General features: G+C 64.8%; 55 protein-coding genes (1 of these 55 only partly in view). 23 read left to right on the top strand and 32 right to left on the bottom strand.

Annotated elements, in window-relative coordinates; all coding sequences use genetic code 11:
* On the bottom strand, nt 1-765 hold the 5' portion of the coding sequence (locus I6F33_RS11490) for a helix-turn-helix domain-containing protein (RefSeq protein ID WP_225142527.1). Its footprint begins 57 nt before the window's first position; only the first 765 of its 822 coding nucleotides appear in the window; its start codon is at nt 763-765; its stop codon lies off the left edge, out of view.
* A 100-nt stretch (nt 766-865) separates the two neighbouring features.
* Here I6F33_RS11490 and I6F33_RS11485 point away from each other — a divergent pair, with 100 nt between their 5' ends.
* Nucleotides 866-1,096: a hypothetical protein gene (locus I6F33_RS11485; protein WP_193374993.1), complete on the top strand. Its 231-nt coding sequence runs from the start codon at nt 866-868 to the stop codon at nt 1,094-1,096.
* Nucleotides 1,097-1,130: 34 nt separating this feature from the next.
* Nucleotides 1,131-1,529 carry a hypothetical protein gene (locus tag I6F33_RS11480; RefSeq protein WP_225142525.1) on the top strand — a complete coding sequence of 133 codons (399 nt, stop codon included), beginning with the start codon at nt 1,131-1,133 and terminating at the stop codon, nt 1,527-1,529.
* Nucleotides 1,530-2,363: 834 nt separating this feature from the next.
* Here I6F33_RS11480 and I6F33_RS11475 read toward each other — a convergent pair.
* Both I6F33_RS11475 and I6F33_RS11470 read right to left on the bottom strand, forming a co-directional pair.
* Nucleotides 2,364-2,756, bottom strand: a complete 393-nt coding sequence (locus I6F33_RS11475; RefSeq protein ID WP_157784088.1) for a hypothetical protein — start codon at nt 2,754-2,756, stop codon at nt 2,364-2,366.
* A 411-nt stretch (nt 2,757-3,167) separates the two neighbouring features.
* The gene (locus tag I6F33_RS11470) at nt 3,168-3,731 is read right to left on the bottom strand and encodes an SET domain-containing protein (RefSeq protein WP_036013055.1); all 564 of its coding nucleotides are present in this window, start codon (nt 3,729-3,731) and stop codon (nt 3,168-3,170) included.
* Nucleotides 3,732-3,893: 162 nt separating this feature from the next.
* Here I6F33_RS11470 and I6F33_RS11465 point away from each other — a divergent pair, with 162 nt between their 5' ends.
* Entirely contained in the window at nt 3,894-4,499 is a 606-nt protein-coding gene (locus tag I6F33_RS11465) for a hypothetical protein (protein ID WP_225142523.1), read from the top strand.
* A 10-nt stretch (nt 4,500-4,509) separates the two neighbouring features.
* Here I6F33_RS11465 and I6F33_RS11460 read toward each other — a convergent pair whose 3' ends face one another.
* Nucleotides 4,510-5,241 (bottom strand): TetR/AcrR family transcriptional regulator, encoded by a 732-nt coding sequence (locus I6F33_RS11460; protein WP_057030314.1) that lies wholly within the window; start codon nt 5,239-5,241, stop codon nt 4,510-4,512.
* Nucleotides 5,242-5,347: 106 nt separating this feature from the next.
* On the opposite strand from I6F33_RS11460, the gene I6F33_RS11455 reads away from it, so the two are divergent.
* The 5 genes from I6F33_RS11455 (at nt 5,348) to I6F33_RS11435 (ending at nt 9,204) form a co-directional block, all read left to right on the top strand.
* Nucleotides 5,348-6,745 (top strand): carotenoid oxygenase family protein, encoded by a 1,398-nt coding sequence (locus I6F33_RS11455; protein WP_225142521.1) that lies wholly within the window; start codon nt 5,348-5,350, stop codon nt 6,743-6,745.
* Nucleotides 6,746-6,818: 73 nt separating this feature from the next.
* Nucleotides 6,819-7,082: a hypothetical protein gene (locus I6F33_RS11450; RefSeq protein ID WP_036013048.1), complete on the top strand. Its 264-nt coding sequence runs from the start codon at nt 6,819-6,821 to the stop codon at nt 7,080-7,082.
* Nucleotides 7,083-7,309: 227 nt separating this feature from the next.
* Nucleotides 7,310-7,864 carry an inner membrane-spanning protein YciB gene (locus tag I6F33_RS11445; protein WP_225142519.1) on the top strand — a complete coding sequence of 185 codons (555 nt, stop codon included), beginning with the start codon at nt 7,310-7,312 and terminating at the stop codon, nt 7,862-7,864.
* Nucleotides 7,865-7,969: 105 nt separating this feature from the next.
* Complete coding sequence (locus tag I6F33_RS11440) at nt 7,970-8,266, top strand: hypothetical protein (RefSeq protein ID WP_036013050.1); 297 nt, start codon at nt 7,970-7,972, stop codon at nt 8,264-8,266.
* A gap of 17 nt (nt 8,267-8,283) precedes the next feature.
* Complete coding sequence (locus I6F33_RS11435; protein WP_225124703.1) at nt 8,284-9,204, top strand: SH3 domain-containing protein; 921 nt, start codon at nt 8,284-8,286, stop codon at nt 9,202-9,204.
* Between the two features lie 196 nt (nt 9,205-9,400).
* Here I6F33_RS11435 and I6F33_RS11430 read toward each other — a convergent pair whose 3' ends face one another.
* The gene (locus tag I6F33_RS11430; protein WP_036027899.1) at nt 9,401-11,056 is read right to left on the bottom strand and encodes a fumarate hydratase; all 1,656 of its coding nucleotides are present in this window, start codon (nt 11,054-11,056) and stop codon (nt 9,401-9,403) included.
* Nucleotides 11,057-11,267: 211 nt separating this feature from the next.
* Between I6F33_RS11430 and I6F33_RS11425 the strand changes: the two genes are divergently transcribed.
* From I6F33_RS11425 to I6F33_RS11415, 3 genes are all read left to right on the top strand, one after another.
* The gene (locus I6F33_RS11425; protein WP_036013057.1) at nt 11,268-11,741 is read left to right on the top strand and encodes a hypothetical protein; all 474 of its coding nucleotides are present in this window, start codon (nt 11,268-11,270) and stop codon (nt 11,739-11,741) included.
* 301 nt (nt 11,742-12,042) lie between these two features.
* Complete coding sequence (locus I6F33_RS11420; protein WP_167361693.1) at nt 12,043-12,216, top strand: hypothetical protein; 174 nt, start codon at nt 12,043-12,045, stop codon at nt 12,214-12,216.
* A gap of 116 nt (nt 12,217-12,332) precedes the next feature.
* Nucleotides 12,333-13,007, top strand: a complete 675-nt coding sequence (locus I6F33_RS11415; RefSeq protein ID WP_036027901.1) for an isoprenylcysteine carboxylmethyltransferase family protein — start codon at nt 12,333-12,335, stop codon at nt 13,005-13,007.
* Nucleotides 13,008-13,029: 22 nt separating this feature from the next.
* On the opposite strand, the gene I6F33_RS11410 is transcribed toward I6F33_RS11415, so the two are convergent.
* The 10 genes from I6F33_RS11410 to flgB all read right to left on the bottom strand — a co-directional run bounded on the left by I6F33_RS11410 (nt 13,030) and on the right by flgB (nt 22,222).
* A complete protein-coding gene (locus tag I6F33_RS11410) occupies nt 13,030-13,737 on the bottom strand; it encodes a glutathione S-transferase (RefSeq protein ID WP_225124702.1) in 708 nt (235 codons plus the stop codon).
* Between the two features lie 251 nt (nt 13,738-13,988).
* Entirely contained in the window at nt 13,989-14,669 is a 681-nt protein-coding gene (locus tag I6F33_RS11405; protein ID WP_225139739.1) for a lectin, read from the bottom strand.
* A gap of 144 nt (nt 14,670-14,813) precedes the next feature.
* Nucleotides 14,814-15,815, bottom strand: a complete 1,002-nt coding sequence (locus I6F33_RS11400; protein WP_225139738.1) for a Tim44 domain-containing protein — start codon at nt 15,813-15,815, stop codon at nt 14,814-14,816.
* Between the two features lie 230 nt (nt 15,816-16,045).
* Nucleotides 16,046-18,634: a cell cycle histidine kinase CckA gene (gene cckA / locus I6F33_RS11395; protein WP_225142517.1), complete on the bottom strand. Its 2,589-nt coding sequence runs from the start codon at nt 18,632-18,634 to the stop codon at nt 16,046-16,048.
* A 155-nt stretch (nt 18,635-18,789) separates the two neighbouring features.
* The gene (gene flhB, locus I6F33_RS11390; protein ID WP_036027905.1) at nt 18,790-19,869 is read right to left on the bottom strand and encodes a flagellar biosynthesis protein FlhB; all 1,080 of its coding nucleotides are present in this window, start codon (nt 19,867-19,869) and stop codon (nt 18,790-18,792) included.
* A 13-nt stretch (nt 19,870-19,882) separates the two neighbouring features.
* Nucleotides 19,883-20,653 (bottom strand): flagellar biosynthetic protein FliR, encoded by a 771-nt coding sequence (gene fliR / locus I6F33_RS11385; protein WP_225142515.1) that lies wholly within the window; start codon nt 20,651-20,653, stop codon nt 19,883-19,885.
* 17 nt (nt 20,654-20,670) lie between these two features.
* Nucleotides 20,671-20,934, bottom strand: coding sequence for a flagellar biosynthesis protein FliQ (gene fliQ, locus I6F33_RS11380; protein WP_025037372.1), 264 nt, complete (start codon nt 20,932-20,934; stop codon nt 20,671-20,673).
* A gap of 107 nt (nt 20,935-21,041) precedes the next feature.
* The gene (fliE, locus tag I6F33_RS11375) at nt 21,042-21,356 is read right to left on the bottom strand and encodes a flagellar hook-basal body complex protein FliE (RefSeq protein ID WP_157280796.1); all 315 of its coding nucleotides are present in this window, start codon (nt 21,354-21,356) and stop codon (nt 21,042-21,044) included.
* 16 nt (nt 21,357-21,372) lie between these two features.
* Nucleotides 21,373-21,798 carry a flagellar basal body rod protein FlgC gene (flgC, locus tag I6F33_RS11370; protein WP_036013073.1) on the bottom strand — a complete coding sequence of 142 codons (426 nt, stop codon included), beginning with the start codon at nt 21,796-21,798 and terminating at the stop codon, nt 21,373-21,375.
* A 19-nt stretch (nt 21,799-21,817) separates the two neighbouring features.
* Complete coding sequence (gene flgB, locus I6F33_RS11365) at nt 21,818-22,222, bottom strand: flagellar basal body rod protein FlgB (protein ID WP_036013075.1); 405 nt, start codon at nt 22,220-22,222, stop codon at nt 21,818-21,820.
* Nucleotides 22,223-22,573: 351 nt separating this feature from the next.
* Between flgB and I6F33_RS11360 the strand changes: the two genes are divergently transcribed.
* The gene (locus tag I6F33_RS11360) at nt 22,574-23,548 is read left to right on the top strand and encodes a flagellar biosynthetic protein FliO (RefSeq protein ID WP_225128834.1); all 975 of its coding nucleotides are present in this window, start codon (nt 22,574-22,576) and stop codon (nt 23,546-23,548) included.
* Nucleotides 23,545-24,303: a flagellar type III secretion system pore protein FliP gene (gene fliP, locus I6F33_RS11355; RefSeq protein WP_036013079.1), complete on the top strand. Its 759-nt coding sequence runs from the start codon at nt 23,545-23,547 to the stop codon at nt 24,301-24,303. The genes I6F33_RS11360 and fliP overlap by 4 nt, the downstream gene beginning before the upstream one ends.
* A gap of 187 nt (nt 24,304-24,490) precedes the next feature.
* On the opposite strand, the gene I6F33_RS11350 is transcribed toward fliP, so the two are convergent.
* From I6F33_RS11350 to I6F33_RS11340, 3 genes are all read right to left on the bottom strand, one after another.
* On the bottom strand, nt 24,491-28,213 hold the full coding sequence (locus tag I6F33_RS11350; protein ID WP_225142513.1) for a tetratricopeptide repeat protein: 3,723 nt from the start codon (nt 28,211-28,213) through the stop codon (nt 24,491-24,493).
* 214 nt (nt 28,214-28,427) lie between these two features.
* Nucleotides 28,428-29,333 (bottom strand): tetratricopeptide repeat protein, encoded by a 906-nt coding sequence (locus I6F33_RS11345; RefSeq protein WP_192893148.1) that lies wholly within the window; start codon nt 29,331-29,333, stop codon nt 28,428-28,430.
* Nucleotides 29,334-29,398: 65 nt separating this feature from the next.
* Nucleotides 29,399-30,013, bottom strand: coding sequence for a FecR domain-containing protein (locus I6F33_RS11340; RefSeq protein WP_225114654.1), 615 nt, complete (start codon nt 30,011-30,013; stop codon nt 29,399-29,401).
* A 410-nt stretch (nt 30,014-30,423) separates the two neighbouring features.
* Between I6F33_RS11340 and I6F33_RS11335 the strand changes: the two genes are divergently transcribed.
* Nucleotides 30,424-34,515: a VCBS domain-containing protein gene (locus tag I6F33_RS11335; RefSeq protein WP_225142511.1), complete on the top strand. Its 4,092-nt coding sequence runs from the start codon at nt 30,424-30,426 to the stop codon at nt 34,513-34,515.
* 21 nt (nt 34,516-34,536) lie between these two features.
* On the opposite strand, the gene I6F33_RS11330 is transcribed toward I6F33_RS11335, so the two are convergent.
* The 5 genes from I6F33_RS11330 to fliL all read right to left on the bottom strand — a co-directional run bounded on the left by I6F33_RS11330 (nt 34,537) and on the right by fliL (nt 38,264).
* Nucleotides 34,537-34,734 (bottom strand): hypothetical protein, encoded by a 198-nt coding sequence (locus I6F33_RS11330; protein WP_074448248.1) that lies wholly within the window; start codon nt 34,732-34,734, stop codon nt 34,537-34,539.
* Nucleotides 34,735-35,330: 596 nt separating this feature from the next.
* On the bottom strand, nt 35,331-36,092 hold the full coding sequence (locus tag I6F33_RS11325) for a MotE family protein (RefSeq protein WP_036013086.1): 762 nt from the start codon (nt 36,090-36,092) through the stop codon (nt 35,331-35,333).
* 9 nt (nt 36,093-36,101) lie between these two features.
* Complete coding sequence (locus tag I6F33_RS11320) at nt 36,102-36,548, bottom strand: DUF6468 domain-containing protein (protein ID WP_057030304.1); 447 nt, start codon at nt 36,546-36,548, stop codon at nt 36,102-36,104.
* Nucleotides 36,545-37,747, bottom strand: coding sequence for a flagellar motor switch protein FliM (gene fliM, locus I6F33_RS11315; protein WP_036027916.1), 1,203 nt, complete (start codon nt 37,745-37,747; stop codon nt 36,545-36,547). The genes I6F33_RS11320 and fliM overlap by 4 nt, the downstream gene beginning before the upstream one ends.
* A 19-nt stretch (nt 37,748-37,766) precedes the next feature.
* Nucleotides 37,767-38,264 carry a flagellar basal body-associated protein FliL gene (fliL, locus tag I6F33_RS11310; protein ID WP_036027917.1) on the bottom strand — a complete coding sequence of 166 codons (498 nt, stop codon included), beginning with the start codon at nt 38,262-38,264 and terminating at the stop codon, nt 37,767-37,769.
* Between the two features lie 383 nt (nt 38,265-38,647).
* On the opposite strand from fliL, the gene flgF reads away from it, so the two are divergent.
* Genes flgF through flgH form a run of 4 tightly spaced genes read left to right on the top strand, consistent with a single transcriptional unit; the run spans nt 38,648 to nt 42,124 of the window.
* Nucleotides 38,648-39,409 (top strand): flagellar basal-body rod protein FlgF, encoded by a 762-nt coding sequence (gene flgF / locus I6F33_RS11305; RefSeq protein ID WP_225142509.1) that lies wholly within the window; start codon nt 38,648-38,650, stop codon nt 39,407-39,409.
* 16 nt (nt 39,410-39,425) lie between these two features.
* Nucleotides 39,426-40,214 (top strand): flagellar basal-body rod protein FlgG, encoded by a 789-nt coding sequence (gene flgG / locus I6F33_RS11300; RefSeq protein WP_036013098.1) that lies wholly within the window; start codon nt 39,426-39,428, stop codon nt 40,212-40,214.
* A gap of 10 nt (nt 40,215-40,224) precedes the next feature.
* Nucleotides 40,225-41,355, top strand: a complete 1,131-nt coding sequence (gene flgA, locus I6F33_RS11295; RefSeq protein ID WP_225142507.1) for a flagellar basal body P-ring formation chaperone FlgA — start codon at nt 40,225-40,227, stop codon at nt 41,353-41,355.
* Nucleotides 41,356-41,359: 4 nt separating this feature from the next.
* Nucleotides 41,360-42,124 carry a flagellar basal body L-ring protein FlgH gene (flgH, locus tag I6F33_RS11290; RefSeq protein WP_025037386.1) on the top strand — a complete coding sequence of 255 codons (765 nt, stop codon included), beginning with the start codon at nt 41,360-41,362 and terminating at the stop codon, nt 42,122-42,124.
* A 134-nt stretch (nt 42,125-42,258) separates the two neighbouring features.
* Here the strand turns inward: flgH and I6F33_RS11285 are convergent, their stop codons facing one another.
* The 5 genes from I6F33_RS11285 to I6F33_RS11265 form a co-directional block, all read right to left on the bottom strand.
* The gene (locus I6F33_RS11285) at nt 42,259-43,425 is read right to left on the bottom strand and encodes a PcfJ domain-containing protein (RefSeq protein ID WP_225142505.1); all 1,167 of its coding nucleotides are present in this window, start codon (nt 43,423-43,425) and stop codon (nt 42,259-42,261) included.
* A 507-nt stretch (nt 43,426-43,932) separates the two neighbouring features.
* Entirely contained in the window at nt 43,933-44,712 is a 780-nt protein-coding gene (locus tag I6F33_RS11280; protein ID WP_036043766.1) for a 2-keto-4-pentenoate hydratase, read from the bottom strand.
* Nucleotides 44,713-44,794: 82 nt separating this feature from the next.
* On the bottom strand, nt 44,795-45,814 hold the full coding sequence (locus I6F33_RS11275) for an aldehyde reductase (protein WP_225142503.1): 1,020 nt from the start codon (nt 45,812-45,814) through the stop codon (nt 44,795-44,797).
* Nucleotides 45,815-46,293: 479 nt separating this feature from the next.
* Nucleotides 46,294-46,659 carry an RNA polymerase-binding protein DksA gene (gene dksA / locus I6F33_RS11270; protein ID WP_085966600.1) on the bottom strand — a complete coding sequence of 122 codons (366 nt, stop codon included), beginning with the start codon at nt 46,657-46,659 and terminating at the stop codon, nt 46,294-46,296.
* A 217-nt stretch (nt 46,660-46,876) separates the two neighbouring features.
* A complete protein-coding gene (locus I6F33_RS11265) occupies nt 46,877-47,488 on the bottom strand; it encodes an NAD(P)-dependent oxidoreductase (protein WP_225142501.1) in 612 nt (203 codons plus the stop codon).
* A 163-nt stretch (nt 47,489-47,651) separates the two neighbouring features.
* Between I6F33_RS11265 and I6F33_RS11260 the strand changes: the two genes are divergently transcribed.
* A complete protein-coding gene (locus I6F33_RS11260; RefSeq protein ID WP_025037390.1) occupies nt 47,652-48,023 on the top strand; it encodes a helix-turn-helix domain-containing protein in 372 nt (123 codons plus the stop codon).
* Between the two features lie 12 nt (nt 48,024-48,035).
* On the opposite strand, the gene I6F33_RS11255 is transcribed toward I6F33_RS11260, so the two are convergent.
* Entirely contained in the window at nt 48,036-48,449 is a 414-nt protein-coding gene (locus I6F33_RS11255) for a flagellar assembly protein FliX (protein ID WP_036027923.1), read from the bottom strand.
* 283 nt (nt 48,450-48,732) lie between these two features.
* Here I6F33_RS11255 and I6F33_RS11250 point away from each other — a divergent pair, with 283 nt between their 5' ends.
* The 4 genes from I6F33_RS11250 to I6F33_RS11235 all read left to right on the top strand — a co-directional run bounded on the left by I6F33_RS11250 (nt 48,733) and on the right by I6F33_RS11235 (nt 51,252).
* A complete protein-coding gene (locus I6F33_RS11250; protein ID WP_036027924.1) occupies nt 48,733-49,857 on the top strand; it encodes a flagellar basal body P-ring protein FlgI in 1,125 nt (374 codons plus the stop codon).
* Nucleotides 49,857-50,225, top strand: a complete 369-nt coding sequence (gene flgJ, locus I6F33_RS11245; protein ID WP_036013115.1) for a flagellar assembly peptidoglycan hydrolase FlgJ — start codon at nt 49,857-49,859, stop codon at nt 50,223-50,225. The genes I6F33_RS11250 and flgJ overlap by 1 nt, the downstream gene beginning before the upstream one ends.
* An 11-nt stretch (nt 50,226-50,236) precedes the next feature.
* Complete coding sequence (locus I6F33_RS11240) at nt 50,237-50,734, top strand: hypothetical protein (RefSeq protein WP_036013118.1); 498 nt, start codon at nt 50,237-50,239, stop codon at nt 50,732-50,734.
* A gap of 158 nt (nt 50,735-50,892) precedes the next feature.
* A complete protein-coding gene (locus I6F33_RS11235; RefSeq protein WP_036027927.1) occupies nt 50,893-51,252 on the top strand; it encodes a hypothetical protein in 360 nt (119 codons plus the stop codon).
* A gap of 157 nt (nt 51,253-51,409) precedes the next feature.
* Here the strand turns inward: I6F33_RS11235 and flaF are convergent, their stop codons facing one another.
* From flaF to I6F33_RS11220, 3 genes are all read right to left on the bottom strand, one after another.
* On the bottom strand, nt 51,410-51,778 hold the full coding sequence (gene flaF, locus I6F33_RS11230) for a flagellar biosynthesis regulator FlaF (protein ID WP_018642830.1): 369 nt from the start codon (nt 51,776-51,778) through the stop codon (nt 51,410-51,412).
* Nucleotides 51,779-52,072: 294 nt separating this feature from the next.
* Nucleotides 52,073-54,367 (bottom strand): DUF1522 domain-containing protein, encoded by a 2,295-nt coding sequence (locus I6F33_RS11225; protein ID WP_036043756.1) that lies wholly within the window; start codon nt 54,365-54,367, stop codon nt 52,073-52,075.
* A 220-nt stretch (nt 54,368-54,587) separates the two neighbouring features.
* Nucleotides 54,588-55,980 (bottom strand): DUF1522 domain-containing protein (locus tag I6F33_RS11220; RefSeq protein WP_225142499.1); only part of this gene is annotated, 1,393 nt, incomplete at its 5' end.

Below are 55,980 nucleotides of genomic sequence, written 5' to 3'. Positions count from 1 at the left end.
AAAGAACGTCTCCAGCGCCAGCTCCGACAGGGTGATGTCGACCGGCGTGCCGAACACCATGGTGGTGGAGAAGAAGCTGAGGATCTCCCCGCCATGCCGCAGCTTGAACGGGATCGCGACGTTGTCGCTCGACAGCGGGGCCGAGCGCGCTGGAATCGGATAGCTCTTCAGATCATTGTAGAGTTTGATCAGCTCCGGATCCGCTGTCGCCTCGCACTGCCGGTGCAGCCGTTCCAGGAGGTGCCCGCACCATTCGGCGAGATTGACCGTGCGCGGTGCCAACGCCTCGGGATGGAATGCCAGCCGCAGCACGTTGACGGGCTGGCCGAGCAGATGCTGCGGGATGCCATCGAGCAGCGGCGCCACCATGCGATTGGCGGAGACCAGGTTCCAGTGCCGGTCCACCGCGAGCGCCGGATTGGGCTCATGCGCTTTCAAGACGAGGTCGATCGCCGCACGGGCTGATTTCAAGGCGGGATCCTCCAGCGGGCGCTGTGGAAAGGCCGGAGCGAAACCGGCTGCGACCAGCAGCACGTTGCGTTCGCGCAAGGGCACGTCGAGCCGCTCGGCGAGCCTGAGCACCATGTCGCGCGAGGGCGCGGCGCGACCGGTCTCGACGAAGCTCAAATGCCGCGCCGAGATCTCGGCTTCGCCGGCGAGATCGAGCTGGCTCATGCGGCGGCGCTGCCGCCATTCGCGCAAATGGTCGCCGATATGGACCGGCTGGCTGCGTTCGGTGCGTGCGGTGGATGCATATGCGTTCATGGTCAAAAGCTAGCACGCGAATTTAGGCGCTTCCATTACCACCGAGGTAATCGAAATGGGGGACGAGCACGCGCATCTTTGGTCGCAACAGGAGATGACCATGATCGCGTTGCTGCTCTACCGGACCGTCGCAGACCACGTTTTGCCCTGGGCCATGGCGTTCGCAACGCGGATGCTGGCGCGCAGCCTCAACATGCCCGAGCCGCTGGTGCATTCGACCGGCGACTATGTCCTCGCGCAGGTCATCGCCTTCGAGCACGGCGTCGGCAGGAGCCTCTGCCCGTTCCGGCTCGCCCGTCTGCTCCGCGCCTGGTGGCGCGGTCGGCGCTAAAGTTCCACCCCAGCCCAACCAAGGAGACCCTGAGATGATCGATGCATCCACCTTCCTGCGCCGCGCCCTGTTCGCCGACGCCGTCTTCAGCGGCGTCGCCGCACTCGGCTTCACCTTCGGCGCGACCGCATTCGCAGCGCTGTTCAACCTGCCCGAAGCGCTGCTGCGCGAGACCGGTCTGTTCCTGATCGCCTACACCGGCTTGGTCGGCTGGCTCGCCTCGCGGGCCACGGTCGCGAAATCGCTGGTGCTACTGGTCGTGATCGGCAATGCCGCCTGGACCGTCGGCAGCATCGCGCTGCTGCTTTCGGGCGCGGTGTCGCCGAACCTCGCCGGTCAGCTCATGGTCGTCGCGCAAGCCATAGCCACCGGCGTGTTCGCCGAGCTGCAATATGTGGGCTTGAAGAAGAGCGGGCGCGCCGTGGCGGCGTGATCCTTGCGTGCCAGCTCCGCGGCGCAAACCGGGGAACGCGAAGGCTTCGTCATATGGGATCGTACCCGGATGCATGCATGACCTCGCGTTCTCGCGGCGGATTTCGCCCGAGCTTTGCTTCGTTGCTTGCGCCCTTCGGTTGCCGGAGGGCGCAGGGAAGGCCGGGCGCCGGCGGCACCCGAGTCCGTGTACAAGGACATGCACACGGGGTGGACCACAGGTGTTGCCGGTCGCCCGGCCTTCCCTGCGCGGATGGTTTTAACGGTGTCCTTCGTGCTCTCCTCGGGGAGCGTTGCACTATTGCCCCCGTCGCCTTGCGGCTTCTCTGATGCGCGCACCCGGTCGGGCCGCCGCATCACCGCAAGCCTTGACGCACAGACCCCGGGCGTCAGGACCACACGACTTCTCCGTCCGCGGACGATTTGGCCTCAGCGCCCGGGGCTTGGTGTGCGCACCCCAGACCATCGACCAAACCACTGTGACCGCGCCGTGTCGTATGCGCATCGCCTGAGACTCACGGTTGCCCGCCCTGTCCTCAAGCCAATCGCGCCGGCGCTACCGCGTCCACCGCACCCCCGGCCCGCATCTCGTGACGATCGCGAAGCGCCCCTCTGGCAGGGCCGGGATAGGCAACACATGCCACAAATCCGAAATTCGGAAAAGCGATATATTTTCGCCGGACGAGATTGACAGACTTCGGGTATTTTGCCCGACGCCTCGCCGGTAGGCAGCGAGAACGGCGAGCTGCGCGGAAAAGCGATGGGTTCGCAAGACTCAACCCATCCAAGGGCTAAATTCATTACCTAGTGGGGCTCAACTGGATCGTCAGAAAGACTAGAGGCATTCTCCCGCCGTTGGATCCACCGATCGTTCAAGCCGTTCGCGGAACGTTGCTTCTCGCTGCAAGAGTTCCTGCAACATCACCTTCAAAGCCAGGTACTCTGGCAGCTCACAAAAGCCCTTCGCGACTTCCTCTCGTGCCCACAGGCTCCGCACTCGATCATAGTCGGCGGCGATTTTGTCATTATCCAATTTTGCGTTTTCGTTGATGAACCTTTTCAAGGTCGCGCGGAATTCCTGATAAGTATGCTCACTCTTGCGATCGAGCGTGCCTTCACAAAGAACCATGGCCTCTCGGGCGGACGTCATAATCTCATAAACACACGTCAAACTCATTTCGCCGCCAATTGCCCCGGACGGCCATAGCGTGGTCATCGACAGGAACAAACATCCAACTCCTGCGCAGACATCTCGATATAGGATGCCAAAGCTTCGCATCGTCGTCTCACGGTTACGGTCGGGTACGGCAATAAATAAATCCCCGGTGCTCCAAATTCCAATCCAAAGTGGGTGGGATTATTCCGGTTGTTTCGCTTAATTGTGCCCGAAATGGTTGGTCATGCAGAGCAACGAGATGGAGGCCAGCAACGCCTGCGGTGAGCAGCGAAGAATCTTTCCGCGGCAGGATTCTGGATTGCTTCCGCCTTCGCCAGGCTTCGGCGGACAAGTCGCTTTCGCTCGCAATGACGGAGAGGAGACGAGAACGTCGTTCTCGGGCTGAGGGCGAGCCGAGAGCTTTGGCCTTGCGCGAAGCCTGTCAGCTCGCGCGGCAGAAGGCGCGCGACGACCAATCCGAGGCTACGCCTTGGCGCGGCCGACCTTGCCGGGGAAGTGCTTGCCGTTCAGCTTCTTCTTTTTCGTAGCGGTGGTTTTCGCCCCCGCCTTCTGCGCCTTGCGCTCGGCCCGCGCCTTCACCTTGGCGGATTCCGCCCGCGCCTCAGCGCGCAGCTTCTTGCGCTTCTTCTCGCATGAATCGCATTTGCAGCCGATCGGCTTCAGATAGGCTTTGAAATAGTCGGTGCCATAATCGTAGTTGATCTCGTCGCCCGGCTCGATGTTCCTGATGGCGCGGATGAACACCTTGCGCTCGCGCGGGCGGACGTCGGACTCGGCGTTGGGCCGGCAGGAATGGTTGATGTAGCGGGCGAGGTTCTTGCGCACCGAGCCGTCGATGGTCCAGCGCCCGTTGAGCTCGAACAGATATTTGTTCTCGATCTCGTCGTGCTCGGGAATCCGCGAGTCCAGAATCGGTCCGAAATAGCGGATGATCCGGGTCCCCTTCTTGATCGGCTTGGTGGCGAAGAGGCCGAGCCCGGTCTTGGAGCGGCCGACGCGATAAGGTTTGTTCGAGGTGGCTGGCATGATCGAGAAAATGAGAACGCGAACGAGGCAGGAGGAGCCCAAGCGAAGCCGCTCTTGTAGAACGATTCCGCGCTTCTGTCAGGTATATCCCAACCCTGTTTGAACCTTGCCCACAATCAAGACGTCTGATGGAACGAAGTTCCCAGTCCATCAAAGCCTCACATGAACCGTATCACTACTATTGGCTTGGCCGTCCTGATGGCTTGCATCGGCCTGAACAGCGCCGACGCCCAATCCCTGGGCAGCAGCTACACCTCGACGGGACCAAAAGATTGCCGGCAGATCGGCAAGCCCGGCGCGCTCGACGGCAGCAGCACGCGGGTTTGTCCGGGCAAGGACGGCCTGATCGTGCTGATCGCCGAGGACGACCTTCGCGAGATCGTCGCGGTCGGACGCAACCGCAAGGCGGCAGCCGAGGAACCCGCGGCAAACGTCTGGTTCGGGCCGTTCAATTCATCGGAGACGACCATCGAATGGCGCGCGGCCGGCGCAAAGCCGTTTGCGATCATCCAGCGCTGGCACATCGCCGACAATTCCGATCCCGACAAGCAGGGGCGGCCGAACACCAAGGCCATGCTGGTCGTGACCCGGCTGCCGCCGGGCCCGGTCTGCCACGTCGCCTATGTCGACGCCGCCGCCAACCCGAACGCCAACGAGCTCGCGCGCAAGGCCGCGGACGATCTCGCCCGCGGCTTCACCTGCGCCAAGGACGAGGTCAAGATCATCGGCACGCCCGGCCGCGCCGTCGAGCTCGCGATCAGGCGCTAGCCTTCGTGGTTCAACAGCCGGGAAGCTTCGGCGTCACTGGCACCGTCAGCATCGTCTCGAGCAGCCGCTCCGCCGTCGTCCCCTCCGGCAGCCGCGCGAGAATGTCCTTCAGCCGTCCGTCGAGCAGCAGCATGGTGAAGCCGTGCACCAGCGACCAGGCCCGCGCGATTGCCGCGCCCTGGTTCAGCGTCAGCGCATCGCCGCTGATCTGCTCCTGCCGCATCATGCCGATGGCATTGGCAAGGCCGGCGAAAGATGCCTCGGCCGCCTCGTGCAGCGACGGCCTTGAATAGTCCAGCCGCTCGGTGCGGAACATGATGCCGTACATGCCGGGATGGGCCTGCGCATAGGCGATGTAGGCTTTCGGCCGCGCCAGCGCGGCTTCGAGCGGCGTGGTGGCGGCATCGCACGAAGCGGCCATGACCACGTTGAACTGGCGGAAGCCGACGGCCGCGAGCTCGCTGAGCAGGCCCGTCAGGTCGCCGAAATGATGGGTTGGGGCGGCATGCGAGACGCCGGCCTCGCGCGCCACCGCACGCAATGTCAGGCCGGCAAGCCCGTCGCGCTCCAGCACCCGTTCGGCGGCCTGGAGCAGCGCTTCGCGGAGCGCGCCGTGATGATACGGCGTCTCGGTCTTGGCGCTTCTCGCGCGCCGCGAGGTGCGCGATGCCGCGGTCGAGGTGGTTTTTCTTAGGGCACGCGGGCTGCGCGCCGCGTCGCCCTTGGTGTCTGTCTTGGCCATTTGCAAGCTATATGACGCAATATTGACAGTGTAAAGATTTCGCTTGACGAAAGCTGCGATCGGGTCTACTCAATCTTTACGATGTAAAGATAAGGGAGGATTCGCCGTGCAGCACGACGCCATGGCCGAGCGCAGCAACAATATCGCGCCGATCCCATTCGAGGCCGACGCGCCCTTCCTGAAGATCGTCGGCGAATTGCCGCGCGAGCTGAACGGCACGCTCTATCGCAACGGCCCCAATCCGCAGTTCGATTCGCCCGGCGCGCACTGGTTCGTCGGCGATGGGATGCTGCACGCCTTCCATCTCGAGAACGGGCGCGCCAGCTACCGCAACCGCTGGGTCCGCACGCCGAAATGGCTCGCCGAGCACGACGCCGGCCGCGCGCTGTTCGGCGGCTTCGGCCGCAAGCTGCCGGATGCGCCGGCAAACCTGACCGATGGCGGCGTCGCCAACACCAACATCATCTTCCACGCCGGCAAGCTGCTGGCGCTGGAAGAAGCGCACCTGCCGACGGAGATCGAGCCGGGCACGCTGGCGACGCGCGGCTATCACAACTACCAGGGCCGCGTCGCCGGCAGTTTCACCGCGCATCCCAAGATCGATCCCGTCACCGGCGAGCTGGTGTTCTTCGGCTACAACGCTGCGGGCCCGCTGACGCCTGCCCTCTCCTACGGATCGATCGACGCAACAGGCAAGGCGACGCGGTTCGAGCGGTTTGAGGCGCCCTATGCCAGCATGGTGCACGACTTCATCGTCACCGCGAACCATGTGCTGTTTCCGATCCTGCCGATCACGGGCAGCATGGAGCGCGCGATGAGCGGACGGCCGCCTTATGCCTGGGAGCCGGACAAGGGCGCCTATGTCGGGGTGATGAAGCGCAGCGGCACGGCCAAGGACATTGTCTGGTTTCGTGCCGAAGCGTGCTACGTCTTCCATGTCATGAATGCGTGGGAGGACGAAAACCGCATCGTCGCCGACGTCATGCAGTTCGAGGAAGCGCCGCTGTTTCCGCATCCGGACGGCCGCCCCACCGATCCCGAGAAATCGCGCGCCCGCCATTGCCGCTGGACCTTCGATCTCGCAGGCAATACCGACCGCTTCCAGCAGACCTACCTGGACGACCTCACCGGAGAATTCCCGCGCATCGACGATCGCCGCGCCGGGCTGAAGAGCCGTCACGGCTGGTACGCCTGCGCCAATCCGAAACTGCCGATGTTCGGCGCGCTGTCGGGCATCGTCCATGTCGACGGCAACGGCAGGCGGCTCGGCCAATATCTGCTGCCGGCCGGCGACACCATCTCCGAGCCTGTTTTCGTCGAGCGATCCAGGGATGCCGCCGAAGGCGACGGCTGGCTGCTCGCGGTGGTCTGGCGTGCGCGGGAGAACCGCAGCGATCTCGCCGTGTTCAACGCCACCGATATCGAGGCGGGTCCTGCCGCCCTGGTGCAGCTCGGACATCGCGTCCCCGACGGCTTCCACGGCAATTGGGTCGGCGCCGCGTAGCCCTCGCCAATGGGACGCGAGGAGATCGCGACCCCGGAATCCACGTGGATATTGCGTGGTCAAAGAAAGCCCGATGCACATGCTCTCGATCACCGCGTATTCCACCGCTGTCATCGCCCCGGCCGGCGCCGTACTTGCATGCTTGGCGATACGGCTGCGCCGGCGAAGCCTCACGTTCTTCGAAGGCGGCGTCCTGCTCGCTGCCGGCCTTCTACTCGCGGCCGCACTCCCGATGGTGTCGCGCCTGCCCTGGACGGGGTTGGTCGACGAGATGACCAGCCAGCTCGTTGCAGCATTTCATTTTCTGGAGGTCGTTTACGTCGTCTTGACGTTGTGATGTGGTTGAGCCGGCGCGGCTCCCTGTCTCGACCATCGCGGTCTGCCTATTGCGGTTCCGAATCCTGCGCTGCTGGCCCTAGCCTGGCATTCTGGTCGGTTTGAGGGGTGCCATGCGCCATGTCGCAGCGGCGCGGTTGTCTTCACAAAGTGATATGCCGGGCATCGCCGGATCAAGTAGGGTGCGGCAGTCTGCGCCCTGCCCACGACCGCGAAACAGGAATGACGATGAAGGACGTATTCGCCCGCCTCGCCTCCGACCTCCTCTCCGTTATCATCTTCCTGGCCGTCTATCTCCTCACCGACAACGTGATCCTCGCAACGGCGGTGGCGATTGCCGGCGCGTTCGCGCAGGTGATCTATGCGCGCCTCAAGGGACAGCCGCTCCACTACATGACCTATGCGAGCCTCGCTCTGGTCATCGTGCTCGGCGGTATCACGCTGCTGACCAATGATCCGCGCTTCATGCTGGCAAAACCCTCGATCGCACATTTCGCGATCGGCGCGATCATGCTCAGGCGCGGCTGGATGCTGCGCTACATGCCGCCCGTCATCGTCGAGACCGTCCCGGAATATGTCACCATCGCGGGCTATGCCTGGGCGGCGCTGATGTTCGTGATCGGCGCCGGCATGATGGCAGTCGCCGCCACCGGCGATCTGAAGCTCTGGGCGTTCTATCTTATGGTGGTCGCAGGCGGCGCCAAGATCCTGGCTTTTGCCGTGCAGTACTTCGTTCTGCGGCTGATCGTAACCAACCGCCGACGTGCCGCTGCCCGCGCCTAAATGCCCTACCGGAGCGTTAGGCAGGAGCTGCGAGTTGGGTTATAGGCTCGGCCAGGGACGGCCGCGGATCGTCGCGGACCGCCGCAATCTGTTCGGGAGACGGGAATGGCCGTAGACGGCAACTGGAATCTGACCATGACGACGCCGATGGGCGAGCGCCAGGCGACGCTGAGCCTGAAGGCTGCGGGCGGCACGCTCACGGGCACGCAGGGCGCGGAAGGCAATACCACCGAGATCTTCGACGGCACCGTCTCCGGCGACAACGTCTCCTGGAAGGTCTCGATCGACAAGCCGATGCCGCTCACGCTCGAATTCACCGGCACGGTCTCCGGCGACAGCATCAGTGGCGAGATGGGCATCGGCCCGATGGGCAGCTTCCCGTTCACGGGCGCGCGGGCGTAAAGCCACGCGCTGCACCGATGCGTGCGCTCCTCCTCATCGCGGCGGCAGTCCTGTCTGCCGTAGCACAGGCCGCGCGCGCAGGTGACAGCGAACCGGCGTGGCGCGCGAGCGCGCTCGCCTTGGTGCCGGCAGGCTATGTTGCCGGCACCGCTTATCGAACCGAGGGGTCGACCGGTTATCTCGCGGTCTATCCCGCGACATCGAACGATCCGAAGACACCGGGGAGCGTCTTTGCGGCGCGCCAGGTTCTGGTCGTCACGCTGACTGCGGACGCGACGCGGGCGACGTCAGCCGAGCTGAAGCCGCGCACCGGGCCGGCCCCTGATAACGACGACAATGATTTCGCCGGGATGCACGCCGAGCTCGCCGCCAAGCGCGCAAAGCTGCCTGCTGGCACCGAGCCCTGCGATCTCGGCGCCTGGTCCATCGACAAGGATTCCAGCGGCCTCAACGTGCGCGCCGAGCCGTCGATCAAGGCGCGCGTGCTTGGCACATTGCCGCCGCCCTACCGGCTGAGGCTCGGCGGCGCCGAGAACACGCCCGAGGGCGGCTGGCTGACCGAATTCCGCATCATCGGCTTCAGGGACGGCTGGTTCCTGATCGAAGACGCGAGGCCGCCGGGCAAGGACTATGAGGACGAGACGCGATATCCGCGCAGCGCGCCGAGGCCCTATGCCGGGCGCGGCTGGGTCGCCTCGAACAAGGTCGGCGCGAACTATGCCAATGGCACCACGCGCATGGGCGGGCTGTTTCAGGCGCCCTTCATCGATGCCAAATGGATGCCGGCCCAGCGCGAGCTCGGCGGGCCGCTCGACACCGACGGCGGCCCGAAGCGCATCTTCGCCTGCAGTGGGCTCTGGGGTCTGGTCGAGAGCCACGACGGCGTCCGCGGCTGGTGGCGCGCGCTGTGCTCCAACCAGGTCACGAATTGCAGTTGAGGCGCTGAAGCATTGGCTTCGTCATGGCCGGGCTTGTTGTTCACCCATCCACGGCTTCTTTGCGGCACTAAGAACGTGGATGCCCGGGCCTTCGCCTCGCCGAAGCGGCTTCGGCCGCGCAGGCGGGACAAGCCCGGGCATGACGATCATTGTTACGGCACGAGCATCTTCCCCCGCGCGCGTGCGGGTGAAGCAACTAGCCCAAATTCAACTCCTTGAAGAAGTCGTTGCCCTTGTCGTCGATGATGATGAACGCCGGAAAATCGACGACCTCGATGCGCCAGATCGCTTCCATGCCGAGCTCGGGATATTCGAGCACCTCGACCTTCTTGATGCAGTGCTCGGCGAGGTTCGCCGCGGCGCCGCCGATCGAGCCGAGATAGAAGCCGCCGTATTTCTTGCAGGCCTCCCGCACGCTAGGGGCGCGGTTGCCCTTGGCGACCATCACCATCGAGCCGCCGGCAGCCTGGAACTGGTCGACGAAGGAATCCATGCGGCCCGCGGTGGTCGGACCGAACGCGCCGGAGGCGTAGCCCTCGGGCGTCTTGGCGGGACCGGCATAATAGACCGGATGGTTCTTGAAATAGTCCGGCAGCGGCTCGCCCTTCTCCAGCCGTTCGCGCAGCTTGGCGTGGGCGCTATCGCGCGCGACGATCATGGTGCCCGTCATCGAGACCCGCGTCTTGATCGGATATTTCGAGAACGTCGCCAGAATGTCCTTCATCGGCTGGTTGAGGTCGATCTTGACGACCTCGCCGCCGAGCGACTCTTCGACCTGCGGCAGGTATTGCGCGGGATTGTGCTCGAGCTCCTCGAGATAGACGCCGTCCCTGGTGATCTTGCCGAGCACCTGGCGGTCGGCCGAGCAGGACACGCCAAGCCCGATCGGCAGCGAGGCGCCGTGGCGCGGCATGCGGATCACCCGCACGTCGTGGCAGAAATACTTGCCGCCGAACTGCGCCCCGACGCCGAGTGACTGCGTCATCTTGTGGATTTCCTTCTCCATCTCGACATCGCGGAAGGCGTTGCCGTCGGGCGAGCCGTGCGTCGGCAACGCATCGAGATAGCGCGCCGAAGCGAGCTTCACCGTCTTCATGCACAGCTCGGCCGAGGTGCCGCCGATCACGATGGCGAGGTGATAAGGCGGGCACGCGGCGGTGCCGAGGGTGAGGATCTTTTCCTTCAGGAACGCAAGGAGCCGGTCCTTGGTCAGCACCGAGGGCGTGGCCTGGAACAGAAAGCTCTTGTTGGCGGAGCCGCCGCCCTTGGCCATGAACATGAACTTGTAGGCGTCGTCACCCTCGGCGTAGATCTCGCACTGCGCCGGCATGTTGTTGGCGGTGTTCTTCTCCTCGTACATCGAGAGCGGCGCGACCTGCGAGTAGCGCAGATTGCGGCGCAGGTAGGCGTCGCGCGCGCCTTCGGACAGCGCCGCCTCGTCGTCACCGTCGGTGATGACGTTGCAGCCCTTCTTGCCCATGATGATCGCGGTGCCGGTGTCCTGGCACATCGGCAGCACGCCGCCAGCCGCGATATTGGCGTTCTTGAGGAAGTCCAGAGCGACGAACTTGTCGTTCGGGCTCGCCTCGCCGTCCTCGAGGATCGCGCGGAGCTGCTTCAGATGGCCGGGGCGCAGATAATGGTTGATGTCGCCAAAGGCCGCCTCCGACAGCGCCCGCAGCGCCTCGCGCGACACCACCAGCATGTCCTTGCCGAGCACCTTCTCGACCCTGACGCCCTCGGACGAAATCTTCTTATAGGGCGTCTCGTCCTTGCCCAGCGGGAACAGCGGGGTGTGCTTGTAGGGCGGAACGGGCTTGGACTGGTCGGGGAAGGCGGTGGGAGCGTTCATGGGGCAAATCTCGGGGTTTTGGGGCCGTGGCGGGCCTCTCAGCATAGAAGCGTTCTAAGCGCATTCTAGCCAGAAAAGAAAGGGAGCGGTGCGCATGGGAGGGTAGGTTCGGCACGGGAAGGCATCGGCACAGCTCGTGGAAATGCCTCTGCCCACCCTTGCGATTCGCGTCCGCCGACGCTTGAATGCGTGCCCTAAGGGGCTTTTCATCATGACATTGAAACTGAACGTCCGCGGCGCGATCCTGGTCGCCGCCGCCTTCACCGGCCTTGTGGCTCTCGCTTCGCCTGCCCGCGCCGATCGCTGCGACGACAGCGCCAAGGAGCTGGCGAGCCAGGTCGATCGCCTCAAGGTGAATTTTCGCGCCGCCAATGTCGTTTACCTGACGCACCCGGCGGCCAAGGAGCTGTCCGTGGGTTGCCGCGGCGACAAATATTCCATCGAGCTCTACGCCAAGGGTGATCGCAAGCCGAAGCCGGAATTCTACGCGCTGGTCGGCTCGATGGCGGCGATCGTCTTCACCGTGACCAAGGACGACACCACGACGGGCGCGACGCGCTGCCTGAAGCGGATGGGTCTATTGCGCGGCGACAAGGTCACCATGCGCTACCGCCGGCTCAACATGGAATGCACCCGCACCAAGACAGAGGCGTCCATCGCCATCACGCGCGGCAAGGACGAATAGGGCACGCGCCAGCTCTTTCCGCACCCTTGCGGGGTGCGTATCGCGCGATGGCGTCCGCCGCATACTCCGTCATTGCGAGCGCAGCGAAGCAATCCAGTCTGTATCCGCGGAAGCAGTCTGGATTGCTTCGTCGCAAGGGCTCCTCGCAATGACGGGGAGAGGCCTCGTCGTCTCGGTTTGCGGATGCCACGCGTGCACAGCCTTCACCGCGCCAATTCCCTCACATTTTAACGATTGGCTTGAAGGAAATTTCGCTCCTCGCAGGGCAGGCTTGATTGTTTCCATGTGTGAGGATTTGCGGATGAAGGTTTCTACCGTTGCGCCCCCGCCGATCGCGATCGTGGTTCCGAACTACGACACGACCAAGCCGCAGGACGATCAGACAAAGGTCAAGGACGAGAATCCGACCTTCAAGCCGCAGCCGCCGGCGCCGCTGCCGCCGGGTCAGGGCACGCGGATCGATCAGCTCGCCTGATCAGGCGTCCCGAGACCGAAGCGCCCGATCCGGTCGATCGGGCTTTTGGCGTGTCCGGCCGCATCTTTGCCGGATAGCTGTACCAGGATCATGCGCCGTTCACTCGGGACCTGCGCATGTTCGCACGGCTGCTATTGCGGAACACCGTGTTCGTCGTCGGCATGGGCGCGCTGCTGTTCGCGTGCGCGGGGACGCTGCATTGGCCGTCGGCCTGGGCCTTCCTCGCAACCTCCGCCCTGCTCGGCCCACTCTGCGGCTGGTGGCTCTACCGGACCGATCCGGCGCTGCTCGCCGAACGCCTGCGGCCGGTGCTTCAAAAGGATCAGCCCGCCGCCGACAAGATGTTCATGGCGCTGTTCATCGTTGCCATCCTGGCCTGGCTTGTCCTGATGGGGCTCGACCGGCGTGTTCGATCCTCTGACATGTCGACGGCGTTGCAGGTGCTCGGACTCGGGCTGTTCCTGGGCTCGACACTGTTCACCATGTGGGTGTTCCGCGAGAACTCGTTCGCCGCGCCCGTGGTGAAGCTGCAAGCCGAGCGCGCGCAGCACGTGATCTCGACCGGACCCTATGCCTATGTCCGCCATCCCATGTACAGCGGCATGATCCTGTTCTTCACCGGCGTGCCGTTGCTGCTGGGATCGTGGTGGGGACTTGCGATGATGCCGCTCCTCCTCGCCTTGCTCGCGGTCCGCATCCCGATCGAGGAGCGCACGCTGCGCGAGGGTCTGCCCGGTTACACCGATTACACGGCGCGGGTGCGCCATCGCCTCATCCCCGGCGTCTGGTGAACGCGCCAACTGCACGAAGCCGCTATCGGTCCAGCTCGCGATAGCGGCGGAAGATGCCCTGCTCGTTGAAGGGAATGCGGCGCTCGCTTGCGAGATAGGCCTGGATGTTGGGCCGTGCGGCGATGCGGTCGTGCAGGCCGACGAGGCCCGGGACATCCTTCTCGAACGCCTTCATGCGCTTGGGGAAAGCATAACGCAGCCCATCGACGAGCTGGAACAGCGAGAGGTCGACATAGGTCAGGCGCCGGCCCGTCACGTAAATGCCGCCGCTCCCGGCGAGGAGCCGCTCGAAATAGCCGAGATATTTCGGCACGCGCTCGTCCCAGAAGTCGGCCGTGCGCTTCTTCGCCGGCGCCTTCTGATCCTCATAATAGAGCGAGGGCCCGAGCGGATGATGGGTGTCGTGGATCTCGACGACGAAGTCCGTGATCGTGAGCTGAAGCTGGTGCACCCAGAGCCTGCCGGCTTCCGTCTTCGGCGCAAGCCCATGGCGGGAGCCGAGATAGAACAGGATGTTGGCGGTCTGGCCGATGACGAGCTTGCCCGCTTTCAGGAACGGCGGCGCAAAGGGCGGCGTGCCCTTCTGCGCGTCCATCATCTTCATCATCACAGCCGATCCGCGCGGACCGCGCGCGACATCGACGTAAGCGGCGCCCGCCTCCTCCAGCGCCAGCCGCACATATTCGCCGCGACCCTGGATCTCGGGCCAGTAGTAGAGCTCGTATTTCATGGGGGAGGTCCGTGAGCGTGGAGGCGATCGGACCAATGTAGCACGTGGCTGAAGGTTCCGTCAGCGTGAGGCGGAACGGCGGTTCAACATACGCCGTCATTGCGAGCGCAAGCGACTTGTCCGCCGAAGGCTTGGCGAAAGCGGAAGCAATCCAGAAATGCCTCCGCGGAGACACTCTGGATTGCTTCGTCGCAAGAGCTCCTCGCGATGACGAATGGAGAGAGCTCCGACGGTGGAGAGAACTCAGCGTCTCAATTCGCCGCGAAGCAGTACAGCAGCCCGTCGCCGCCGGTGGTCTTCAAATCGGCCTGCGAGCAGCCGCCGTCGGGCCCGCGCGAGGGGTGAGAGCTATTCCAGGATTTCGAGGGCTCGTCGTCGCGCAGACCCCGGCGATCGAAATGGCCGACCATCGCAGCGCCTTGCGTGCTCGACGTCCAGTTCTTGCAGGTGCGATCGTCCGGCCCGGCAAACGCGGTGCCGTCCGGTTGCGATCCCGTGAGGATGTCGTGCCGGTTCGGCTGGTCGCCGGCACCATTGATGACCTCGCCCTTTTCGCTGAGCGCGGTCTGCTTGGTGAGATTGTTCGTTGCGCCGTGCAGCTCGGCGACGTCCTTGGCGATCACCGTGCCCTTGGCGTTCTGCCACGGCCCCTTGCCGATGCGATCCTTGGCGTTGACGGCCGGCTTGCCGTCGGCGGCCTGCGTCGACAGATAGGCGCGCCAGGTCTTGGTGCCGGCCCCGGCGGCTTGTGCAAGCTTCTGGCATTGCGCGTCGGCTCCTTCGAGGCCGCCGAGATCGGCGCCCTTGCCGGGGCCGTTGGAGGTCACGAAGAAGGTCATGTCGGCCGACTGCGCTTGCGCCGATGGGGCAGCAAGCAAGACCATGGCCAGCGCAACACCGGAAATCGTCATGGATTTCTCGATACGGATCATCCTGTCCTCCCAACGTTGTTTTTGTTCGCCGCCTGACTTCAACCCGAGGCGCCCCCGCTTATTCCGATGCCGTGCTGTGAGAGGCCCAAAAGAAAAGGGCGCCGTGCCGAAGCACGACGCCCTGGTTCCTCATCTCGTCCGCGATCAGTTGGTCTGCTGAATCGCTGACAATTCCCAGCCTGTGCCCGGCCGGCGGGCGAAGGTCCAGATCTCGGTCGCCTCGCCCGGCTGCTCGCTGCCGGCGACGATTGCGCCGGTGTTGCGATCCACCGTCTTGTCGGTGAGCGCGAAGCGCAGCGCCACCGTGGCATAGTCGGTCTCGCCTTCGCGCCAGGCTTCCGCGAGGTCGCCCTGCAACAGCTTCACTTCCGTGACCTTGTTGACCACGTTGCGGGCGCGGTTCTGGGCGAGGTCCTGCTCGAAATAGGAGACCATTTCCGGCGTCGCGAGCGTGTGCAGCTTGGCCACGTCCTCGTTCGACCAGGCGGCCTGGACGTCGCCGAGCAGGCGCTCGAACGCCTCATAGTCGTCCGGCTTGATCTCGAGCGGCGCGTTGTTGGCGCCGAAGCCGAAGCCACCGAGGCCGCCACCGAGACCGCTGCGATAGTTCGTCTGCGGTCCGGGCGCTGCGCCGGCCTCAGCATTGGCGTAAGCCGCCCGCGGAGTGTGACGGCGCTGCCACCAGGACATTGCCAGCCGGACCACGAGCACCACCAGCGCGATCTGGATGATCAGGCCGATGATCGAGGACAGGCCGCCGAGGCCGCCGAACAGGCCGCCACCGAACAGCATGCCGAGCAGGCCGGCGCCGAGGAAGCCGGCCGCAAGGCCGCCCATGAAGCCGCCGGCGCGGCCAAACAGGCCGCCGCGCGCCGGCGCGGTCGCGGCCGAGTTCATGCCTGCGCCCGGCTGGGTGTAGGTGCGGTTGAACTGCGAGGCCGAGCCGGGTGCGGTCGTGGTCGACGGCGGCGCCGAATAGGAGCGCGTACCGCGCGAACCGGACGACATGCCGCCACCCGCGCGGGCGTCGGCCGACGAGATCGTCAGCGCGGTCGGCAGCGCAAGCGCCAGCACGACGGCGATCGTGTTGAAGAATTTCCGGGAGCGAAGCGAGAAAGTCATGTGCGTTTCCCAAATCCCCGGCATGGGGACGTGCCCCTAAGATGGTCAGACTTCCCGAAAAGTGAAGCCGGTTTCGGAACTTGCGGCTGCGGCCCTCAGTCGCGGGGATGTGGCAAAAGCCCATATATGACAGGGGTTTTACGGGAACCATTGGAGGATGCTTACCGCCGGGTTTACGACCCGATTTCCGCTTTTCCCCGGGTCCGCGAGCCGAGCTGGCCCACCAGCCGTCATTGCGAGGAGAGCGGCAGGTCTCACCCCTGCTTCGTCATCGTCTCCTTCACCGCCGCGACCAGCTGGCTGAGCGTGAAGGGCTTTGGCAGGAAGTCGAACTGCTGGCCTTCGGGCAGGCTCTTCTCGAAGGCATCCTCGGCATAGCCGGAGACGAAGATGAACTTGATGTCGGGGTTCTTCTCGCGCATTGCCTTCAACAGCGTCGGGCCGTCCATCTCCGGCATGACGACGTCGGAGACGACGAGATCGATCGCGCCACTTTGCTCGTCCAGCACCTCCATGGCCTCGACGCCATTCTCGGCCTCGACCACGGTGTAGCCACGCGAGCGCAGGCCGCGGGCATTGAGCGCGCGCAGGCCCTCCTCGTCCTCGACCAGCAGGATGGTGCCCTGCCCGGTGAGGTCGGTACGCGGCTTCGCCTCTGCCGCCGCGGGGGGCGCGGCTTCCTTCGCGGCGTCGCTGGTCGCGCCGATTGCGGCTGCAGGCTGCTCGACCTGCACCTCCGGTTCGGCGATGTGGCGCGGCAGGAAGATGTGGAACGAGGTGCCCTGCCCCGGCTCGGAATCGACGTAGATGAAGCCGCCGGTCTGCTTGACGATGCCGTAGACGGTGGAGAGCCCGAGGCCCGTGCCCTTGCCGACCTCTTTCGTCGAGAAGAACGGCTCGAAGATCTTGTCGCGGATGTCGGCGGGGATGCCGGTGCCGGTGTCGGCGACCTCGATGCGGACATAATCCGCGGCGGGCATGCCCTTGTAGGCGAGCTTGCCCGAATCGTCGCTGGTGACGTTGGCGGTGCGGATGATCAGCTTGCCGCCGTCAGGCATGGCGTCGCGCGCGTTCACCGCGAGGTTGACGATCACCTGCTCGAACTGGGAGACGTCGACCTTCACCGGCCAGAGGTCGCGGCCGTGGACGAGGTCGAGCTTGACCTTCTCGCCGATCAGCCGGCGCAGCAGCATGGTGAGATCGGACAGCGCGTCGCCGAGATCGAGCACCTGCGGCCGCAGCGTCTGCCGCCGCGAGAACGCCAGCAACTGCCGCACCAGGGTGGCGGCGCGCGTTGCGTTCTGCTTGATCTGCATGATGTCCTGGAACGACGGGTCGGTCGGCTTGTGCGCGTTCAGCAGGAAGTCGTTCGCCATCATGATGGCGGATAGCACGTTGTTGAAGTCGTGGGCGATGCCGCCGGCGAGCTGGCCGACCGTCTCCATCTTCTGCGACTGGTTGATCTGGTTTTCCAGCGCGCGCCGCTCGGTGGTCTCGAGCATGTGCACGATGGCGGCTTCCGCCTCGGTCTCGGCCGAATCGACCGGCGTCACGAAGAACTGGCCCCAGCGTTCCTTGGCCCCTTCCAGCGCCACCTCGACCGGCGCGATATCGGCCTTGCCTTCGGCGGCCTGGTTGATGGCCGCGATCAGGAGGTGCCGGTCGCGCGAATTGACCGCGCGGAAGATCGACTTGGAAGAGGTGTCGAGCCCCAGCGCCTGACTGAGCTTGGCGTAGCGCGCATTGGCGCGCACCACGTTGCCGGCGCGATCGACGGTCGCGATCGCCATCGGCGTGTGGTCGAAGAAGCGCATGAAGCGCACTTCGGCGGCACGATCAGGGTCGCTGCGCTCGTCGCGGGCGCGGCTGATCACGAGCGTGCGCGAGGGCCCCGGCGCGCCGTCGGCGCCGAAGGCGAGCTTGTGATAGAGCCGCACCGGCATGGTCTTGCCGGTGCGCATGCGCAGGTCGATGTCGAACACTTCGGTCTTCACCTCGCCCGGCACCGCCACGATCGAGGTCAAGAGCGAAGCGCCGTCGCCGGAGACGATATCGGTGAGCTTCAGGCCGCCGGAGCCGATCTCGGCGAGGTCGTAGTCGAGCCAGTTCGCCAATGTCGCGTTGACATAGGCGAGCTCGCCGGCCGGATTGACCGAGAAGAAGCCGCACGGGGCGTGATCGAGATATTCGATCGCGTGCTGGAGCTCCTGGAACACGTCCTCCTGGCGTTCGCGGTCGCGCGTGATGTCGGCGATCGACCACACCGCGTATTTCGCCTCGCGCTTGCCGGTGCCGAGCGGGCGCACGCGCATGCGCAGCCAGCGGCCCTGATTGCCGTCATGGCCGGAGATGCGCACCTCTTCCTGCTGCCGCTTGCCCTCGCGCGCGGCCTTGAGCAGCCGGAACACGGCTTCCGAGACGTCGGGGTTGCCGATGAAGACTCGCTCCACCGGGCGCACGTCCTGCGGTCCGGTGGCGCCGGTCAGCGTCAGATAGGCGGCATTGGAATAGACCACGTGTCCGCGCGCGTCGGTGACCGCGAGGCCGTCGAAGGCGTGATCGGAGATGCGGCCGATGACGGGATCGTCGAGATTGCGGTCGGCGAAGCGGATGATGCCGGCGGCGAAGGCGAACAGGTTGAACAGGCCGACCATTGCCAGCACGGCGAGGATGCCGAGGATATAGGGCTGCGCCTGCGCGCGCCCGAGCGTCATCAGCCCAACGGCCACGGCGACGAGGCCGGCGGCCACCAGCAGCACCAGCGCAATGCTGCCCGAGCGCGGCGACGGCTCGTGCGCCGCAACGGGCTCGCGTGTGAGGTCGTGGTCGGTCTCGGCGGTCATTCTCGAGCTGGCGCAGCCTGTCGGCAGAGAATCAACGCGCCACCGGGCGCGTGGGGTCCTCCCTGCCTGAATCGGACCCTGAGGTGCAAGGGCAGCAGCGGCAAAAGGTACGCTGATTCCCAGATTACGGCCATTTCCGGTTCTTTTCGGGCATCTTATCCCCGCCCGGCGCTGAATCCGCGCTTCAGGCGCATGACGTAGCCGATGACTTCGGCGACGGCATGGTAGTGCTCGGTCGGGATCTCCTGGTCGATGTCCACCGTGGCGTAGAGCGCGCGGGCCAGCGGCACGTTCTCCACGATCGGGATGTCGTGCTCGCGCGCGATCTCCCGGATCTTGAAGGCGAGATTGTCGACGCCCTTGGCGACGCAGATCGGCGCGGTCATGCCGCGCTCGTAGGACAGCGCCACCGAATAGTGGGTTGGGTTGGTGATGATCACGGAGGCCTTGGGAACCGCCGCCATCATGCGCTTCTTGGCGCGCTGCTGCCGCAGCTGCCTGATCTTGCCTTTGATGTGGGGGTCGCCTTCGGACTGCTTGTACTCTTCCTTGATCTCCTGGAGCGACATCTTCTGCCGCTGGAACCAGCTTCGGTACTGGAAGAAATAGTCGGCGATGGCGACGATCGCGAGCGCGGCGACCACCGCGCCGAGCAGTTGGATGGTCATGCTGGTGCTGGCGCCGAGCATGGCGGCCGGATCGAGCCTGACCATCGCCTCCATGCGGTGCCGCTCCGGCCACAGGATCATGGTCATGACCACGGCCAAGGCGACCAGCTTGCCGATGCCCTTGAGAAAATTGGCCGCCGCCTGTTTGCCGAAGATGCGTTTGAAGCCGGCGCCCGGCGAAATCTTGTTGAACTTGGGTTTCAGGGATTCGGCCGACCAAACCAGCCGGTGCTGCAGCATGTTGCCGGCGATGGCCGCCAGCACCAGCATCAACAGGGGCACGCCGATCGCGGCAAGCACGGCGAGCTCGATCTGCTCCATCAGCGCGAGCAGGGCCTTGCCGTCGGTCTTGATCATCCAGGAATTGGCAAGCAGGTTGCGCATCGGCGTCAGCAGCCCGCTGCCGACCGAGCCCGAGAAGGTGGAGACGACGAGCGTGCCGCCTGCCATCATGAACCAGGTGTTGATCTCCTGGCTCTTGGCGACGTCGCCGCGTTCGAGCGCATCGTCGAGGCGCTTTTGCGTCGGGTCTTCTGTTTGACTTTCGGGATCGTTGTCTTCGGCCACCGATCGATCCCCCTCACCTGAGCGGCATCATCTGGTGCATGACACCGATGAAGTAGTCGAGAAAGGTGCCCATCATCGCGGTGAGCACCACGGCAAGCACCAGGAAGCCCGCGAAGATCGACAGCGGCACGCCGACGAAATAGACCTGCATCTGCGGCATCAGCCGCGCCAGCACGCCCAGTCCGATATGGAAGACGAGGCCGAACACCAGGAACGGCCCGGAGAGCTGCAAGCCGAGACGGAACGCGGCGGCGAAGGCACGCGTCGCAAGCGAGGCGACGTCGCCGCTCGACACGGTCTCGCCCGGCGAGAAGATCGTGTAGCTGTCGTTCAGCGCCGCGATCACCAGATGATGGCTGTCGGTGGCAAACAGCAGCGTCACGCCCAGCATGGTCAGGAAGTTGCCGACCAGCACGCCCTGCTGGCCCTGCGTCGGATCGACCGAGGTGACGAAGCCGAGCCCCATCTGCTGCGCGATCACGGATCCCGCAACCTGGAGCGCCGACAAAGTCACGCGCGCGGTCGCGCCGAGCACGATGCCAATCGCGATCTCATGCAGCATCAGCACCAGCAGCGGCGCCAGCGAGCCCATGTCGACCTGATAGGCGTTGCGATGCAGCGGCAGGATGATCAGCGTGAGCAGCAGCGCGATCGACAGCTTGATCCGCGTCGGGATGTTGGTCTCGCCGAGGCCGGGCAGCAGCATCACCATCGCGCCGACCCGGGCGAAGGCGAGCATGAAGGAAGCGGCGAGCGCCGGCAGCAGCGAGACGTCGATGCGCATAATTCACGCATAGTGCCTCAGCCGCCTATGATTCGCGACGATATCCGCAGCATGTGGGCGTGCATCGAATCGGCCATGAACGGCAGCGCCAACAGCATCGTGGCAAAGATCGCGAGGATCTTCGGCACGTAGATCAGCGTCTGCTCCTGGATCTGCGTCAGCGCCTGGAACAGCGACACGATGACGCCGACCACGAGGCCGACCACCATCAGCGGCGACGACACGATCACGATGGTCCAGATCGCATCGCGCGCGACGTCGAGGGTCTCGGGTCCGGTCATTTGGAGGTTCCGATGGGGTTAGAGGAAGGCGCGAGAAGCGAGTAGCGAATCGCGAGTAGCGAATGGTGGCCAGAGCTCGCCATTCGCCACGCGCCATTCGCTTCAAATCAGATCGGCATCTTCATGATGTCTTCATAGGCCGCGATGACGCGGTCGCGGACCGAGACCAGCGTGGACACCGCGACATCGGTGTCGGCGACCGCCGTAACCACGTCCATCACGTTGGCCTTGCCGGAGGCCATCGCCACCGTCTGCGCGTCGGACTTGCGACCGGATTCCACGACGCTGCCGACGGCGTCCTTCAGCAGCGCGGCGAAGGATTGCCCGTTCGGTTCGCTGCCCTTGCCGGCGCCGGTGCCGGTGTTCTCCAGCACGCGGGCGAGGCTGGCGTAAGCATTGGCGGCAATTGTCGGTGATGCCATGGCTCAAATGTCCTGTTCAGCTCTTGAGGATGTCGAGCGTGCGCTGGATCATCCGGCGCGTCGCACTGATGATGTTGAGGTTGGCCTCGTAGGACCGCTGCGCGTCGCGCATGTCGGTCATCTCGACCACCGAGTTCACATTGGGATATTTGACGTTGCCGCTGGCATCCGCAGCCGGATTGTTCGGCTCGTATCTGACGCGGAAGGCGGACTGGTCGGGCTTGATCCTGCCGAGGGTGACGACCTGCGCGTCGAGCGTGCGGTCGAGCGCGGATGAGAAGGTCGGCACCTTGCGCCGGTAGGGATCGCCGCCGGCAGTCTGCGCCGTCGAGTCCGCATTCGCGATGTTCTCCGAGATCACCCGCATGCGGCCGGCCTGCGCGCGCAGGCCCGAGGTCGCGATTGCCATGGAGCGGGCGAAGTCGCTGCTGTCATTTGCCATGATCCGCCTCCTTTAGGGCCTAACCTTTGCCGATCGCGGTCTTGAGCAGGCGCAGGCTCTTCGAATAGAGCGAGGTCACCGCGGCGTAGTCCATCTGGTTGCTGGCGGCCTTCATCATCTCCTCCTCGAGATTGACGGCATTGCCGGCGGGGCGGGTCTCGAAGCCCGCGTTCTTGTTCTGGTCGAAGGCGGAAGGGGCCCCCGACGGCGCCAAATGCGAGGCGCTGGTCCGGGTCAGGACCAAGGGCCCCATGGACCCCGTGACGGCGCCGGCCTTGTCGAACTTCGGCTCGACCAGGTCGCGCGGCCGGAATTTCGGCGTGTCGGAATTGGAGACGTTCTCGGACAGGACGCGCTGGCGCTCCTGATGCCACTGCATCTTGGTGCGAAGCACCGACAGTTCCGGAATATCGTTGATGGACATCGTCGCGGCTCCCTCCGCCCCGACGGACCCTAGGGACCGCCGCTAGGCAGAATTTGCCGCCTGTATGGTTAACAGCTGGTTAAGGATCGGTCGTGATGCATGTCCCCAGCCGAAACTGATTCTTGCGCCCCGCCATTCGACGCCGCGAAAAGTGGCATTAACCCAGCCGTTTGGCCAGACGTGCACAGGGCAAGAAGTCGTTTTGGATCGGGCGATTCATGGGTTATTAAGAGTTGGGGACGGCAAAACTTGCCGTGGAACGTTAAGAAATCGCAGTTTGGGGCATCGTCCGCCGGTGGTCGATTCGACTGACCATGGGCACGAGAAAAGCGCCATTTGTCGGGGACAAGTATGCAAGGCAGCCCTATCACCTTCATCGTCGCGTTCATCGTCGTTCTGGCGTTGATCGGCGTCGCTGCATGGCTGGTTCGCCGATTCGCCGGTAGCCGCATCGGCGCCAACACCCAGCGCGGCCGGATGCCCCGCCTCGCCGTGATCGACGCCGCCGCGGTCGATGGCCGGCGCCGGCTGGTCCTTGTCCGGCGCGACAATGTCGAGCATCTGCTGATGATCGGCGGCCCAACCGACATCGTTGTCGAGCCCAACATCGTTCGCGCCGCGCCCAGCCGCGACCAGATCCCGCAACGTCCGAGTGCCGCCGAACCGCCGCGCCTTGCCCCCATGCCCGATGCCGGCGGCTGGGCCGATGAAGCGCCGCGGCCCGAGCTGCTCGATCATCCCGAGCCGCAAATGCCCGAGCCGCCGCCGCGGCCCGCGCGGCCATCCTTCGCCGACGAGGTGCGCCGGCCTGCGCCTGCACTGGCCGAACGCCGCAGCGAGCCGGCTCTGGGCGGCTTTACGCCGGAGCCGATCGCGCCACGTCCCGAGCGCGAACCGCGGCCCGAGCCGCTGCCGCCGCGCATCGCCCGCGGCGAGCCGCCGCTGATGCCGCGTCCGCCGCGCGGCAGTGAGCCGATGAAGATGCCGCCGGTGCGAGCCGAGCGCGCCGCGGCACCACCGCCTCCTCCGCCCGTGCCGCAGGCCGCGCCGGCTCCGCCGCCGGCAGCGGCTGCCGCGCCCTCGAGCGCCGAGCAGAATCTCGCCGAAATGGCGCAGCGGCTCGAGGCTGCCCTGCGCCGCCCGGCCGGCGAAACGGTCGCGCCTCCGGTTGCGCCGGAGCCGCCGCCCGCTCCGGCGCGCGCCGCCCGCAGCGAGCCGCCGGCACCGCCCGCTGCGCCGGCGAAGCCGGCTGCGGAAAAGACCAGCTTTGAAAATCTCGAAGACGAGATGGCCTCCCTGCTCGGCCGTCCGAAGCCGTCTTCGTGAGGTTGCCCGCCCTCCCGCGTAGAGTTCTTTTCCTTTCTGTCCTGGTCGGCGCGGCTTCGCTCGCAATGCCGTCGCATGCCCAGGACATCAGCATCAATCTCGGCGGCGGCGCCGGTGGCGGCGGCGTCACCGAGCGCGCGATCCAGCTGATCGCGCTGCTCACGGTGCTCTCGATCGCCCCGTCGATCCTGATCATGATGACGTCGTTCACCCGCATCGTGGTGGTGCTGTCGCTGCTGCGCACCGCGATGGGCACTGCGACCGCCCCGCCGAACTCGGTGATCATCGCGCTCGCGATGTTTCTCACCTTCTTCGTGATGGGCCCGGTGCTGCAGAAATCCTACGACGAGGGCATCCGCCCGCTCGTCGCCAACCAGATCGGCGTCGAGGACGCGTTCCAGCGCGCCTCCGTGCCGCTGCGCGGCTTCATGCAGAAGAACGTGCGCGAAAAGGACCTGAAGCTGTTCCTGGATCTCTCCGGCGAGCCGCCGCCGGCCACGCCCGACGATCTCGCCTTACGCATCCTTGTCCCCGCCTTCATGATCTCCGAGCTGAAGCGCGCCTTCGAGATCGGCTTCCTGTTGTTCCTGCCGTTCCTGATCATAGACCTCGTCGTCGCCTCCGTGCTGATGTCGATGGGCATGATGATGCTGCCACCGGCGACGATCTCGCTGCCGTTCAAGCTGATCTTCTTCGTGCTGGTCGACGGCTGGTCGCTGGTGGCGGGGAGCCTGGTGCAGAGTTACGGGGGGTAAGGCTTCGTTCGCTGCTGCGTCCTTGCCGCTCTCAGCGGCAGCCCCCGCTCCCTCCTCGTCATTGCGAGGAGCCCTTGCGACGAAGCAATCCAGACTGCCGCCGCGGAAAGAGTCTGGATTGCTTCGCTGCGCTCGCAATGACGAGTTTGTGGCGCGGTCGCGGGCCGCGCTTCGCGCGGAGACAGTCCTACCGCGTCATCTTGATCTGCCGCACGACCGGGATCGTAGGCAGCGAGCCGGTGTGGTCGCTCGTATCTTTGGTCTGCGGCGCGCCGGGCGCGCGGGCGGTGGCGTCGGGGAAGCGCTGCTTCATCTCGCGCAGGAAGCCGTCGAGCGTGTCGACGCTGGCAGCGAGCTTGGCGATCTCGGCGAATTCGGCGCTGGAGGCTGCGGCCGGCTTGCTCGCAATGTCGAAGGCGAGACGGTCGGCGCTCTCGCTCATCAGCGGGGCGTATTTCTCGCGGAAGCGCGACAGGCCGATCGAGTCGTCGGCGAGGGCGTAGCCGACGGCGGCGCGGATGATGTCGCTCTTCTCGACCGTATTGAACGGCTTGAAGTCGCGGAAGCGGTCTCCGTAATAGAGCTCGATCTGCTCGGCGGATTCGCGCCAGCGCCGCGCCGCCCAGAAGATGTCGGAACGCAGGCGGAGCACTTCCCGCCCGGCGACGTTGGAGACGATGTCGAGCGCAAGATCGTGACGGCCGACGTCGCTCTGCGCACGCGCCTCCAGCAGCAGGCGCTGCTGCCGGAGCTCCCCGGAGACATCGCTGATGCGGCTCGCGCGCAGCGCGGTGATGGCCAAGTCGGGCTTGCGGTTGGCGAGATAGATCATGGCGAGGCGCGCGGCGACCTGGGCGCGCGCGGCGCCTTCGAGGCGATGATCGATCTGGTATTGCAGGAGCTCGGCAGCCTGATCGAGCAGATCGATCGATGCGAGACGGTCGGCGAGACGGCGGATCAGCTCGTCGCCGCGGCGGCCGATCGGCGTCAGCTCGCGGAACTCGTAGAACATCCCGAGCGCCTCGACCGGCGGCAGCTCGTCGCCCTTCGGCCCGAGGAAGAGCTGCGTGAACAGCTCGGAGGCGAGATCCTGCGCCTGACGCGAGGCTTCGGCGTTCGGCTGCAGCCGCGTCGCGGTGCGCGCGGCGGTGAGCGCATCTCGGTAGCGCCCGTTCTCGGCATAGAGGCGCGACAGCATCTGCAGCGTCTTGACCTCGATCGCATCGCCGCGCCAGGTCATCGACAGCGTCTCGAGCTCGCGCAGCGCCTCTTCCTTGCCGATCTCGTCGCGCTTCTGACGCAGCGCGATCTCGAGCTGCTTGGCCTCGGCCGCAGCCGGACGGTCATTCGAGGCGACCGCGAGCTTGTAATCATCGAGCGCATCCTTGTCGTGGCCGAGCGCCTCGGCGAGCCGGCCGCGCAGCACGGCGAAGCCTGGCGCGGCCTCGGGCGGAACACCGACCACCTCGAGCTCGCTGCGGCGCTTGGAGGCGCCGGCATAGTCCTTCACCTCGAGGGATGCGCGCATCGCGTCCATCGTCACGATGCGCTGGATGTCGAGCGGCAGCGAGGCGATGGCGAATTCGACGTTCTTGAACTTTTCGCGCGCATCGGCCCATTTGCCCTGGCGCGCATAGGCGAGCGCCTTCCAAAGCTGGGAATCGTGGCTATTGCCGATCGCAGGATTGGCGAGATCCTTCAGGCCCTGCGCCGGCCGGCCGATCAGGATGTTGGCGATCGCATGCATGATCAGCGCGCCGCTCTCCTCCTTGTTGAGCGGATCGCTCAGCATCACGTCGGTCACGGCCTTGGCCTCGTGATACATGGCGCGCGACATGTAGAATTGCGCAAGATCGAGCCGCGGCAGCGAACGCAGCGCCGGCTCGACCGCCGAGATCGCCGTCATCAGTTCGCCCTGGCGCGCCATGAAGTTTTCCGACTGGCCCTTGCGCCAGCCTTCGAGACTGAAGATCGGGCGCACGGCGGTCGGCGCCCGCTCGGCCGAGATGTCGACCGGCGACAGGGTCAAGCCGCCCTTCTTGCCGAGAATGACCTTGTCGGAGCCGACCTCGACGCCGATCTCGTCGGAGTTCGGCCGGATCGCGATGCCGTGCGCGGATTCCAGCAGCGAGAGATCGACGAGGTCCTGCCGCTTGATGAAGCCGCGCACCGGCCGCAGCGCGGTGACGACATAGAGCGTGTCGCCGGCATCGGGATCGGTGAGCTTGTGCAGCTGGCCTGGATTGGCGAAGGGGATCGCGATATTGGCGAGCGCGGGATCGGTGATGTTGCGCGACATCATCAGCGGCAGCGGCGTCGCCTGGATCTTGTCGGCGAGCGTCAACATCCAGTTGGTCTCCTTGCCGACCTCCTCGCTCGTCAGCGAATAGACCAGGGGACGGGTGAGACGGATGCGCACCGCCTGCGCCTTGTCGAGCGGGACGCGGCCGACCTCGCCGATCATCGCGCCGCCCTTGGTGCGGATCGCCTCGACATCGACGGGCTTCGGCGTATCGAACACCAGCCACACGGTGTCGCCGCGGCGGAACGCCGCCGCCGGCGTTGCGACCTGAAACGGGAACGTCACGCGCAAGCCGTCGCTGTCGCGGCGCGCATCGACGCTGGCAATCGCGGGCGCGACCGGCACCTCCCCCGGCCCAGCCTTGGCAGCATCCTTGCCAGCATCCTTGGCGGCATCCTTGACCGGTTCCTTCGCGACCTCCCTGGGCGCTTCGACGGGCGCAGCCGCAGCCGCCGGCGCCGGCTTCGCAGCTTCCTTGGGCGGTTGGGCCGCTTCGGCCGCGGGAGAGGCTGCCGGTTTCGGCGTTTCGGCGGGCGGCAGCGCGGCGGGCGCTTCCACCTTCACCTCGGGCTTGATGTCGATCCTGGCCTCGCGCGCGATCGTCTCGGAGGTCGGCGGTGGGATCTCGCGATGGGCGTCCTTCTTCTCGGCGGCGGGCTTTTCCGGTGCAGGTGCAGGTGCAGCGGCAGCCGCCGGCCCGCGACCGACCGGCTTCATCTGCGCGATCGTCGCCTCGGGCGTTGCCGCCAACTTCCCCTTGTCGGGCTGGAAGGAGACGTCGACGACGTAGTTCTTCTCGTCGCGGAACGAATGCACGTCGGCATCGCCGATCAGCGCGATCTCGACATTGGTCTGGTCGATATCGGACTTCTGCTTGATCGAGGCGACGTTCGGCGGCGCGGCGAGGACCGCGTCCGCCAGGTCGAAATTGAGATTGGCGTTGAAGACGAGCGTCAGCTTCTGCTCGTTGAGCACGGAGGAGACGCCGACCCCGTCGGGCATCTCGAACACGAAGCGCACGAAGGTCGGCTGCACCGAGGCGCGCACGCGGATCGGCGGACGCTTCCTGGACTCCGCGGCGGCACGCTGGGCGCGCAGCGCACGCTCGGCCGCGCGTGCCCGCTCGGCAAGCTCCTTGACCACGTCCATGGGCAGGCTCGGCGGCGGCCCCTTCCAACCCTCGGGCAGCAGGTCGATGAAGGTGCGCTCGCCGGCGTTCATGGTGTTCACGGTGACGCGCCGCGCCAGCGACAGGCGGATGGCGCCGCCGTCAGGGTCGCGGCGGGCGGAATTGACGTAATCGGGCGCGCCTTCTGGAATGCGCTCGACGGGAACCTCGACGGGCCGGTCGAAGCGGATGACGAGGATCGAGCCCGCGGTCGTCACCTCGGAGGGAACGTCCTCGCCGAGCTTGATGACGAGACGGGCAAAGCCGCCACCGGCTGAAAACGTCGCCTCGCCCCTGATCGGATCGGCCGCCCGGCCGGGCGCCGCAAGGCCAAGCAGGAGACAGGCCGCCAGCAAGGCCGCGGCGCGGGCGTGACGCGACAAGCCCCGCGCCGATGCGCGGGCTCGCGACACAAATCCAGCGGCAGCCTCTCGCGCCATTGGCGGCATTTCTTCCGGTTCGGCGGGCATGCCGGCACTGGCGCCGGCCCGTGCCGTCGACTGTAGGTCTCGCCAATTAAGGACTTGTTAATGCTATGTCTTGATTTGCGGGAACAGCATGCCGTGCCGGATGGAGCGGGGGCCGTTCCGCGAGTTTGAATTTGAGACGCAGGCGGTTAAGCAGTTGTTAACGGCTGCACGATGTCGCGGCCTGTCAGTCCCTTTGCGGCACCCCATAGCGGACAAAATCTTCGGCGATTCGGGCCTCGATCCTTCTGGCCGCCGAGATATCGCTATTGCCGCCGTCTGTGTCGCCGAGCTTGAATCTGGCGACCCCGCGACCGTACAGCGCGCTCGCCAGCTTGGGGGCGTACCGCAGCGCCGCGTTGTAGTCGTCGATAGCCGCGGAGAGTTGTCCCATTTTCAGATTTATCAGGGCTCGCGAATCGTATGTCGCGGCGTTACCCGCTCCAGATCGAAGCACCATCTCGCAATCCTCCATCGCGGCCTGCAAGGCGCCGAGGATGGCCCGGGCCCAACAGCGTCCGCTCCAGGCCGCCTCCAGCTTCGGGTCAAGGCGAATTGCTTCGTCATAGTCCTGCGCTGCACGGTCGTACGCATTCCTCTTCAAGAACGCTGCCGCACGGTTGGCAAAGGCAGTGGCATAGTTGGGGTTGAGCTTCAGCGCCTCCTGAAAAGCGCCAAGGGCAAGGTCGTGCGAGCCCGTCCTCAGATAGGCCACTCCGAGGTTGTTGAAGGCTTTCGCATAATTCGGGTTATGCCGGGTCGCTGCGACGAAATCCTTGATCGCGCCTTCGTAGTCGGCTTTGGCGCTATGGGCATTGCCCCTGTTGTTGTGGGCGACGGCAAAGCCATTTGTGCTCCCCTCGCCCGCATCGATAAAGGCCGTGCAGGCCTCGATGCGAGCTTCGGGCGAGACCCGATCTGACCCGTTACATAGCTCGATATTCTTGAGTGAGCTGCTCTTCTTCGACGTCTGCGCCAAGCCTGACGAACCGGAGAGTCCAACGATCAGAATGAGCATCCCTGCCCTGATGACACTGGCCCGTGCGATTTTCACACCAAGCGCCGAACTCCGCGAGCGAAACGAAGCACTCATGTTGCGTCTCTCTGCCGGGCCGGACGCTGCGCCGGCATCACGGCGGCTTCGGCCGAGCAAACTTCTCAGCATCCCCGACAGATAATGAGCCTGCGATTGGCGCTTCGATCGGGCTCCGGCGCCGCGCCGGCCGGCGGCTTCTTCAGGACCTTGCTTTTGCCCTCTTCGATCAGCGTCGAAAATTTGGCTGACCCGTCATCAGAAATCTCGATGTGCGGCGTCGTACCTCGGATCCCCAACGTGGCAACGGGCGTATCGACCTTCATATCGCCGGTCTTCGCAACATTGCCCGCAACAAAAGTGAACGTTCCCTTGGCAAGACTGAACAGGGTCGCGTTGGACTTGCCGGCCGGCTCATACACATAGTGATCCAGCACCATACGGGCGTTGCTCGATAAATTGAACGAGCTGCCGTCGCTAAGATTTATTCCGACCCGGCCGTCGTCTCCGGTCAGCACCACGTCGCCAAGATATACGGGATCACCCCTCTTGGCCTGGCCGGGCTCACTTGAGACATTCGCTTGAACGATCACTGCGCCCGCATGTTCGATCGTGACGGAGCCTGTGGCCGCCACCACCTTGCCAATCGGTTTGGAAGACGAGCTGGTGACGGCGGGCCCGGCGGAATCGATTTGCGCTTGAGCCGCACTCGGCAAGAAATTGGCAAGCGCCAAGACCAAGCCGGTCGCCAAAGCGGCTGTCGTAGGTCTGCACATGATCCGCCCTTTCCGAGAAGATCCTACCGCTAGCGGCGGCTCACTTCTTGAACCGCGAAGCGCCGCCGCAATAAATAAATTTCTTGTTTAATAATTTTAATCGTTCTAATTTACCGCGGCCCTACGGAAGCGGCCACAAATTAAATAAGCTCTCGTTTGTCAATTTAATCACTTTAGCGGGAGGGATATGCGCCGGGAATGGCATTACGCGCCGCCGTCCCCGCGCCATGCGTCTCTCTGGACCAGACTTGATGATTTCGGCGGGCAAGCCTTCGGCTGCCAGCGCCCAGGATATTTGTCCCTTGGCGAGGGCCGCCCCGAAAGACCATGGCAGCACGCCGAGCCTGAATCGATCACCCAGGCGAGGTCGAGCCATGTTGGTTGCATCCGATGTCCAGGTTGGCAATAGGGCCGCCGCGGCCCTGCCCGTCCAAATCATTGGCCATATTCATACAGCGATCGGCTGCGGCACGCTCGCGCGAGCCAGTGGCGTTGCCACACAGGCCGTAGCCGGCGCGCCTGTCTACCGGGCCGACGTGATAGAGACCGACGCCGACGGACAGATCACGATTCGCTTCATCGACGGTACTCTCTTCAACATCTCCTGCGACACGCGCCTGGCGCTGAGCGAATTCGTCTTCGACGTCGAAGGCACGTCACCTACAGCCCTGTTCGACGTGACCCGAGGCAGCTTCAGTTTCGTACCAGGTCGGCTGGCAGAAACCGGGTCTATCCAGCTGAATACGCCAATTGCAGGTATTCGCGCCCGGAGTCACGCGGGCGGTTTCGGAATGCTGACGCTTGCAGCATTGACTTTCTCGGTCGCGGAAAATGCCGAGGCCGCGGACCCGGACGTCACATTCCTAGATGACGACTCCATCACTTACAAGGACCTTGCGCACGGCGCCTTTGAGCTCGTGACCAAGGAGCCGATCCCACGGCACATCATCGTCGATGATCCCGGCGAAACGATCATCGTCAAGAAAGTGGGATCCACCATCAGTGTCAATCAGGTCGCGAACTCGGCCGCTCGCATGGACGAGTTGCGCGCCGCACAGCAGGACGTGCTCGCCAATCTGGACGGACAGGGGCCGCATGGCTCGAGCACGCCTCCCTTCGTCAAAACCCAATCGCTGCAGCCGATCAATTTCATTCAGCCCGACCCGCCCTCGCTGCAGAATTTGCTGGCGCCTGTGTCGCCATTCGCCATTCCCGTTTTCGACCCCATACCGCCGACACTCAGCACCGGAGCGGGGCCGACCGAGCTCGATACGGTGGTGTTTGATACATTCACTGCGACGAGCGGAATCTTCGCTGCCAGCAGCACCAGCGGCAGCGCCAAGCTGACCTTTGGCGTCATAGGGGCAACCGCCGGCGAGACGGTCCTCGGCGGAGTGACATACGACCTGTCAAAGCCCGGTCCGTACGGAACGCTCTACGTCAACAGTACGAGCGGCGCCTACACGTTCGTGCCTGACAGCATCGCGATCAACGCGCTGAAGGCGCCCACGACCGACAGTTTCGTCATCACGGTTTCCGACGGCCTCAGTTCTGCGAGTCAGACGTTCACAGTCACCATCAACGGTGTCGACGACGCTGCAATCATCTCCGGCACCACGACCGGCTCGATCGTCGAGGCTGGCGGCATTGCCAATGGAACGCCCGGCACGCGGATTGCGACCGGCACGCTTTCCGATACCGACGTCGACGACCCACCAAATACGTTCACGGCCGTGAGTTCGCCAACGACGAGCACCGGCGGCTATGGCACCTTCACGATGACGGCTGCCGGCGTGTGGACCTACACCGTGGACAATTCGAACCTCGCAGTGCAGAGGCTCAATGCCGGCCAAACGCTAACCGACAGCTTCACGGTGACCACGATCGGAGGCACGCCCCAGGTGGTGACGATCACCATCCAGGGAGCCAGTGATGCAGCGGTCATCTCCGGCGACACGACCGGCGCCGTCATCGAGGCTGGCGGCGTCGCCAGTGCTAACCCCGGCACGCCCATCGCGACCGGCACCCTCACCGATACCGACGTGGACACGATCGCAAATGCATTCACGGCCGTCGGCTCGCCGACGCAGAGCGCCGCCGGCTACGGCACCTTCACCATGACGGCTGCCGGCGTGTGGACCTACACGCTCGACAACGCCAACGCTGCGGTGCAGGCGCTCAATACCGGCGAAACGCTGACCGACACGTTCACGGTGACCACTCTGGATGGAACCGCCCAAGTGGTGACGGTCACCATCCATGGCACCAACGATGCCGCCATCGTTTCCGGCACCACGACCGGTGCGGTGACCGAGGCCGGCGGCGTTGCCAATGCGACACCGGGCAGCCCGAGCGCAACCGGCACGCTGTTTGCCGCCGACGTCGACAATGCGTCCAATACCTTCACTGCGGTGAGTTCGCCCAAGGCAAGCACGAATGGTTATGGCACCTTTACGCTAACCGCCGCCGGCGCGTGGACCTACATGCTCGACAATGCGAGCGGCGCGGTGCAGGCGCTGAATGTCGGGGACACACTCACCGACAGTTTTACTGTCACGACCCTCGACGGCACGCCGCAGGTGGTGACGATCACCATTCACGGCGGCAACGACGCGGCCCTCATTTCCGGCACCACGACCGGCTCAGTGACCGAGGCAGGAACCTTCTCGCCCGGCGCTCCCATCGCGACTGGCACGCTGACCGATACCGACGTCGACAACGCGCCGAATACGTTCACCGCGATCTCTTCACCGACCGCGAGCGACGACGGATACGGCACCTTCACGATGACCGCAGCCGGCGCATGGACGTACACCCTCGACAACAACAACAGCGTGGTTGAGGCTCTCGATTCCGGCGACACCCTGACCGACACATTCACGGTGACCACGATCGACGGTACCACGCAGACGGTGACCGTCGCCATTCATGGCGCCAGCGATGCCGACCCCAACGATTTTGACAACCTGGCCACCGGATCCGTCGTGATCTCCGATCCTCCGAACGTGTACGGAACGCCGGGGAGCGAAACCATCGCCGGCGGCGGCGACACAGGTCAGGTCATCTATGCGGGAGCCGGCAGTGATACGGTCAATGGGACCGGCAAGACGGACGTTCTCTATGGCGGCTCAGGCAATGACACGATCAAGGGCAACGATGGCAATGATGCCATCTACGGCGGCTCGGGAAACGATACGGTAAACGGCAACAACGGCGCCGATACCATAACCGGCGGATTTGGTGCGGACCAACTCACCGGCAGCAATGGCAACGATCGTTTCGCATATTTGTTCGTTGCCGATTCCCGTGCCGGTCAGTTCGACACCATCACCGACTTCGCATCGGGAGCGGACAGGATCGACCTGACCGCCTTTGGCGCGCTCGGGTTTGCCATCTTGGCGTTGAGCTCAACCAACACGACGGTGCCGCCACATACGATCGCCTGGATCTATGACAGCGCGTCGAACGAAACCATCGTGTACGTCAACTCAACGGACCAGACCCTGCACATCGGCGATTCCAGTCTGCTCGAACTCCATTTGCAGGGGATTGCAACCGTCGATGCCTCGGACTTCATCCTGGCGCCAGCGGCGCCTGTAGTGGCGGTCGCCAGCGAGCTGACCGACCTCACCGCAACCCTGCAGAGTGATGCGGCCGGGCTAATGACGATCACTTCCGAAATCTCGTCCGACTCCGGAAGCGGCGACGGCACGCTCCTCGCAGAGAGTCCGGACATCCAGTCAAGCGAGCCGCTCCACAACCTGGATACGCCTTCGGACCAGATCGAACAAACTGAATATTCGAGCATCTCCAGTTCGGACCCGATGCAAACGCCCTCGACCGAAACACTCGCTATTGTTGCGGTAACTCCTTCGGGCAGCGGACCGTCTACGATGTCGCAATACGTCGCCGCACCGACGGAGGCCAGTTTTGTCTTCGACCACCTGGCCGGTCCCGACACAGCATTGCTGGCCAAAAGTGGCGCGATTGCTGGAAGCGGCCACATGCCTGACATTGCCATCGCCGCGCTGAATTTTGACCAGAATGCCGCCGAACAGCACGCCGGGCGCGGGCTTGCACCGGGGAACAATGCCGGGAATCACGGCGCCTCGCCTCAAGGAAACGCCGACGAGGCGGCGCATGCCCACGGTCGTGCCAACGATGGAATGGCAGAGGCGACGCTCAATCCGAGCCTTCTGAAGTCGTCGAGCGGAGGCGCCAACCATTCGCTTGCAAGCGAGACGCAGCAGCTCGGCGAGTCGTTCAAGTTCAAGGATAACGCTTCGCAGGGCTCACAGCACAGCGTGGTGCCGGATCATCTAGACCTCGCCGGTCATCCCGGCCACGCTGGAGGATTCCACGGGCTCGAACTGGCGTTCACGCCTGAACCAACTCCGCCCGATGTTGATCCGCCTCATGGCCCAAGTCCGGCTCACGGCCACGGCTTGCACGATCTGATCTTGTGACGCCCCGAGCCAATGGGCTCTTCAGTGTTGCGTCCCGGCGCCATCGGGCGCCGAGGAGCTCTCTTCGCCAAGAGAAGATTGATCATCGTTGCCGGCCTCGCCATCCGGCGGCGCGGCATGCTGATGGCTTAGCGCGGATGTCCATGCGGATGTCATCGCCGCTATGAGCATCCGGTTGACGGCCTCGATGACGCGTTCTGCTGCGGACGAGTAGTTCATGGCCTCCTCCTGCGCTGCCGACTGCGAATGACCGAAGCGTAGGACGGCGCCTTGAGCACCACTGTACGCCACTTCACACCTGCGCGCGTCAAGTCATCGCAGTCCCGGAGGATGCCGCCTGCCCCGGCTGCATCCGCCACGGGATTCTGATTTCCACCTTGACGGGTTGCTGAGCGCGCACTCACAACCTTCGGCTCGTTGCGGTTCGCGCGCGACTCTGAATCAGATGTGAATCTCGGCGATGCAAATCGCATTGGTTAGCTCTGGGGGTAATCAATGAGCGGAGAAGCCGGTTGCATTGTGTGTAGCAGAGCAAGAGCGGTCGTCGCGATCGTCCCGATTGCCAGAGGATATGCCCTGAAGACATATGAATGTGCCTGTTGCCACAGCACCCTGCAGCTCGTGACCCGCGTCTCAAAGGCGGCGCTGATCAAGCAGCAGGTCAATATCCTCGCCCAGATGGAGCAGCAGTTGCGCCCGCCTGTTCGCAGGGTGCAACAGGCCTTCGCGAATTAGGCGCACGAGGCATTTCGCTGGGCTTCAGTCGAACGACCGCGCGACAGCGCGCGGATTGAAAGCGCGCTTCTCCTCGAGCCTCAATTCGGCTTTTGCGTCGGCTTGCCGTCGATCTTGGGCAATTCGCCGGCCGAGGCGGACTGATCGCCGCCGCCATTGGCGCGGCGGGCCATCTCGACGGTCAGCCGCTCGGCGGCTTCCGATGACATCAGGCCCAGGATGTCCGACATCTTGCGCGGCGCGATCGCCGAGGCGATCTCGATCAGCACGCCCATTTCGAGCCGGTCGAACACCCGCGCGGCATCCTTGGGCTTCATGCCCTCGTACATGGTCACGAGGCCCTTCATGCGCTGGGCTTCGGCGGCCTTCTGCTCGGCCTGGGTCGCGGAGATGCGGGTTTCCACCGCCTTCATCTCCTCGACCTTGGTCTCAATGCGCTTCTCGGCCGACTTGAGCAGGCTTTCGCGGATGTCGATCTCGCGCTGACGGGCCTCGATCTCCTGCCGCCGCGCCTGCAACCGTTCCAGGATCGCGCGCTCCGCGGCCGAGACCTGCGGCTGCCCCTCGTCGATCTTGACGACGGTGCCACCCTCCATCTTGGTCTCGGGCGCTGCCGGCTTGGGTGCTTCCTTCGGCGCAGGGGTCGAGCCGGTGATGTCGGGATCCTCGCGGCCGGTCGGGAAATTCAGGTTCTCTTCCGCCCAGGATTTCTTGCCCTGGTTCGGCTTGTAGTCGAAGACATAGCCGCCGTTGATCGCAAGGCCCGCCACCTTCAGCGTGGCGAGGCCGGCGACGGCGACCAGGACGACGGGAATGACGCGGATGTTACGAAATGACTTCATACCCAGGCTTCATGCGGCAAGGCCGTTGGATCGTCGGCGCTCGGAGAAGGCTTCGGCGGCCGCCGCCACTGCCTTCGCGGACGACGGCTTGGCCGCGGGCGCGGCGACCGTCTCCGGATTGGTGACGGGACGCGCGGCGATCGCGATCTTGGACAGGCGCCGCACCACGTTGTCGGCCTCGCCGAGCTGCTTGTAGAGCTGATCCGACATCTGCGTCGCGGCGGCGAGCTGGCTGCCGAGGTTCTCGTTGACGTCGCGCACGGCGAGCTTCAGCCCGCCGATCGCGCGCTCGGCGATCTCGGTCGCGGTGATCAGCTCGGCGATGACGGCCTTCAGCGAATGCTCGTCCGCCTTCAGCCGCCTCAAGCGCTTGTTGAGCGTGACGCAGTAGACGATCGTCAGCATCAGCAGGATAGCCACCAGCGTCTCGATCGCCATTCCCAGGGAGTGGTTCATGGGGCCTCCATCATCTTGTTCTGCTCGTCCACCTTCTCGAACATCGCAAGTGTCGTACTTGGCTTGCGCAAGGGTTTCGTCACACGGATCGCGACGCGGTCGCCGACCCGGCCCATCCGCCCCTCGGTCAGCGTGACGTCGCCGCAACGCACGGTGACGTTGGCGTCGGCGCGCATGTCGAGCGGCAGCGTGTCGCCCACCTTGAGCCGCATCAGCTGCTTGAGCGGAATGTCGGCCTCGTAGAGCACGGCGTCGACGGCGATCTCGGCCTGCACAATCTCGGTGGCGAAGTGGCCCTCCCAGACCGGGTCGCGGCCGAACTTTTCGCCCATGAACATCTGGAGCAGGACGCCCCGGATCGGCTCGATGGTCGCGTAAGGCAGCAGCAGCTCGATATTGCCGCCGCGGTCTTCCATGTCGATGCGCAGGCGCACCAGGATTGCGGCGTTGGCGGGACGGCTGATCGCGGCGAAACGCGGATTGGTCTCGAGCCGGTCGATCGAGAAGGTCACCGGCGACAGCGGCCGGAACGCCTGCTCGGCGTCGGCCAGCACCACCTCGACCAGCCGCTTCACCAGCTCGGTCTCGATCGTGGTGTAGGGCCGGCCCTCGATGCGCAGCTGGCTGGTGCCGCGGCGGCCGCCGAGCAGCACGTCGATCATCGAATAGATCAGGTTGGAATCGACCGTCGCCATGCCGAAGTTCTCCCACTCCTCGGCCTTGAAGACGGTGAGGACGGCGGGCAGCGGGATCGAGTTCATGTAGTCGCCGAAGCGCACGGAGGTGATGCGATCGAGCGAGACTTCGACGTTGTCGGAGGTGAAATTGCGCAAGGAGGTCGTCATCAACCGCACCAGGCGGTCGAAGACGATTTCGAGCATCGGCAGGCGCTCGTAGGAGACCATCGCCGAATCGATGATCGCGCGAATGCCGGAATGGTCGTCGAGCGTGACGTCACCGACGGTGAAGCCGAGGAGATTGTCGATCTCCTCCTGGGACAACACCCGCTCGCCGGAATTCTTGCCGGTGCCGAGATCGCGGCTGCCGTCCTCGACCATGGCGGCCCATTGCAGGGCCATAGTCTCCGATAGCTCGTTCTCGGCGGCAGCCTTTGCCGCCTCGGCGGGATCCTCGCTATCGAGCGAGGCCTCCCACTGGGCGGCAATTGCATCCTGGTCGACTTGGTCGTTGCCCGCCATGATCCCTAGTCCGTCATGCTCACTGGACCACGACTTCCTTGAACAGCACGGCGCTGACCTGGATCGGGGCGACCGCCGCGTTGACGCGCTTGGTCAGCTCCTCCTTGAGGCGGAAGATGCCGGCCGAACCGTTGAGGTCGGACGGGCGCAGCTCGCGCACATAGGTCTGGAAGATGTCGGTGACGCGCGGCATCGTCGGCTTGATCGCCTCGATCTGCTTCTCTTCCTTCAGCTCCAGCACGATCTTCAACCGCAGATATTGCACGCGCTCGCCGGGCGAACCGGCGAGGTTGACCATCAGGTCGGGAACGTCGACGAAGGCCGGCGGCTTCGGCGGCGGCGCGGCCTCGGCATGATGCTCATCGCCGCTATGACGGAAGAAGAAGAACCAGGTCGCAGCACCGCCGCCGAGCACGGCGAGCGCGCCGACGACCATGATGATGAGCTTGAGCTTGTTCTTCGGCGGAGCGGCTTCCGCGCCATCAGCGGCTGCGCCGCCTTCCTCGTTCTCTGCCATGGTTGCCGCGCCCGTTCATCTCTCAAAGGGGTCGAAAGAGCGAAGCCTCCTGGCAGACAATGACGCGATACGAATGCCCCAGCGCAATGCGCTCCTCTGATGCGCAAACGCTACGGTAATAATGGTTAACGGAATCTTTCGATTGGGCCGCCGCTAGGAAAAATCTGCCGGGCAAACATGGCTAACAGAACCTTTCTGCCGCCTGCTCGCGCCCCTCGAAAGTCGCCAACACATTGAAGTTACGTGATTTTCCTGATTGGCACGGCTTTCGCTGAGAAGGGGCCGAGACTTCACGGTTTGGGAGAACCCGACGGTCTCGGTCACGGGGTCCGCCAAGGCGCTTGGGAGAGCGAAATGGCAGATCCGCTCAGGGGAGATTTCCGATGCAGAACGCGCGTCTGATCGGCTTGTCACGGCAGATGACGTTGGAGCGGCAGATGGATGTCATCGCCAACAACGTCGCCAATGCCAACACCAACGGCTTCAAATCCGACCATTCGCTGTTCGAGGAATATCTGAACTCGAACGCGCGTGAGGACAATTTCATCGGCCGCGACCGCCGGGTCTCGTATGTCCAGGACCGCGGCACCTTCCGCAACATCAGCAAGGGGCCGCTGGAGCCGACCAACAATCCGCTCGACATGGCGATCAACGGCGGCGCCTATTTCGCAGTGCAGGCCAATGGCGGCGAGTTCTATACCCGCGACGGCAAGTTCTCGCTCAACAGCACCGGCCAGCTCGTCACCGCCGACGGCAATCTCGTGCTTGGCAATGCCGGCCCGATCACCTTTCAGCCGACCGACCACGACATCAACGTCGCGCCCGACGGCACCGTCACGGTGCTCGAGGGCACGGCGCGGACCGACTCGATCCGCGGCAAGATCCGCATGGTCTCGTTCGACGATCCGGCCAAGCTGACCAAGCTCGGCGCCAATCTCTATGCCGCCGGCTCGGCGAACCAGCAGCCCGACACCAAGTCCACCCTGCAGCAGGGCTATGTCGAGAAGTCGAACGTGAATGCGGTCGGCGAGATGACCCGCATGGTCGAGGTGATGCGCAGCTACGCCGCGGTCGCCAACCTGCTGCAGCAGCAGAGCGACCTCCACAAATCGGCGATCGAGAAGCTCGCCGACGTTCCGGCCTGATTGAAGGAGAACTGAGATGCAGGCGCTTCACACCGCAGCGACCGGAATGGCGGCACAGGAACTCAACGTTCAGGTGATCTCCAACAACATCGCCAACCTCCGCACCACCGGCTTCAAGAAGCAGACGGCGGCGTTCCAGGACCTGATCTACGAGCATGTCCGCCGCGTCGGCGCCCAATCGTCGGACCAGGGCACCATCCTGCCGGTCGGCGTCGACATCGGCGGCGGCGTCAAGACCGTCGGCACGCCGCGCAGCATGACCCAAGGCACGCTGTCGCAGACCGGCAACGACCTCGACCTCGCCATCTCGGGCGAGGGCTTCTTCAAGATCCTGATGCCCGACGGCACCTTCCAGTACACCCGCGACGGCACCTTCCAGATGGACAATCAGGGCCGCGTCGTCACCGCGCAGGGCAATCCGGTGCAGCCCACTATCACCATTCCCAACAACGCCTCGGGCATCTCCGTGAGCGAGCAGGGCCAGGTCTCGGTGACGTTGCCGGGCTCAACCACCTCCTCGATCGTCGGCCAGATCGGCGTCACGCGCTTCATCAACAAGGCGGGCCTGCAGCCAGTCGGTAACAACCAGTTCACCGAGACGCCCTCGTCCGGTGCGCCGCAGGACGGCACCGCGAACACCGAGGGTTACGGCAAGCTCACGCAAGGCAGCCTTGAGCAGGCCAATGTCGACGTTGTCTCGGAGATGAGCGACCTGATCGCCGCCCAGCGCGCCTACGAGATGAACGCCAAGGTGATCAGCGCCGCCGACCAGATGATGCAATCGACCACGGCGCTGTTCCGCTGAGGTGATGACGATGATCCGCGCCACCCTCGCCGCTATCTCCACTCTTGTCGCGCTGGCCTTGCCGGCAGCGGCCGCCAACGATTTCATCGCCGCGCCGACGCTGCGCGCAAGCGTCACGGTGACCTCGGACGTGGTGCGGATCGGCGATCTCATCGACAACGCCGGATCGGCCGCGCTGATCCCGGTCTACCGCTCGCCCGATCTCGGCACCACCGGCACGCTGACGGTCGGCCAGGTGCTGTCGGTGCTGCGGGCCAAACAGGTGATCGGCGTCATGACCGGGGACATCAAGGAGGTCCAGGTCACCCGCCTCGCCCGCACGCTCGCGAGCAAGGATATCGAGAACGCCGTCGCCGCGGCGCTCGAGCGCCGCTTCGGCCTCGGAGACGCCGCCAACATCACCATCACGTTCGACCGCAGCGTCGCCGAGATGCGGCTGGACGCCTCCAACAGCGGCGCGCTGCAGCCGGTCGCAACCCGCTATGATGCCCGCAGCGGCCGTTTCGACATCGCCTTCGAGATTGCCAACGACGGCAATGCCGCACCGACCAAGCTGCGCTTCACCGGCACCGCGATCGAGACGGTGGAGGTGGCCGTGCTGACCCGCGACATCGACCGCGCCGAGCTTCTGAAATCTTCCGACCTGTCGTTGGAGCGCCGGCCGAAGGCCGAGGTCACCGGCGAGCCTGCCTCGCGAGACCGCAGCATCGGCATGCAGCTGCGCCGAGCAATGCGCGCGGGCACGCCGATCCGCGCCGCCGACCTCGTCAGGCCCGACTTCGTGGTGCGCGACCAGGCGGTCACCATCATCTACCAGGTGCCCGGCCTTTATCTCACCACGCGCGGCAAGGCGATCGAGAGCGGCGCCGAGGGCGACACCGTCAGCGTGCTCAATCTGCACTCCAAGCGCACGCTGACCGGCATCGTGACCGGCCGCGGCCAGGTCACGGTGCAGGGCGCCAGCCAGTCCGCACCGATGGCACCGGCGGTCGAGCAGACCTCGTCGGTCAAGCGTGACCCCGTGCCGGCGGCCGCTGCCCTGGCGCAGAGCCTGGTCCAGGCACCCGCGTCCGCAGCCGAGATCGCCCAAGCCCAGATTCCGCAAGTTCGCTTCTCGCAAGCTCCAGCCAAGTCAGAGTAGATTCATGTCCACGTTCAGTTCGGCCTCCCGCCTTCGTCGCATCGCGATCTCTGCCCTGCTGCTAGCGACTTGCGCATTGGCGAGCGGCTGCTCCTCGATCGACCGCCTGTCGCAGATCGGCGAGCAGCCGAAGCTGTCGGCGATCGACAATCCGACGACGCAACCCGGTTACAAGCCGGTGCAGATGCCGATGCCCAAACCCGAGGTCGCCTCCTACAATCCGAACTCGCTGTGGCGCAACGGCAGCCGCGCTTTCTTCAAGGACCAGCGCGCCCGCCAGGTCGGCGATCTCCTGACGGTGGCCGTGAACATCACCGACAAGGCCAACATCGAGAACGACACCTCGCGCAGCCGCAGCAACAAGGAAGATTCCGGGATCACGGACTTCATCGGCTCCCAGACGATCACCCAGGCCAACAAGATCCTCCCCGGCCGCATCCTGACCGCCGACTCGACCTCCTCGAGCGAGGGCAAGGGCAGCGTCGACCGCAAGGAAGCTCTGCAGACCAACGTCGCCGCGGTGGTGACCCAGGTGCTGCCGAACGGCAATTTGGTGGTCGAAGGCAAGCAGGAGATCCGCGTCAACTTCGAAATTCGCGAGCTGATCGTCGCCGGCATCGTCCGCCCCGAGGACATCCAGAGCGACAACACCATCGACTCCACCAAGATCGCCCAGGCCCGCATCGCCTATGGCGGCCGCGGCCAGATCACCGACGTGCAGCAGCCGCGCTACGGCCAGCAGGTCATGGACGTGCTGCTGCCCTTCTAAGCGCCTTCAAGAGCTCCCACATCGTGCTCGCGAACTAAAGGCGCGAACGACGATGTACTACGCGGCCCTCGCTAGCTCCCCTGGCGAGGGCCGCATGTATTTTGCCTGCGCCGCCGAAGCGGCGCAGGCTTCTCTCACAGCAGCATGATCCCGCGTGCTTGCGCCCATCGCTGGAGGATCTTGCACTCCTCGGCAAACGGCGGACGGTTCGCAAACCCGCGAACCTGAACCGCCCTGGAACGGGTATCAAGCTCGATGGTCAGCAGCCGCTGGACGTCACCCGAGGCACGGCGACGGAGCGACCAGATCGAGGCATGCCCGGCAATGCACTTTGTCGCGTAAGTGGCGACGCAGTGACGCATGCTGCGCGTCTCAGCCACGAGATCGGCTGCCGTCCTCAACTGGATCACAACATATTCTTCGCGCTTGGCCCGGTCCTTGGACGACTTTGTCCATGACCAGTCCGCGATCGCTGCACCGAGCCAACGGTCCTCGCCCTGCTCGGGGCCTGCTGCCAGCCCCCGCGCACGGTTTCGCGCCGCCTCGGCGCGACGGCGTGCGGCCTCGATACGAGCAATCGCATCGAGATCGCGATGCCATTCGCGCATCTGCCGCCCAAGCGAGATCAGTGAACGCCCCTTGAGGGTGTACTCTGGATCACGCCGGTGGCAATCGGCGAGGTAGTCATGGAAGTCATCCACGTCTTCGACCGTGGTGGCATACGCGCAGAAGAAGCGCACCACCTCGCGCCAGAAGCGATGCTGAGCGCGCTGCGTCTGCGTGATCCTGGTGCGCGCGATCCGCATCGCAACAGCGGGATCGGTCGCATAGGAACGCGCAATCGCCTGCCAGATCGCAGCCTCGAAGCCGACCTTCCCCAACGGATTGAGGAAGGCATGGACCTCCTTGCGAGACAGCCATTCGGCCGCACCGGCGGCGTAGAGCGAACCGCCGCCGGCCGCCACGACATACCATCGCTTGCGCAACATGATCTCGTCGCGGCTCAGTCCCGCGCTGTCGATCCAGATCTGCTCCAGATGCTCAGCGACAGGATAGCGCGCAAAGAGATAGCGGGCGGCGCCAAGACGAAGACGCGCCGCGTCGCGAGTTTTCAGCTGCGGCTTCCATGCCGAAGCATCGCGAAGGACGTTCGCCTCGAAGCCACGCCTGGCCTCTTTGATCGCGTTCTCGAAATCCGGTGGAGGACGCGTCCGCTGCGACACGTGCCGCAGCGACAGCTCGTAGGCTTCAACCCGCGTGCGCTCGGCCTCCCGCCGGCGCTGAATCAATGACTGTGCCATTGTCGTTCAACATGATTGGATGACTGTCAGCCGGACGCACTGAGAGCGTCGGCACGGAATGTGTCGATCGCCACAAAGTACTCACGGCTGGTCTCCTCAATTTTGAACGCGCAGGTTGAATGGGACGGGGCTCATAGACCCGATTGCCGGCGGGCGCAAGATGCCTTTGTCGGGATGTGTCAGAAACTGCGTACTGCGAGGCAGGTCCGCGACATTATTGCAACGCCGCGACAGCACACTCCGCCATTGCGAGCGCAGCGACTTGTCCACCGAAGCCTTGGCGAAGGCGGAAGCAATCCAGAATCCCTCAACGGAGACAGACTGGATTGCTTCGTCGCGAGGGCTCCTCTCAACGACGGAAAAATGAAGGCAGAAGCGTGTGCCCCGTCATCGTCCGCGAAGGCGGACGATCCAGTATTCCGAGACGTCAGTGGTTAAATTGATTCTGCGCGGCGTACTGGATTCCTCGCCTTCGCGGGGAATGACTGCGGAGAGGACCAATGCCCCTCACGTAAACTCCGCCTCCACCACGCCGAGCCCGTCCAGCTCCATCCGCACCTTGTCGCCGGCCTTCAGCCACAGCGTCTTCACCAGGCTGCCGGTGAGCACGAGCTGCCCCGCGTGCAGCCCCTTGCCCTCGGCGGCGAGATGGTTGGCCAGCCAGGCGAGCGCGTTGTGGGGATGGCCGAGCACGTCCGCACCGGTGCCGTGGCTGACCTCCTCGCCGTTGACGATGGCGCGGCCCTTGACCGCCTTGAGGTCCGGCACCGACGAGCGCGGGACCGATGGGCCCAGCACGCAGCCGGCGGCAAAGAAATCGTCGGCGATCAAGGTCGGCGCGCCCATCGTCTCCCATTTCACGTAGCGATCGTCGACGATCTCGATCGCGGGGTGATAGGACTCGACCGCCTCGCCGACCCATTCGGCCGTGAAGGGCGCTTCGCCGGCGGCAAGGTCCCGCTTCAGCCGCACCGCGATCTCGCATTCGACGCCGACGCGGACATAATTGGAGGCGGCGAGCTTGGCGCCGCTGTCATGGACGCCCTTCTGGAACACGCCGCCGCCGCAAGGGTGCGGGATGCCGATATAGTCCTGCATCACCTGGCTGGTGCAGCCGATCTTGTAGCCGACGAGCGGGCCGACATGCGGCAGCAGCAGATCGTGCAGGGTGCGCTGGACCTGATAGCCCTCGGCTTCGTCCGCAGGGGGCCGCTCCAGCGCCGCGAGCGGGGCGTGGTTGCGACGCGCCAGCGCGATCGCCTTTGCGGCTTCGAGAATCTTGTCCATCGGCGCCGCCTCCCACGCTACGCAGTCCAAGGCGGCACTTCAGCATCCCCGCCCCGGCCTGACAAGCGCGGGTGGCGTGCCCTCACCCCTTGACGAGGCCGAGCCGGATCAGGCTCTCGGCGGTCGCAAGGATCGCCTCCTCATTGGAGCGCGCCTGCCAGCCGAGCAGCGACTTGGCCTTGGCGCTGGTGGAATGCCTGATCATTCCGAGCATCGGCACGACCGCACGCAGCAGCAGAATCCGGCGGGCGGCCAGCCGCACCAGCCAGTCCGGCGCCTGGAGCCGCGGAACCCGGGGCCCGAGTTCCCGCCGCAGCACGCGGGCGATGTCGAGGATCGACATCGTCTCGCCGGAGACCGCGATGAAACGCTCGCCCTTCGCCTCCGGAGCAATCATCGCCCGCAGATGCAGCTCGGCGACGTCGCGGACGTCGACCACGCCGAAATAGACCCGCGGCACCGCCGGCATGGCACCGTCGAGCAGAGATCTGACGATCTCGATCGAGCCGGAAAAGTCCGGCCCCAGCACCGGCCCGAAAATACCGGCAGGGTTGATCACCGACAGCTCCAGCCCATTCCCCTCGCCCGCGACGAAATCCCAAGCCGCCCGCTCGGCCAGCGTCTTGGACTTGACGTAGGGTTGGCCGTCGACACCGGCGAGATTGGTCCATTCGGTCTCATCGAACGGCTTGTCGCGCGGCGGATGGCCATAGCCGATCGCGCCCAGCGACGAGGTGATGACGACTCTCTTGACACCGGCCGCGCGCGCGGCCCGGAGCACCCGGATCGTTCCGTCGCGGGCGGGGATGATCATCTCGTTCTCGTCCGTCGGGACGGTGGTCGAGAGCGGGGACGCCACGTGGAGAACGTAGTCGCAGCCCGCGACCGCCGCCTCCCAGCCGTCGTCCCGGGTCAGATCGGCGGTGACGAAGGCCACGCTCTCGGGCGTCGCCGCCCCGCCCTCGCGCAGCATGGCGAGCACATCGGCTTGGCGCTCCGGCCGTCGCACCGTCGTCCGCACGGCATGGCCGGCGGCCAGAAGTTGCAGGACGACATGGATGCCGACGAAGCCCGACCCGCCGGTGACCAGAACAGTGCTCATGACCCGCATTCCCCTCAAACTGGAGATCCTGTTTGCGCTGATGAACGGCGCGGTTCGTTTCAGCGCCTTGCGTCGATCGGCGGCATCACCCAGCACATGCTGACCACGCAGCTGCGCGAGCTCGAGCTTTTAAGGAAATATTGAGCTGGCCCAGGCTTAATGGGGATACCCGGCTTGGGACGTCGCAGCAGGCCTGATTGCAGCGATGCTTGATGCAGCTGGATCAGCGTCTCAACTTCAGAGTCGATCTCGTTGATGCGACTCGCAAAATCTCCCGCACCTGAAGTGAAGGCTGTTTCTCATCCGAACTCACGTGAGCTCGGAGCAATCCGGTCTAGCCCGTTGATCGCGATTCACTTTTCGCGATCGCGCTGTCGCCATGGTGGGCGCGACGGCAAGCTATGGGCAATATGCGGAGCATGGCGCGAAATGGCGCCCTGCGTCCAAAAACAAAGAGCCGCATCTCTGCGGCTCGGACCTTATTCGTCGCGATAGACCTTCTCGCGTTTCTCGTGACGCTCCTGCGCTTCCACCGAGAGCGTCGCGATGGGCCGGGCCTCGAGCCGCTTCAACGAGATCGGCTCGCCGGTTTCCTCGCAATAGCCGTAGGTGTTGTCCTCGATACGCTGGAGCGCGGCATCGATCTTGGCGATCAATTTGCGCTGGCGGTCGCGGGCGCGGAGTTCGATGGCACGGTCGGTTTCGGACGAGGCCCGATCGGCGAGATCGGGGTGGTTCACGTTCTCCTCCTGCAGAGCCTGCAGGGTGAGCTTGGATTCTTTGAGGATCTCATCCTTCCAGGCGAGGAGCTTCAAACGGAAGTACTCCTTCTGCCGGTCGTTCATGAAAGGCTCTTTGTCGGTCGGTCGGTAGTTTTTCAACTTTTCCAAGGGAGGCCTATCTTCTTAAGCAACGACTCGCGGACGGACCGGGGTCCGTTGAGCCGGGCCTTATATAGTGGCCTCCCGTGACAGACAATATTTCCCTCACCGCCCGATCCGCGCCCCCAAGCCCTTGCACAGGAAGGTTTATCCTTGAGGGCTTGGAGGCAGCTGGCCGCCGTTAATAGCCGACCGTGAAGCGCTGCTTCAGGTGGGCCGGCTTTTCGATCTCGTCGGCGAGCGCAATGGCGTAGTCGGCGAAGGTGATCCAGCTCTTGCCGTTCGCATCTGCGAGAAGCTGGTCGGTCCCGAGCCGGAACTTGCCGGTGCGCTCCCCCTCCTCGAACAGCGCCGAGGGCGAGATGAAGGTCCAATTCAGGTCCTTTTCCTGCCGCAGCAGGTCCAGGAAGGCCGAGCCCGCCTCCGCTTCGGCCTTGTATTGGGCCGGAAAATTGGGAGTCGTGACCAGCTTCACGCCCGGGGCAACCTCGAGGCTCCCGGCGCCGCCCACCACGAGGTAGCGACCGACCTTGGAGTCCTTCGCCGCACCGATCAGCTTGAGCGGATCACTGGCCAGGAAGTGCACGGAACTCACGGCGACGTCGTGACCGGCCCACAGCTTGCCGAGGCCCGCCTGGTCGAGCACATCCCCCTTGGTTGGCGTGACGTTCGGCAGGGCCGCAATCTTTTCCGGGTTCCGGGCGATGGCCGTGACCGTGTGGCCGCGGCGGGACAGTTCCCTGGTGATCTCCGACCCCGCCCGGCCCGAGGCACCGGCGACTGCGATTTTCATGGAAGGCTCCTTTGCGTCTCTGGTAACTGATAGAGACTAGATATCGCAAAGAATGCTGGTGTTAAGAGAGCACTTTGTGCTTACCTGATTACGCTGAGGTAACTGATCGCGTACAACCGGCACGCGGATGCCAAGCAACGGTATGGATTTCCGAGAAACGACGATGAAACCCGACGTCTACGCAGCGAACTGCCCCACCCGCCAAATCCTCGATCGCGTCGGCGACAAATGGGCGGTGCTGATCCTCTTGCTCCTGCGCGAGGAGCCGATGCGCTTCAATCAATTGCGCCGCACGATTGAAGGCATCTCGCAGAAGATGCTGAGCCAGGTGCTCAAGTCGCTCGAACGCGACGGCCTGATCAGGCGCCGCGCCATCGCGACCGTGCCAGTGACGGTGGAATATTCGATCACCCAGCTCGGCCTGACACTGGCGGCGGCTGTGGATCCCTTACGCGATTGGGCCGAGCAAAATCTGAAAGACGTGCTCGCCGCCCAGCGCCGCTATGATGCGCAGTTGAAGGAGGAAGCGGCGTAAGAGCCTCCGTGACTACGCCTGCCCGGCCTTCGCCAGTTCGACCTCGACCCGCAGCTCGATCTCGGAGAGCACCGCATCGAGACCGGCATCGCCTGAGGACGATTTCAGGTGGGCCGCCGCATCACGCAGCCGCATCACGGTCGAGGCGTCGAGATTGCCGGACAACAGGCCCATCTTGAGATCGTCGAGCACGTCGAGCGCAGTCCTGCCGCGGGCGACCGAGCGCTTGCGGCGCTCGACCGGATCCTCCTCGACACCCTGCAACGCTAGCAGCGCATCGATGTTGGCGGCCGCCTTCGGTGCGGCAGCGCTCCGCGTCTCCTGCGCAGATGAGGTGTCGGGCAGCACGAAACTGCCGGAGCCCGTCCGCTTGGCCTGGCTGGCCGGCGTGCCAAGCGTCGTACCGTTCGGTCCGTAGATGCGCATCGGAAAGAATCCGGGTGATCGATGCCTCACCTTCGCTGTCTTATGGTTAACGGGGCGTAAACGGCCCGGCAAAATCTGCCGACAGCCGGCAGTTTCGCTCCACAGGGCGAACCAGTGCTGACAGCGGTCGCAACAGATTTATTCAAGCTATTCAGCCACCTACCTCGCCATCAGGCGTTGGCACAGCGCTCGCAAGGAAAGCGCCGGACCAGCTCGTCATGGGAGTGTCGTGCAAGTCCTGTCCGATTTGAGGAGCCTTTTCTAGGGGCCTTGGGGAGCAGAGATGCCAGGCGTTCGTTGGGTGAGGATTGTTGGGTTGGCCTGCGCCGCGCTGTCGGCGCTGGCGCTGTCGGTCACCTCGGCGGCGGCGACCTCGCGCATCAAGGACCTCGCCAATATCGAGGGCGTGCGGCAGAACCAGCTCATCGGTTATGGCCTCGTCGTCGGCCTCAACGGCACCGGCGACACGCTCAACAACATCCCCTTCACCAAGCAGTCGCTGCAGGCGATGCTCGAGCGCATGGGCGTCAACATCCGCGGCGCCACCATCCGCACCGGCAACGTCGCCGCCGTCATGGTCACGGGCAACCTGCCGGCCTTCGCCACTCAGGGCACGCGCATGGACGTCACGGTGTCCGCGCTCGGCGACGCCAAGAACCTCCAGGGCGGCACCCTGCTGGTCACCCCCCTGCTCGGCGCCGACGGCAACGTCTATGCGGTGGCGCAGGGCTCGCTCGCGATCTCCGGCTTCCAGGCCGAGGGCGAGGCGGCCAAGATCGTGCGCGGCGTGCCAACGGTGGGACGCATCGCCAACGGCGCCATCATCGAGCGCGAGATCGAGTTCGCGCTCAACCGGCTGCCGAACGTCCGCCTGGCGCTGCGCAACCCCGACTTCACGACGGCCAAGCGCATCGCGGCCGCAATCAACGACTATCTCGGCGTCAAGACCGCCGAGCCGATCGATCCCTCGACGGTGCAGCTGTCGATCCCGCCCGAGTTCAAGGGCAACGTCGTCGCTTTCCTCACCGAGATCGAGCAGCTCCAGGTCGACCCTGATCTCGCCGCCAAGATCGTCATCGACGAACGCAGCGGCATCATCGTGATGGGCCGCGACGTCCGCGTCGCCACCGTCGCGGTGGCGCAGGGCAACCTCACGGTCACCATCTCCGAGAGCCCGCAAGTGAGCCAGCCCAATCCGCTGTCACGCGGCCGCACCGTGGTCGCGCCGCGCAGCAGCGTCACCGTCACCGAGGACGGCAAGAAGCTGGCGCTCGTCAAGGACGGCGTCTCGCTCCAGCAGCTCGTCGACGGCCTCAACGGCCTCGGCATCGGCCCCCGCGACATGATCAGCATCCTCCAGGCGATCAAGGCCGCCGGCGCCATCGAAGCCGACATCGAGGTGATGTGATGCAGACCAGCGCGATCAACACCCCTCGCCTCGCCACCAGTTCGGCCTTCTCGGTCGAGAGCCGGAACGGCCGGCCGGACTTCGAGCTCGCCGCCGCGCTGCAAAAGGTCTCGCCGCAGCAACAGGCCAAGGCCCAGAAGACCGCCACCGACTTCGAGGCAATGTTCCTCAACAGCATGTTCGCGCAGATGACCTCGGGCCTGAAAGGCGAAGGCCCGTTCGGCGACACGCCCGGCACCGGCGTATGGCGCTCGATGCTGACCGAGCAATATTCCAAGAACTTCGCCCAGGCCGGCGGCGTCGGCATCGCCAGCGACGTCTACCGTACCCTCATCCTGCAGCAGGCGAAAACGATCCGCACGGCATAAGGTCAAACGAGATGAACCATTTCAACGCCTCACGTCAGCCGATGCAGGCCCAGCGCCCGGGCAGCGCGCCCGTCAGCAGCGAGGCGCGCAAGCTCGCCGAAGGCCTAATGGACGCGATGAGCGCCCTGCTCGGATTGATCGAGCGCGAGACAGAGCTCGTCCGCGCCGGCAAGGTCCGCGAGGCGATGACGCTCGAGGGCAAGAAGCAGGAATTGTCGCGCAGCTACGTCAGCGCAGTCGGCCAGCTGAAAGCAAACCAGGACCAGCTCGCGAAGTCCGCGCCGGAGCTCCTCTCGACGCTGCATCGCCACCACGATGCGTTCCGCGCGATGCTCCAGGTCAATCTCACCGTGCTCGCGACCGCGCACGCGGTTTCCGAAAGCGTCGTGCGCGGCGTCAACGCCGAGATCCAGAAGCGCAACGTGCCGAACACCTATACCGCCGCCGGGCGCAGCGCAGCGCCAGGTCCGCGCCATATCACGCCGCTTGCGGTCAGCCGCTCGCTCTGAGCAGCACGAGAACAACCGACAATTTTAGGAAAAACCGCGCGGCGATGGCGTCGCGCGGTTAGGCACGTTTCCTTACCGGGTGTTCAGTCCTGGTGTTCCATGCTTGCGTGATTAGAGGGGTTGGGATTTGACTCACGTAAGGCAACCAGGAGGCTGCCATGAGTACAGATTTCAGCATCAGGCCGGTGGGGATCCCGGCCCCCGTGCAGATCGTACCGACGTCGAATTCGGCGGCGAACGAGGCTGTGCAAACTGATCTTCCGGTGAGGCAAACGGTCGCCGCGAGCGATACGAGCGCGCCGGTGCGCAATGATTTGCCGAACCACGAGAACATCTCGCGCCAGGTCGTGTTCGACCAGGCGGCCGCGTCCTTCGTCTTTCAGGTCGTCAACGACAAGACCGACACGGTGGTGAACCAGTTCCCTGACGAGGCGATGCTCCGCCGGCGTGCCTATTTCCACGCACTGGACATGAAGTCCGAGCCCTCGCGTCCGCTCAGCACGGATCTCAGCGCCTAACGATCACGCGATCGATGCCGATGTTTCTGCTCTGCGTCTGGCCGTCATCGGTCAGCGCGGAGTTCGCGTGCCGAGGCAAGACCACTGGCCGCGATCAGCTCCTGCCTAAATTGCGAGTTTCGCCGATGTGCTCGTGATGCGACCATCACGAATTCCGTCACGGCCGTCCGGACAGCCCTGCCGCGATATTGCGGTTGATCTCGATCAGCGGACGGAAGTGATCGAACTGCGGGCTCATCTGCAGCGCGGCGGTCTGGCTCAACACGAACACGCTGATGTTGGCGATCTTCTGCCGGACGTCGATCGGCTGCGGATTGCTGTCGCGCATCGCCTCGCTCAGGAAGATGGTCCAGAGCTTGCGGTTGAACATCAGGGCCTGCATGGTCTGCTCGCTGAGCGGATCGGCGTTGTTCACCGCGTCCTGGAGCTTGTTGGCGGCCTTGAGCAGAGTCTGCGCCTCGATGTCGCGAGGAGATGCGGTGGTGGTTGCAACACGCGCATAAGCCGAGGCAGCGGAATTCGACATCAATCACACCCTGGAGGTTACCTAGCGCGTTGTACGCGCTTAAGGATTTCTTTCCCAACCCTAGGCAGCACCGCTTAAGATTTGCTTACGTATCGTGCTTGGAAGTACTCCGCAGAATTACGGGGCACGGAGTCCTTCGTCAGCGCAACGCTAGATCTACGCACGCACGATGTAAACTCGCCTGGCGTGATCCGCGTCGATCTCGGCTAATCTCGACTTAGCGATCTTCCTCAAAAGAACGGCGGAGCATCAGCTCCGCCGCGTAATCTCGAATAGCGAAGTTGCGCTGCGGAATTAGCGGAGCAGTTGCAGCACGCTCTGTTGCGACTGGTTGGCCAGCGACAGCGCGGAGACCGCGATCGACTGGCGCGTCGACAGCGCCTGGCTGTTCGCCGCTTCCTCATTGGTGTCGGCAAGCGTCAGGTTGGCTGAGCCGGTCTGCAGCACGTTGATCAGGTTCTTGGAGAAGTCCTGACGCACCTGCACGATCGACAGGTTCGAACCGAGCGTGGAGCCTTGCGAACGCAACGTGCTCGAGGCCGCGTTCAGGCTGGCCAGCACCCTGTTGGTGGCACCGTTGTCGATGAAATCGACGCCGTTGACGAGATTGCTGAGACCGAGGCCCGCCGCATTGAACACCACGCCGTTGATGCTCAGCGTGGAGCTGCCGGTCTCGTTGAAGACCAGCTTCAGCGTGTCGCCATTGAGCAGGTTGACGCCGTTGAAGGAGGAGTCCTGCGAGGTCGTGTCGATCTGGGCCAGAATGTTGTTGAACTGGTTGACCAGGTTGGAGCGCGCGGTCTGCGCCACGGGATCCTGGACCGGCGGCTGCGCGGTGGTGAAGGCGAGAACGCCGGTGATCGTGCCGCCGACCGCGCCGCCCGCGATCGTCGAGCCGAGCGTCGAAGAGGCGTATTCATTGACGGTGGTCACCGTGAGCACGCCGTTGGCATCGATCGTGGCCGTCAGGTGATTGGCCTGAAGCTGCGCGTTGAGTTGGTCAAGCGTCTTGACGGTGCCGTTGGTGCCGTCGCCGAAGGTGACGTTGACAGGCGTGCCGCCGTTGAAGGAGGTGAAGGTCAGGGTCTTGCCGCTGATGCCGCCGACGCCCGAAGTGCGCGCCGCGGTGAAGGCCGTCGCCGTTCCCGTGTTGCCGCTGAGGCCGAAGGCGCTGAGCGCATTGCCGGTGCCGGTGATCGACAGGTCGGCATTGATGCCGGTCGAGAGCGCAAGCTGACCGCTGCTGTTGACCGACGACGGGATCTGGCCCGCGGTGGTCGAGATGGTTGCCGCGCCGTTGAAGATGCTGGCGGTCTTGACGCCGGTGGCGAGGTCGACCGCGTTAAGCAGATCGGTCAGCGTCGCGCTCTGGATGTAGACCGTCGAGTTACCGTTGCCGTCTGTGACGACGTTGCCGCTGACGCCATAGCCGGTGGCCACGCTCGCTGTCGATTGCGGCGTCTGCGCGTTCTTGAAGGTGATGGTCTTGCCGCCGATGTTCAGCGTCGAGCCGTCCTGGACCAGGGTGCCGAGCGAACCCGCGGTCGTCGAGCGGTTCGCGGTCACGTTCGCGTTGCCCGCGCCGGTCGCGGACGTCAGGCCGAGTGCTTTGAGGAAGTCGGCCTTGCCCGTCACGCTCAGATCGGCGCCGGTCGAACTCTTCAGCGTCACCGCGCCACCACCCGAGATGGACGATGCTACCTGAAGCGTGCCGACAGGGCCGGCCGAGCCGCTGACCGCGAATGTCGCCGCGCCTGCGCTGATGGTTGCGGTCTTGACGCCGCTGGCGAGGTCGATGGCGGTGAGGACGTCGTTGACGGTCGCTAGGGGCGCCGCCGCCGTTCCCTGATAAATGATCGAATTGCCGTTGCCATCGGTGGCGATGTGCCCGCTGGCGTCGAGGCCCCAGCCGGTCGGCTGGGCGCTCGGAGCAACGCCGGTGCGGAAGGTGATGGTCTTGCCGTTCACCGTGATGGTGTCGCCGTCCGCGGGCGGCGTGCCGAAGGTGGTCGATGCCGTGGTGCCGACCAGCGTCGCCGTGCCGGACAGCGCGGTGGTGCCGTCGGCCGCGAGCGCGGCCGTACCTGTGAAGGTGCCGGCGCTCGAACCGAGCGAGGCGCCGAGTGCGGCAGTTCCCGTGACCGGGGTCACGCCGCCGGCCGCGCCGGTATAGAGCACGTTGCTCTTCGCGGTCGCACTCGCATAGGAGGTCGTGCCGCGCAGGTCGGCCGGGGTCGCGCCGGGAATCGTGGTGGAGACGTTCGACTTGGTGGAATAGCCGACCGTGGTCTGCAGCGCCTGGTTGGCGATCGACTTGGCGCTGTCGATCAGTTTCTGCAGCGAGGTGATGCCTGTGTTGGCGGCCTGCAACACCTGGACGCCGTTATTGATGCCGTCGAGCAGGTTGCTGATGTCGCTCGCCCGGTTGTCCAGCCCCTGCGCCGTGAAGAAGTTGGTGGGATTGTCGAGCGCCGTGTTGACCTTCTTGCCGGTCGACAGCCGCTCCTGCGTCGTGGCCAGCAAGTCGGCCGTCGACTGCAGCGACAACAGGTTCTGGCGAACTGACGCCGAGAGAACGATGTTGGACATTGGCGAGTCTTCCTCTTGAACCGGATACGAATCGGCCGCGCGGGCTGGAAAGCCGGCCTTTTGTCCAGTTTTACGAGGTGTCCTTTAAAGTATGGTTAACGGCGGTTTAAGGGATAGGGTTAACCGCCGATGAACGCCCCTGCCCGCCCCCGGACGCAAAGAAAAAGCGGCGGGACCAAGGCCCCGCCGCTCGATTTTAGTCAGTGATTTCAGCCGCTTGTTAGCGGAGCAGCTGCAGCACGCTCTGCTGCGACGTGTTGGCCAGCGACAGCGCCGAGACCGCGATCGACTGGCGGGTCGACAGCGCCTGGCTGTTGGCCGCCTCGACATTGGTGTCGGCCAGCGTCAGGTTGGACGAGCCGGTCTGCAGCACGTTGATCAGGTTCTTGTTGAAGTCCTGACGGATCTGCACCACCGAGAGGTTCGAGCCGAGGCTCGAGGCCTGCGAGCGCAGCGTGCTCGATGCGGCGTTGAGGTTGGTCAGCACCCGGTTGGCGGCGGCGTTGTCGATGAAGTCGACGCCGACCGTCAGCGAGGCGAGGCCGAGACCCTTGGAATTGTAGGTCACGCCCGTGATGTTCAGGCTCGACTTGGCGGTCTCGTCGAACACCAGCTTGAGCTGGTCGCCGTTCAAGAGGTTGACGCCGTTGAACGAGGAGTCCTGCGCGGTGGTGTCGATCTGGTTCAGGATATTGTTGAACTGAGTCACCAGATTGGCACGCGCCGTCTGGGCAACGCCATCCTGGACGGGCGTGGAAGCCGTCGAGAAGGTCAGCGCCGAGGTCAGCGTGCCACCGATCCAACCGCCCGCCGCCGTCGAACCGAGCGTGGAGGACGCATAGTCGTTGGAGGCGGTGATGGTCAGCAGGCCGTTGGCGTCGATCGTTGCGGACAGGTTGTTGGCCTGCAGCTTGGTGTTGAGCTGATCGAGCGTCTTGACCGTGCCGTTGGTGCCGTCGCCGAAGGTGACGTTGACCGCCGTGCCGCCGTTGAAGGAGGTGAAGGTCAAGGTCTTGCCGGCGATGCCGCCGATGCCGGAGGTGCGGGCCGCGGTGAATGCGGTGGCGCTGCCGGTGTTGCCGGCGAGGCCGAACACGTTCAGCGCGTTGCCTGTGCCGGTGATCGACAGGTCGGCGTTGATGCCGGTGGCGATCTTGAGCTGGCCTGACGAGTTGATCGACGATTTCGACTGGCCCGAGGCGGCCGCAAACGTCGCGGTGCCGTTGGCTGCGATGGTCGCGGTCTGCACGCCGGTGGCAAGGTCGATCGCGTTCAGCACGTCGGCAACCGTGCCGGCCTGCAGATAGACGGTCGAATTGCCGTCGCCGTCGGTGACGACCGCACCGCTCGCGCCGTAGCCGCTGGCAACGGCCGGAGCACCGGCCGAGCCCGGGGTCGGCGCGTTCTTGAAGGTGATGACCTTGCCGTTGACGTTCAGCGTCGAACCGTCGGTGAGCGTCGCACCCAGCGAGGCTGCGCTGGTCGCGCGGTTGACGTTGACGGTGGCATTGCCGCCGCCGACCGACGAGGACACACCGAGCGCCTTGAGCAGGTCGGCGCGTCCGGTCACGGACAGATCAGCACCCGTGGAGCTCCTCAGCGTGACGGCGCCC

Source organism: Bradyrhizobium sp. BRP20 (assembly GCF_020194215.1).
GTDB lineage: Bacteria > Pseudomonadota > Alphaproteobacteria > Rhizobiales > Xanthobacteraceae > Bradyrhizobium > Bradyrhizobium yuanmingense.
The sequence above is the reverse complement of the archived record's forward strand: the minus strand, read 5'-3'. Positions and strand labels throughout refer to the sequence as shown.

Bases quoted from the DNA above. Each gene is read 5' to 3' on its own strand.
- I6F33_RS11435 (WP_225124703.1), top strand. From the start codon at position 8,284: ATGCGTGCGCTCCTCCTCATCGCGGCGGCAGTCCTGTCTGCCGTAGCA.
- I6F33_RS11265 (WP_225142501.1), bottom strand. From the start codon at position 47,488: ATGAAAATCGCAGTCGCCGGTGCCTCGGGCCGGGCGGGGTCGGAGATC.
- cckA (WP_225142517.1), bottom strand. From the start codon at position 18,634: ATGACCGCCGAGACCGACCACGACCTCACACGCGAGCCCGTTGCGGCG.
- fliM (WP_036027916.1), bottom strand. From the start codon at position 37,747: ATGGCGGGCAACGACCAAGTCGACCAGGATGCAATTGCCGCCCAGTGG.
- I6F33_RS11415 (WP_036027901.1), top strand. From the start codon at position 12,333: ATGTTCGCACGGCTGCTATTGCGGAACACCGTGTTCGTCGTCGGCATG.
- I6F33_RS11485 (WP_193374993.1), top strand. From the start codon at position 866: ATGATCGCGTTGCTGCTCTACCGGACCGTCGCAGACCACGTTTTGCCC.
- fliL (WP_036027917.1), bottom strand. From the start codon at position 38,264: ATGGCAGAGAACGAGGAAGGCGGCGCAGCCGCTGATGGCGCGGAAGCC.
- I6F33_RS11285 (WP_225142505.1), bottom strand. From the start codon at position 43,425: ATGGCACAGTCATTGATTCAGCGCCGGCGGGAGGCCGAGCGCACGCGG.
- I6F33_RS11275 (WP_225142503.1), bottom strand. From the start codon at position 45,814: ATGAGCACTGTTCTGGTCACCGGCGGGTCGGGCTTCGTCGGCATCCAT.
- flgB (WP_036013075.1), bottom strand. From the start codon at position 22,222: ATGTCCATCAACGATATTCCGGAACTGTCGGTGCTTCGCACCAAGATG.
- fliQ (WP_025037372.1), bottom strand. From the start codon at position 20,934: ATGACCGGACCCGAGACCCTCGACGTCGCGCGCGATGCGATCTGGACC.
- I6F33_RS11430 (WP_036027899.1), bottom strand. From the start codon at position 11,056: ATGAACGCTCCCACCGCCTTCCCCGACCAGTCCAAGCCCGTTCCGCCC.
- I6F33_RS11225 (WP_036043756.1), bottom strand. From the start codon at position 54,367: ATGTCCAACATCGTTCTCTCGGCGTCAGTTCGCCAGAACCTGTTGTCG.
- I6F33_RS11255 (WP_036027923.1), bottom strand. From the start codon at position 48,449: ATGCGCATCTACGGACCGAACGGTACGACGCTTGGCACGCCGGCCAGC.
- I6F33_RS11425 (WP_036013057.1), top strand. From the start codon at position 11,268: ATGACATTGAAACTGAACGTCCGCGGCGCGATCCTGGTCGCCGCCGCC.
- flgC (WP_036013073.1), bottom strand. From the start codon at position 21,798: ATGGCAAATGACAGCAGCGACTTCGCCCGCTCCATGGCAATCGCGACC.
- fliR (WP_225142515.1), bottom strand. From the start codon at position 20,653: ATGCGCATCGACGTCTCGCTGCTGCCGGCGCTCGCCGCTTCCTTCATG.
- flgA (WP_225142507.1), top strand. From the start codon at position 40,225: ATGATCCGCGCCACCCTCGCCGCTATCTCCACTCTTGTCGCGCTGGCC.
- I6F33_RS11260 (WP_025037390.1), top strand. From the start codon at position 47,652: ATGAAACCCGACGTCTACGCAGCGAACTGCCCCACCCGCCAAATCCTC.
- I6F33_RS11465 (WP_225142523.1), top strand. From the start codon at position 3,894: ATGAACCGTATCACTACTATTGGCTTGGCCGTCCTGATGGCTTGCATC.
- I6F33_RS11335 (WP_225142511.1), top strand. From the start codon at position 30,424: ATGTTGGTTGCATCCGATGTCCAGGTTGGCAATAGGGCCGCCGCGGCC.
- flgG (WP_036013098.1), top strand. From the start codon at position 39,426: ATGCAGGCGCTTCACACCGCAGCGACCGGAATGGCGGCACAGGAACTC.
- I6F33_RS11480 (WP_225142525.1), top strand. From the start codon at position 1,131: ATGATCGATGCATCCACCTTCCTGCGCCGCGCCCTGTTCGCCGACGCC.
- I6F33_RS11280 (WP_036043766.1), bottom strand. From the start codon at position 44,712: ATGGACAAGATTCTCGAAGCCGCAAAGGCGATCGCGCTGGCGCGTCGC.
- flgH (WP_025037386.1), top strand. From the start codon at position 41,360: ATGTCCACGTTCAGTTCGGCCTCCCGCCTTCGTCGCATCGCGATCTCT.
- I6F33_RS11235 (WP_036027927.1), top strand. From the start codon at position 50,893: ATGAGTACAGATTTCAGCATCAGGCCGGTGGGGATCCCGGCCCCCGTG.
- I6F33_RS11400 (WP_225139738.1), bottom strand. From the start codon at position 15,815: ATGCCGGGGATTTGGGAAACGCACATGACTTTCTCGCTTCGCTCCCGG.
- I6F33_RS11440 (WP_036013050.1), top strand. From the start codon at position 7,970: ATGGCCGTAGACGGCAACTGGAATCTGACCATGACGACGCCGATGGGC.
- fliE (WP_157280796.1), bottom strand. From the start codon at position 21,356: ATGGCATCACCGACAATTGCCGCCAATGCTTACGCCAGCCTCGCCCGC.
- I6F33_RS11360 (WP_225128834.1), top strand. From the start codon at position 22,574: ATGCAAGGCAGCCCTATCACCTTCATCGTCGCGTTCATCGTCGTTCTG.
- I6F33_RS11330 (WP_074448248.1), bottom strand. From the start codon at position 34,734: ATGAACTACTCGTCCGCAGCAGAACGCGTCATCGAGGCCGTCAACCGG.
- I6F33_RS11240 (WP_036013118.1), top strand. From the start codon at position 50,237: ATGAACCATTTCAACGCCTCACGTCAGCCGATGCAGGCCCAGCGCCCG.
- I6F33_RS11410 (WP_225124702.1), bottom strand. From the start codon at position 13,737: ATGAAATACGAGCTCTACTACTGGCCCGAGATCCAGGGTCGCGGCGAA.
- I6F33_RS11350 (WP_225142513.1), bottom strand. From the start codon at position 28,213: ATGGCGCGAGAGGCTGCCGCTGGATTTGTGTCGCGAGCCCGCGCATCG.
- I6F33_RS11445 (WP_225142519.1), top strand. From the start codon at position 7,310: ATGAAGGACGTATTCGCCCGCCTCGCCTCCGACCTCCTCTCCGTTATC.
- I6F33_RS11450 (WP_036013048.1), top strand. From the start codon at position 6,819: ATGCACATGCTCTCGATCACCGCGTATTCCACCGCTGTCATCGCCCCG.
- flaF (WP_018642830.1), bottom strand. From the start codon at position 51,778: ATGTCGAATTCCGCTGCCTCGGCTTATGCGCGTGTTGCAACCACCACC.
- I6F33_RS11320 (WP_057030304.1), bottom strand. From the start codon at position 36,548: ATGAACCACTCCCTGGGAATGGCGATCGAGACGCTGGTGGCTATCCTG.
- flgF (WP_225142509.1), top strand. From the start codon at position 38,648: ATGCAGAACGCGCGTCTGATCGGCTTGTCACGGCAGATGACGTTGGAG.
- I6F33_RS11250 (WP_036027924.1), top strand. From the start codon at position 48,733: ATGCCAGGCGTTCGTTGGGTGAGGATTGTTGGGTTGGCCTGCGCCGCG.
- I6F33_RS11325 (WP_036013086.1), bottom strand. From the start codon at position 36,092: ATGAAGTCATTTCGTAACATCCGCGTCATTCCCGTCGTCCTGGTCGCC.
- I6F33_RS11460 (WP_057030314.1), bottom strand. From the start codon at position 5,241: ATGGCCAAGACAGACACCAAGGGCGACGCGGCGCGCAGCCCGCGTGCC.
- I6F33_RS11345 (WP_192893148.1), bottom strand. From the start codon at position 29,333: ATGAGTGCTTCGTTTCGCTCGCGGAGTTCGGCGCTTGGTGTGAAAATC.
- I6F33_RS11470 (WP_036013055.1), bottom strand. From the start codon at position 3,731: ATGCCAGCCACCTCGAACAAACCTTATCGCGTCGGCCGCTCCAAGACC.
- dksA (WP_085966600.1), bottom strand. From the start codon at position 46,659: ATGAACGACCGGCAGAAGGAGTACTTCCGTTTGAAGCTCCTCGCCTGG.
- flgJ (WP_036013115.1), top strand. From the start codon at position 49,857: ATGCAGACCAGCGCGATCAACACCCCTCGCCTCGCCACCAGTTCGGCC.
- I6F33_RS11405 (WP_225139739.1), bottom strand. From the start codon at position 14,669: ATGATCCGTATCGAGAAATCCATGACGATTTCCGGTGTTGCGCTGGCC.
- I6F33_RS11420 (WP_167361693.1), top strand. From the start codon at position 12,043: ATGAAGGTTTCTACCGTTGCGCCCCCGCCGATCGCGATCGTGGTTCCG.